General features: G+C 72.5%; 45 protein-coding genes and 1 tRNA gene (1 of these 46 running past the window's edge). 18 read left to right on the forward strand and 28 right to left on the reverse strand.

Translation table 11 applies throughout. From position 1 onward, the window contains the following. Positions 1 to 213 precede the first annotated feature (213 nt). Positions 214 to 290 (forward strand) — tRNA-Met (locus tag F6X51_RS20235). Between the two features lie 79 nt (positions 291 to 369). Here the strand turns inward: F6X51_RS20235 and F6X51_RS20240 are convergent. After that, entirely contained in the window at positions 370 to 564 is a 195-nt protein-coding gene (locus F6X51_RS20240; protein ID WP_210250328.1) for a YqaE/Pmp3 family membrane protein, read from the reverse strand. Between the two features lie 207 nt (positions 565 to 771). Between F6X51_RS20240 and F6X51_RS20245 the strand changes: the two genes are divergently transcribed. Then, positions 772 to 1770 (forward strand): DUF2336 domain-containing protein, encoded by a 999-nt coding sequence (locus F6X51_RS20245; protein ID WP_210250327.1) that lies wholly within the window; start codon positions 772 to 774, stop codon positions 1768 to 1770. Between the two features lie 32 nt (positions 1771 to 1802). Then, the gene (locus F6X51_RS20250) at positions 1803 to 2618 is read left to right on the forward strand and encodes a hypothetical protein (protein ID WP_150965487.1); all 816 of its coding nucleotides are present in this window, start codon (positions 1803 to 1805) and stop codon (positions 2616 to 2618) included. A gap of 62 nt (positions 2619 to 2680) precedes the next feature. Here F6X51_RS20250 and F6X51_RS20255 read toward each other — a convergent pair whose 3' ends face one another. From F6X51_RS20255 to F6X51_RS20275, 5 genes are all read right to left on the reverse strand, one after another. Then, positions 2681 to 3712 (reverse strand): DUF4167 domain-containing protein, encoded by a 1032-nt coding sequence (locus tag F6X51_RS20255; RefSeq protein ID WP_150965488.1) that lies wholly within the window; start codon positions 3710 to 3712, stop codon positions 2681 to 2683. 426 nt (positions 3713 to 4138) lie between these two features. After that, complete coding sequence (gene prmC, locus F6X51_RS20260; protein WP_150965489.1) at positions 4139 to 5056, reverse strand: peptide chain release factor N(5)-glutamine methyltransferase; 918 nt, start codon at positions 5054 to 5056, stop codon at positions 4139 to 4141. An 11-nt stretch (positions 5057 to 5067) separates the two neighbouring features. Beyond that, complete coding sequence (prfA, locus tag F6X51_RS20265; RefSeq protein ID WP_150965490.1) at positions 5068 to 6153, reverse strand: peptide chain release factor 1; 1086 nt, start codon at positions 6151 to 6153, stop codon at positions 5068 to 5070. A gap of 199 nt (positions 6154 to 6352) precedes the next feature. Then, positions 6353 to 8617, reverse strand: coding sequence for a phosphoenolpyruvate--protein phosphotransferase (gene ptsP / locus F6X51_RS20270; RefSeq protein WP_150965491.1), 2265 nt, complete (start codon positions 8615 to 8617; stop codon positions 6353 to 6355). 91 nt (positions 8618 to 8708) lie between these two features. Further along, positions 8709 to 9944 carry an aspartate kinase gene (locus tag F6X51_RS20275; protein ID WP_150965492.1) on the reverse strand — a complete coding sequence of 412 codons (1236 nt, stop codon included), beginning with the start codon at positions 9942 to 9944 and terminating at the stop codon, positions 8709 to 8711. Between the two features lie 226 nt (positions 9945 to 10170). Here F6X51_RS20275 and ubiG point away from each other — a divergent pair, with 226 nt between their 5' ends. From ubiG to F6X51_RS20290, 3 genes are all read left to right on the forward strand, one after another. Continuing rightward, positions 10171 to 10917, forward strand: a complete 747-nt coding sequence (gene ubiG / locus F6X51_RS20280) for a bifunctional 2-polyprenyl-6-hydroxyphenol methylase/3-demethylubiquinol 3-O-methyltransferase UbiG (RefSeq protein WP_150965493.1) — start codon at positions 10171 to 10173, stop codon at positions 10915 to 10917. Between the two features lie 48 nt (positions 10918 to 10965). Continuing rightward, positions 10966 to 11538 (forward strand): YbhB/YbcL family Raf kinase inhibitor-like protein, encoded by a 573-nt coding sequence (locus tag F6X51_RS20285; RefSeq protein WP_150965494.1) that lies wholly within the window; start codon positions 10966 to 10968, stop codon positions 11536 to 11538. A 77-nt stretch (positions 11539 to 11615) separates the two neighbouring features. Further along, entirely contained in the window at positions 11616 to 12674 is a 1059-nt protein-coding gene (locus tag F6X51_RS20290) for an NADPH:quinone oxidoreductase family protein (protein WP_150965495.1), read from the forward strand. Positions 12675 to 12745: 71 nt separating this feature from the next. On the opposite strand, the gene F6X51_RS20295 is transcribed toward F6X51_RS20290, so the two are convergent. The 5 genes from F6X51_RS20295 to F6X51_RS20315 all read right to left on the reverse strand — a co-directional run bounded on the left by F6X51_RS20295 (position 12746) and on the right by F6X51_RS20315 (position 16667). After that, complete coding sequence (locus tag F6X51_RS20295) at positions 12746 to 13759, reverse strand: adenosine kinase (protein ID WP_150965496.1); 1014 nt, start codon at positions 13757 to 13759, stop codon at positions 12746 to 12748. 52 nt (positions 13760 to 13811) lie between these two features. After that, entirely contained in the window at positions 13812 to 14624 is an 813-nt protein-coding gene (locus F6X51_RS20300) for a class I SAM-dependent methyltransferase (RefSeq protein ID WP_150965497.1), read from the reverse strand. A gap of 62 nt (positions 14625 to 14686) precedes the next feature. Then, positions 14687 to 15241, reverse strand: a complete 555-nt coding sequence (locus F6X51_RS20305) for a Uma2 family endonuclease (protein ID WP_150965498.1) — start codon at positions 15239 to 15241, stop codon at positions 14687 to 14689. Between the two features lie 62 nt (positions 15242 to 15303). Continuing rightward, positions 15304 to 15702, reverse strand: a complete 399-nt coding sequence (locus F6X51_RS20310) for a hypothetical protein (RefSeq protein WP_150965499.1) — start codon at positions 15700 to 15702, stop codon at positions 15304 to 15306. Between the two features lie 89 nt (positions 15703 to 15791). Beyond that, complete coding sequence (locus F6X51_RS20315) at positions 15792 to 16667, reverse strand: protein-methionine-sulfoxide reductase heme-binding subunit MsrQ (RefSeq protein WP_150965500.1); 876 nt, start codon at positions 16665 to 16667, stop codon at positions 15792 to 15794. A 369-nt stretch (positions 16668 to 17036) separates the two neighbouring features. Between F6X51_RS20315 and ligA the strand changes: the two genes are divergently transcribed. Then, entirely contained in the window at positions 17037 to 19517 is a 2481-nt protein-coding gene (gene ligA, locus F6X51_RS20320; RefSeq protein ID WP_150965501.1) for an NAD-dependent DNA ligase LigA, read from the forward strand. Between the two features lie 84 nt (positions 19518 to 19601). Continuing rightward, a complete protein-coding gene (locus F6X51_RS20325) occupies positions 19602 to 20522 on the forward strand; it encodes a 3'-5' exonuclease (protein WP_150965502.1) in 921 nt (306 codons plus the stop codon). 663 nt (positions 20523 to 21185) lie between these two features. On the opposite strand, the gene F6X51_RS20330 is transcribed toward F6X51_RS20325, so the two are convergent. The 4 genes from F6X51_RS20330 to F6X51_RS20345 form a co-directional block, all read right to left on the reverse strand. Next, positions 21186 to 23405 carry a 3-hydroxyacyl-CoA dehydrogenase NAD-binding domain-containing protein gene (locus tag F6X51_RS20330; RefSeq protein ID WP_407658654.1) on the reverse strand — a complete coding sequence of 740 codons (2220 nt, stop codon included), beginning with the start codon at positions 23403 to 23405 and terminating at the stop codon, positions 21186 to 21188. 193 nt (positions 23406 to 23598) lie between these two features. Continuing rightward, positions 23599 to 24081 (reverse strand): DUF2059 domain-containing protein, encoded by a 483-nt coding sequence (locus F6X51_RS20335; RefSeq protein ID WP_150965503.1) that lies wholly within the window; start codon positions 24079 to 24081, stop codon positions 23599 to 23601. A 216-nt stretch (positions 24082 to 24297) separates the two neighbouring features. Next, positions 24298 to 25506 carry an acetyl-CoA C-acetyltransferase gene (locus F6X51_RS20340; RefSeq protein ID WP_150965504.1) on the reverse strand — a complete coding sequence of 403 codons (1209 nt, stop codon included), beginning with the start codon at positions 25504 to 25506 and terminating at the stop codon, positions 24298 to 24300. A gap of 70 nt (positions 25507 to 25576) precedes the next feature. Then, positions 25577 to 27370 carry an acyl-CoA dehydrogenase C-terminal domain-containing protein gene (locus tag F6X51_RS20345; protein WP_150965505.1) on the reverse strand — a complete coding sequence of 598 codons (1794 nt, stop codon included), beginning with the start codon at positions 27368 to 27370 and terminating at the stop codon, positions 25577 to 25579. Between the two features lie 358 nt (positions 27371 to 27728). On the opposite strand from F6X51_RS20345, the gene F6X51_RS20350 reads away from it, so the two are divergent. Together F6X51_RS20350 and F6X51_RS20355 are read left to right on the forward strand one after the other, a co-directional pair. Continuing rightward, complete coding sequence (locus tag F6X51_RS20350) at positions 27729 to 31211, forward strand: SEL1-like repeat protein (RefSeq protein ID WP_322098532.1); 3483 nt, start codon at positions 27729 to 27731, stop codon at positions 31209 to 31211. Positions 31212 to 31358: 147 nt separating this feature from the next. Next, a complete protein-coding gene (locus tag F6X51_RS20355; RefSeq protein ID WP_150965506.1) occupies positions 31359 to 31796 on the forward strand; it encodes a DUF3429 domain-containing protein in 438 nt (145 codons plus the stop codon). A gap of 73 nt (positions 31797 to 31869) precedes the next feature. On the opposite strand, the gene pdeM is transcribed toward F6X51_RS20355, so the two are convergent. Genes pdeM through F6X51_RS20370 form a run of 3 tightly spaced genes read right to left on the reverse strand, consistent with a single transcriptional unit; the run spans position 31870 to position 36207 of the window. After that, a complete protein-coding gene (gene pdeM / locus F6X51_RS20360; RefSeq protein WP_150965507.1) occupies positions 31870 to 32583 on the reverse strand; it encodes a ligase-associated DNA damage response endonuclease PdeM in 714 nt (237 codons plus the stop codon). Between the two features lie 35 nt (positions 32584 to 32618). Further along, on the reverse strand, positions 32619 to 35252 hold the full coding sequence (locus tag F6X51_RS20365; RefSeq protein WP_150965508.1) for a ligase-associated DNA damage response DEXH box helicase: 2634 nt from the start codon (positions 35250 to 35252) through the stop codon (positions 32619 to 32621). Further along, positions 35245 to 36207 carry an alpha/beta hydrolase gene (locus tag F6X51_RS20370; RefSeq protein ID WP_150965509.1) on the reverse strand — a complete coding sequence of 321 codons (963 nt, stop codon included), beginning with the start codon at positions 36205 to 36207 and terminating at the stop codon, positions 35245 to 35247. The genes F6X51_RS20365 and F6X51_RS20370 overlap by 8 nt, the downstream gene beginning before the upstream one ends. Positions 36208 to 36581: 374 nt before the next feature. Between F6X51_RS20370 and F6X51_RS20375 the strand changes: the two genes are divergently transcribed. Together F6X51_RS20375 and F6X51_RS20380 are read left to right on the forward strand one after the other, a co-directional pair. Next, positions 36582 to 36923 (forward strand): DUF6460 domain-containing protein, encoded by a 342-nt coding sequence (locus F6X51_RS20375; RefSeq protein WP_150965510.1) that lies wholly within the window; start codon positions 36582 to 36584, stop codon positions 36921 to 36923. A gap of 64 nt (positions 36924 to 36987) precedes the next feature. After that, on the forward strand, positions 36988 to 38427 hold the full coding sequence (locus tag F6X51_RS20380; RefSeq protein WP_150965511.1) for an MATE family efflux transporter: 1440 nt from the start codon (positions 36988 to 36990) through the stop codon (positions 38425 to 38427). Here F6X51_RS20380 and F6X51_RS28710 read toward each other — a convergent pair. Beyond that, complete coding sequence (locus tag F6X51_RS28710) at positions 38396 to 38770, reverse strand: hypothetical protein (protein WP_246696919.1); 375 nt, start codon at positions 38768 to 38770, stop codon at positions 38396 to 38398. The genes F6X51_RS20380 and F6X51_RS28710 overlap by 32 nt on opposite strands. A 491-nt stretch (positions 38771 to 39261) precedes the next feature. On the opposite strand from F6X51_RS28710, the gene F6X51_RS20390 reads away from it, so the two are divergent. Then, positions 39262 to 40146: an HpcH/HpaI aldolase/citrate lyase family protein gene (locus F6X51_RS20390; protein ID WP_150965512.1), complete on the forward strand. Its 885-nt coding sequence runs from the start codon at positions 39262 to 39264 to the stop codon at positions 40144 to 40146. A gap of 52 nt (positions 40147 to 40198) precedes the next feature. On the opposite strand, the gene F6X51_RS20395 is transcribed toward F6X51_RS20390, so the two are convergent. Together F6X51_RS20395 and F6X51_RS20400 are read right to left on the reverse strand one after the other, a co-directional pair. Next, positions 40199 to 40495 (reverse strand): hypothetical protein, encoded by a 297-nt coding sequence (locus F6X51_RS20395; protein WP_150965513.1) that lies wholly within the window; start codon positions 40493 to 40495, stop codon positions 40199 to 40201. After that, positions 40492 to 42870, reverse strand: a complete 2379-nt coding sequence (locus F6X51_RS20400) for an FdhF/YdeP family oxidoreductase (protein ID WP_150965514.1) — start codon at positions 42868 to 42870, stop codon at positions 40492 to 40494. The genes F6X51_RS20395 and F6X51_RS20400 overlap by 4 nt, the downstream gene beginning before the upstream one ends. A 278-nt stretch (positions 42871 to 43148) precedes the next feature. On the opposite strand from F6X51_RS20400, the gene F6X51_RS20405 reads away from it, so the two are divergent. Further along, positions 43149 to 43439, forward strand: coding sequence for a hypothetical protein (locus tag F6X51_RS20405; protein ID WP_150965515.1), 291 nt, complete (start codon positions 43149 to 43151; stop codon positions 43437 to 43439). 80 nt (positions 43440 to 43519) lie between these two features. On the opposite strand, the gene F6X51_RS20410 is transcribed toward F6X51_RS20405, so the two are convergent. Beyond that, positions 43520 to 44596: a quinone-dependent dihydroorotate dehydrogenase gene (locus F6X51_RS20410; protein ID WP_150965516.1), complete on the reverse strand. Its 1077-nt coding sequence runs from the start codon at positions 44594 to 44596 to the stop codon at positions 43520 to 43522. Further along, a complete protein-coding gene (locus F6X51_RS20415) occupies positions 44593 to 44940 on the reverse strand; it encodes a DUF952 domain-containing protein (RefSeq protein WP_150965517.1) in 348 nt (115 codons plus the stop codon). The genes F6X51_RS20410 and F6X51_RS20415 overlap by 4 nt, the downstream gene beginning before the upstream one ends. 200 nt (positions 44941 to 45140) lie before the next feature. On the opposite strand from F6X51_RS20415, the gene F6X51_RS20420 reads away from it, so the two are divergent. From F6X51_RS20420 to F6X51_RS20430, 3 genes are all read left to right on the forward strand, one after another. Beyond that, on the forward strand, positions 45141 to 45773 hold the full coding sequence (locus tag F6X51_RS20420; RefSeq protein WP_150965518.1) for a S24 family peptidase: 633 nt from the start codon (positions 45141 to 45143) through the stop codon (positions 45771 to 45773). 140 nt (positions 45774 to 45913) lie between these two features. Beyond that, a complete protein-coding gene (locus F6X51_RS20425) occupies positions 45914 to 47014 on the forward strand; it encodes a two-component system sensor histidine kinase NtrB (RefSeq protein ID WP_150965519.1) in 1101 nt (366 codons plus the stop codon). Positions 47015 to 47193: 179 nt separating this feature from the next. Next, positions 47194 to 48189, forward strand: a complete 996-nt coding sequence (locus F6X51_RS20430; RefSeq protein ID WP_150965520.1) for a TIM44-like domain-containing protein — start codon at positions 47194 to 47196, stop codon at positions 48187 to 48189. A gap of 104 nt (positions 48190 to 48293) precedes the next feature. Here the strand turns inward: F6X51_RS20430 and rsmA are convergent, their stop codons facing one another. Then, a complete protein-coding gene (rsmA, locus tag F6X51_RS20435) occupies positions 48294 to 49154 on the reverse strand; it encodes a 16S rRNA (adenine(1518)-N(6)/adenine(1519)-N(6))-dimethyltransferase RsmA (RefSeq protein ID WP_150965521.1) in 861 nt (286 codons plus the stop codon). Beyond that, positions 49151 to 50275: a 4-hydroxythreonine-4-phosphate dehydrogenase PdxA gene (gene pdxA / locus F6X51_RS20440; RefSeq protein ID WP_150965522.1), complete on the reverse strand. Its 1125-nt coding sequence runs from the start codon at positions 50273 to 50275 to the stop codon at positions 49151 to 49153. The genes rsmA and pdxA overlap by 4 nt, the downstream gene beginning before the upstream one ends. Positions 50276 to 50456: 181 nt before the next feature. Between pdxA and F6X51_RS20445 the strand changes: the two genes are divergently transcribed. After that, the gene (locus tag F6X51_RS20445) at positions 50457 to 50891 is read left to right on the forward strand and encodes a tautomerase family protein (protein ID WP_150965523.1); all 435 of its coding nucleotides are present in this window, start codon (positions 50457 to 50459) and stop codon (positions 50889 to 50891) included. Between the two features lie 59 nt (positions 50892 to 50950). On the opposite strand, the gene F6X51_RS20450 is transcribed toward F6X51_RS20445, so the two are convergent. The 3 genes in view from F6X51_RS20450 to lptF are tightly spaced (at most 56 nt apart) and all read right to left on the reverse strand, a layout consistent with a single transcriptional unit that may run on beyond the window. After that, positions 50951 to 53554: an LPS-assembly protein LptD gene (locus F6X51_RS20450; protein WP_150965524.1), complete on the reverse strand. Its 2604-nt coding sequence runs from the start codon at positions 53552 to 53554 to the stop codon at positions 50951 to 50953. Positions 53555 to 53610: 56 nt separating this feature from the next. Then, complete coding sequence (lptG, locus tag F6X51_RS20455; protein ID WP_150965554.1) at positions 53611 to 54699, reverse strand: LPS export ABC transporter permease LptG; 1089 nt, start codon at positions 54697 to 54699, stop codon at positions 53611 to 53613. A gap of 12 nt (positions 54700 to 54711) precedes the next feature. Beyond that, a protein-coding gene (gene lptF, locus F6X51_RS20460) for an LPS export ABC transporter permease LptF (protein WP_150965525.1) crosses the window boundary here: on the reverse strand, positions 54712 to 55751 show its 3' portion. It continues 118 nt past the right edge of the window; the window shows 1040 of its 1158 coding nt (coding positions 119–1158); its start codon lies beyond the right edge, outside the window — the gene reads right to left on this strand; the stop codon is at positions 54712 to 54714.

The raw sequence follows: 55751 nt of genomic DNA on the forward strand, positions 1-55751 counted from the left end.
CTGTGCCTCAAGGCACGGGAGAGTCGGTCGCCGCCAGACCTGCCCAGCGCACATCGCCGGACGCCCACACTCGCCAAAGGAGCGCCGGGCCATGAGGATTCCCTCGACACGATCCTGTCGGATCGACACGATCCGAAAAGGATCGGCCCGCCGCCCGGCTCGTGGCCTCCCGCCCGCGGGAGCCCGGCCGGTCGGCAGGCCGAGCGCCCTTGGCGCGGGGTGGAGCAGCCCGGTAGCTCGTCAGGCTCATAACCTGAAGGTCACAGGTTCAAATCCTGTCCCCGCAACCAAACACCCGAAGGCCCGCCACGCTCACGCGCGGCGGGCCTTCGGCGTTCGGGGCGGGGCGTCGTGGTGCCGGGAGCCGCCTCAGCGCGACCGCATGATGATCCAGATGGCGTGGATCATGCCGGGGACCCCTCCGAGCAGCGTCAGCAGGATGTTAAGCAGGAACTGAAGCCCGATCCCCTCCGTCACCAGCACCGCGACGGGCGGCAGGAAGATAGCGAGCAGAATGCGGACGATGTTCGACACGGAACCTCCGGGGGAGGGGGTTGCGACCATCAAACGAAGCGGAGCTGCTTCCGTTCCGGTCCGCCGGCCCGCCCCATCCGCGGCGACGCCGCGGAGTTCGTAAACCTCTTTCCGATAAGGTCCTTCGGTCGTCGTCCCCACGCGTTCGTGATGAAGATGTTTGCATCCCTCGCTCATGAGGTCGAACGCGCCATCGCGAACGGTGATCCGACGACGCGCGTCGAGATGCTCCGCCGAATGACCCGCCTGTTCACCGATCGCGCCGCGGCGCTCGACATCGAGCAGGTGCGAGCCTTCGACACCGTCATCCTGAAATTGTCGCAGAACGTCGAGACCTTCGCGCGCGCGGCGCTCGCGCGCTCCCTCGCGGGAATCACGCAGGGCCCCGAACACGTCCTGCACGACCTCGCGCTCGATCCCGATTCCTCCGTGGCGGCGCCCGTGCTGGCGCGGGGACAGCCGATCGCCGACGCGACCCTCGTGCGGGTCGCGCACCTGTGCGGACAGGATCACCTCTACGCCCTGTCCCGTCGCCGCCGCCTGAGCGAGCGCGTCACCGACGTGCTGGTGACGCGCGGAGACGGCGAGGTCGTGCGCTCCGTCGCCGGGAATACCGGCGCCCGCTTCTCCGAGGCCGGCTTCACCGCCCTGACGGCGCATGCGCGCCTCGACGCGGCGCTCGCCGAGATCCTGGAGATCCGCCGCGACATCCCGCCCGACCACATGGCGCAACTCCTGGCGATCGCGAAATCGCGCGCGGCCGAGCGCCTGATCGGCGAGTTCGCCCCCGACGCGGTCGACGCGGCCCTGACGACGGCGACCCGCGATCTCGCCGGCCCCGAAGCCCGGCGCGCGCGCACGGACGGGGCTGTCGTGTCCCGGAAGGCCGTCGCGGCTCAGGAAACCAGCGAGCAACAGATCGTTGCCTGGGTCGACGCGGGCAAGGTCTCCGACGCCCTCGTCGCCCTCGCCCGCGCGGCGGCGGTCCCGCCCGAGATGGTGTTTCGTGCCTACGAGGCGCAGGCCTATGATCCGTTGCTGTTCCTGATCCGCTCGGTCCGGTTCGGATGGGGAACCCTCAAGCACTTCATCCAGTCGAAACCCGGCAAGCCCCCGTTGCCCGAGGAGATGAACGGCGCGTTCGAGGCCTTCCAGGCGCTCTCGGTGACGACGGCACAACGGGTGGTCCGGTTCACCGCGACGCGCGATCACGCTCAGAGCACCGACGTCGCCTGACGCGCGCCGGCGCGGTGCCGAGGACGCATCCCGTGCTGCTCGAACTGGCCCTCTACCTGACCATGTCGGCCCCGCTCCGGCACCGCCTGCTCGGGCATGTCCGCGAGAGCGTTTCGCTGCTGGCCCGCTCGCGGCGCTGCCGCGCGGCCTGGGAGCCGCACAAGCGCCGGGCGCGCGCGGCGATCATCGCGGCCTTCGCCGACCTGCCGCGACGCCGGACCGCCATCGTGCTCGGCTCCGGGCTCCTCGACGATGTTCCCCTGCGGGAGCTCGCCGCCGCCTTCGATCGCGTCAGGCTCGTCGACACCGTCCATCCCTGGACGGCGCGACTTGAAACGCGGCGCTACCCTCAGGTCGACCACGTCACCGCGGATATCAGCGGCACGCGCCTCCTGCTGGGCGGCGGCGAGGACATGATCACGGATGCGGACCTGACCGGGATCTGCTCCGGACCCGACGTCGATTTCGTCGTATCGGCCAACCTCCTGTCGCAACTCCCGATCCTGCCCATCGACTGGTTCGAGGCGCGCGGGCGTCCCGTGCCGCTCCATCTCGGGCGGCGGATCGTCGAGACGCATCTCTGTGCACTCGCGCGTCTGCCCGCCCGGGTCTGCCTGATCACCGACACGCTCGAGCGCGAGGACGACCGTGCCGGGCGCGAGACGGACCGCCTCGACCTGATGCACGGCGCCGTGCTGCCGATCCCGGACGCGCTCTGGGATTGGGAACTCGCACCCTTCGGCGAAGCCGGGCGGGATCGCCGGATCCTGCATCGCGTCGCGGCTTTTCGCGATTGGGGCTCGGCCTTCCGGACCCTGACGCCCGGGGCGCCTGTCCCCTCGTCATGAAAAAAGCCGCCCTCGGTTTCGAGGGCGGCCGGTTCGATCGTGTTGTTCGCGGTTGATCCCGCCTACTCGGTGGGATCCACGGGCGTGCCGGCGGCGGGGGCGCCCTCGGCGCCTTCCGTGCCCTCGAAGCGCGGTCGACGGCGGCGGCGGGGCTTCGGCGCGGCGCGCGCGCTGTCGTCGTCCCCCGGTCCGGCCTCCTGCTGATGCGCGGAGCCGCCGTTGAGCGGCAGCTCGGCGGCGGGCTCGCTCGGGGCGGGCGCCCGCGTCGGCGTCATCAGAAAGGCCGGCAGCGCGCTCGGCTCCTCCGCGACGGGACGCGGCGAGGGCTCCTCGCGGCGGCGCTCGCGCCGGCTCGGAGCCTCGGAGCGCTGCGTCTCCTGCCGGGGGCCGTCCTGGCGTGCGCTCTCGTGCCGAGGGTTCTCCTGCCGAGGATTCTCCTGGCGGACCGGCTCCGGCCGCTGGTACTCGTTGCGCCCGCCCTCGAAGCGAGACTCGCCGCGGGGCTGGTCCTGGCGGCCGTAATCCTGGCGCGGCTGGTCCTGACGGGCATAATCCTGGCGCCCACCGTCCGGCCGCCCCTGGTCGGACCGTGCGCCGTCGAAGCGGCTGCCGTTGTTGTCGAAGCGCTGGTTGCGGTCGTTGCGGCTCTGGAAGCGGTCGCGCCGCTCGGGACGCTCGCGGTTCTGCGGGCGGTTGTCGCCGTTGCCGTCGTTGCGGCTCTCGTAGGGCTGCGGCTGCTGGCCCGGGTCGCCGTAATCGTCGGCGTAGCCGTTGTAGCCCTGGCCGTTCGGGCCGCTCTGGCCCTCGTCGTCGCCCTCGTCGAGGTCGTCCTCGTAGCCCTGGCGGGCGTAGCCCGCGCCGGCCTGCTGGCGGTTCTGTTCCTGCGCACCCGAGATGATGCGGAAATAGTGTTCGCCGTGCTGGAAGTAATTCTCGGCCGCGACCGGATCGCCGGAAGCCTGCGCGTCGCGCGCGAGCTGGGCGTATTTGTCAGCGATGTGCTGGGCAGTGCCGCGAATTTTGACGTCGGGGCCGTTGGATTCGTAGGAGCGCGTCAGCGGATTGGGACCCTTGGGCCGGTTGCGGCCGCGCATCCGTCTATTCTGGTTTGGTCTCATCGGTCTCGATTGACCCTCGCTCGTGCAAAAGGCGCGTCTGGTGTTGCGACTGTTCCCTCAACGGCATCGGTCCGGGGCTCGGCCGATGAGCGGAGCCGGATGTCCGGCCGCCCACAGTCGATGGTCCGTGATCCGTGTGCCGTTCCGGCCGTCCCGTCCAATCGGGGCCTACGCTTGCGTCCAGGACGCCATTCGATTGTCAGGTTCGAATTTCACCAAGCTGCATCGCGATCTCGAAAAACGCGTCGGCTCGGTGGTGAGGAGATCGGCGAACTCGGCGGAATGGGTCGTCGCCGACCTTACCGCTATCCGTCTTAACGGACCGTTCGCGATCTGCAAACCAACCCTAGTCGCTTGGACCCGGCGCAACAAGCTTTTTTTCAGTCCGGACCGGGATTTGACCTAACTTCGTGGCCCAATTTCGGCGCGCTTGCCGCGGTGAAACACCACCACGCGGTCATGGCCCGCCAGATCACGGCGGATCGCCACGGGATCGAGACCGCGTTCGCGTCCGAGTGCCGCGACGGACGCCGCCTGATCGAACCCGATCTCGACGGCCAAAGTCGCATCCGCATGCAGGAAATGGGGATCCGCCGTGACCCCCGCAAGGATCCGCCGGTAGGCGTCGAGACCGTCCGCGCCGCCGTCGAGGGCGAGCGCCGGGTCGTGGCCGCGCACCTCGCCGGAGAGCGTCGGGATCACCCCGCGCGGGATGTAGGGCGGGTTCGAGACGATCAGGTCGAAGGGCCCCTCAAGGCTCGCGCACCAATCCCCGTTGAGGAAACCGGCCCGGGACCCGACGCCGTTCAGGCGGGCGTTGCCGCGAGCGGTCGCCAGGGCGCCGAAGGACCGGTCGAGCCCGAGCCCGAAGGCCCGCGGCAGCTCGGTCAGGAGGGCGACGAGGATGCATCCGGAGCCCGTCCCGAGATCGAGGATGCGCAGCGGGCGGCCGCAATCCCCGATCGCGGCGAGCGCCGCCTCCACCAGGGTCTCGGTGTCGGGGCGCGGGACCAGCGTCTCGGGGGAGAGGCGGAAGGGCAGGCCCCAGAATTCCCACTCGCCGAGGATGCGGGCGACGGGCTCGCCGGCGGCGCGCCGCCGCATCGCCTCGGCGAGGCGCTCGGCGCCCGCCGGGCCGATCGGCGCGTCGCCGCGCAGGGCGAGATCGAGGGCCGTCAGGCCGAGGACGTGCAGCGCGAGGAACCGCGCGTCGCCCGGCCCCGCCGCGACCGGCGCCCGCGCGATCGCGGCCTCGACCGCGCGGATCGCCTGCCGCAGCGACAGGTCGGGCGCGAGGTTCGAGGCGGTCCCGCTCGGCATGCGCGCCGGCCCTAGCCCATCCCCTCGGCCGCCAAGAGCTCGGCCTGATGCTCGGTCACGAGGGCGTCGACCAATTCGTCGAGGGCGGTCCCGGCCAGCACCTCCTCCAGCTTGTAGAGGGTGAGGTTGATGCGGTGGTCCGTCACCCGTGCCTGTGGGAAGTTGTAGGTCCGGATGCGCTCGGAGCGGTCGCCCGAGCCGACCTGCGCCTTGCGATCCGCGGCGCGGGCGGAATCCTTGGCCGTGCGCTCGGCGTCGAAGAGCTTGGCGCGCAACAGCGACATGGCGCGCGCCCGGTTCTTGTGCTGGGAGCGCTCCTCCTGGACGAAGACCACGATGCCGCTCGGCATGTGGGTGATGCGGATCGCCGATTCGGTCTTGTTCACGTGCTGGCCGCCGGCGCCCTGGGCCCGCATCGTATCGATCTTCAGGTCGGCATCGTTGATCACGATGTCGACCTCCTCCGCCTCGGGCAGCACCGCCACGGTGGCGGCCGAGGTGTGGATGCGCCCCTGCGTCTCGGTGTCGGGCACCCGCTGCACCCGGTGCGCGCCGCTCTCGAACTTCAGGCGGGCGAAGACGCCGCGGCCCTTCACCTCGGCCACCACCTCGCGATAGCCCCCGACCGTGCCCTCGCTCTCCGAGATCACCTCGACCTTCCAGCCCTTCGATTCCGCGTACTTCGCGTACATGCGGAACAGGTCGCCGGCGAACAGGGCGGCCTCGTCGCCGCCGGTGCCGGCGCGGACCTCGAGGATCGCGCTCTTCTCGTCGGCCGCGTCCTTCGGCAGCAGCATGAGCTGGAGCGCGCGGTGGGCCGCCTCGAGGGCCGCCTCGGCCTCGGGCTTCTCGTCGGCGGCGAGCGCCCGCATCTCGGAATCGCTGCCCGGCTCGTCGATGAGGGCCTGCACGTCGGCGAGGTTCGCGGCGGCCTGCCGGTAGGCGTGGATCGCCGCCACCACCGGATCGAGCTCCGCCAGCTCGCGCGAGAGCTGCACGAAGGTGTCGGAATCCGCCGAGCCGGCGCTGAGCGTCGCGGTCGCGATGTCGTGGCGCACCAGGATGGCGTCGAGGCGATCGGGAGGAAGTGGGGTCATCGCCCGGGTGATACTCTGACTCGCGGACGGTGTCGTCGGGGCCTGCCGTCAGGCCGCGCCGGCCCTCTGCCCGCTGGTGGTGGAAATTCGACGCTACCTAGCCCGGGAGTGGGGCCGCCGCAACGACGGGCGCCGGCTGCGCACCGGGAAGGACCGCGACCCTTGCGTCCCGGCGCCGGGGCGCGGTGTCCGAGACCGCCTAGATCGGCACGCCGTGGGCCTTGGCGAAGGCCAGGAGGGCCGGGCGCAGGGAGGCCCCGCCGCTCGCACGCGCCATCTCGGCGTCGATGACCGCCTTCACAGCCGCCGCGTCGACGCTCAGCACCATCGCCTTCACGGGCCCGATCGCGGCGGGCGACATGGAAAGGTCGCGGAAGCCCATGCCGATCAGGGCCATGGCCTCCAGGGGCCGGCCCCCGATCTCGCCGCAGACGGTCACCGGGCAGCCGGCCGCGCTCGCGTGCTCCGCGATCACCCGGAAGGCGCGGATCGCCGGGGCGCTCAGGGGGTCGAAGCGGTCGGCGACGCGGCGGTTCTCGCGGTCGACGGCGAAGAGGAACTGCATCAGGTCGTTGGAGCCCACCGACAGGAAGTCGGCGGCCTCGGCGATCTCGTCGATCTGGAACAGGAGGGAGGGCACCTCGATCATCGCCCCGAGCCGGCAATCGCTCGGCAGCGGGTGGCCGTGGCGGCGCAGATGCGCCTTCTCCCGGTCGACGATGGCCTTGGCCCGGACGAACTCGTCGACGGTCGCCACCATCGGGAACATGATCTTGAGGGGGCGTCCGCTCGCGGCCTTCAGGAGCGCGCGGAGCTGCACCCGCAGGAGGGCCGGGCGGTCGAGGCCGATGCGGATCGCCCGCCAGCCGAGCGCCGGGTTCTCCTCCTCGAGCTTCGGCATGTAGGGCAGGATCTTGTCGCCCCCGATATCGAGGGTGCGGATCGTCACCGGCTTGTCGCCGGTCGCGGCGAACACGGCCTCGTACAGGCTCTGCTGCTCGGCCGCCGAGGGCATGCGCTCGGCCACCATGAATTGCAGCTCGGTGCGGAACAGCCCGATGCCCTCCGCCCCCGTCTCCGGCAGGTGGCCGAGATCGACGAGCAGGCCGGCATTGAGGTGGAGGCCGATGCGCACGCCGTCCTTGGTCACGGCCGGCACGTCGCGCAGCGCCCGGTACTGCTCCTGCCGGCGGGCGCGCAGGCGCACCATCTCGGCATAGGCCGCCTCGATCTCGGGGCCGGGCCGCACCTGGATCTCGCCCGCGACGCCGTCGACGATGATGGCGTCGCCGGCGTCGCACAGGGCGGTCGCGTTCGCGACCTCGCCGACCGCCGGGATGCCGAGCGCCCGCGCCACGATGGCGATGTGGCTCGTCGGCCCGCCTTCCTCCAGGACGACGCCGCGCAGGCTGGTGCGGTCGTAATCGAGGAGCGCCGCCGGGCCCATCGAGCGGGCGACCAGGATCGCGTTCTCCGGCATGGTGCTGCCGCGGCCCGACGCCTCCGGGCCGATGAGCTGGCGCAGCAGGCGGTTGGCGAGATCGTCGAGGTCGTGCAGCCGGTCGCGCAGGTAAGGGTCGCTCTGGCGCAGCATGCGGGCGCGGTTGTCCGACTGCACCCGCTCGACCGCGGCTTCGGCGGTGAGGCCCGAGACGACGGCCTCGCGCATCCGGCGCAGCCAGCCCTTGTCGTGCGCGAACATGCGCACCGTCTCCAGCACCTCGCGGGATTCCCCCGTGCCGATGGAATCGCCGCGCTCCACGAGGTCGTCGATCGCCGAGCGGACCTCCTGGATCGCCTCCTCCAGGCGCTCGACCTCGCGCTCGACGTTCTCGGCGATGAGCGTCTTCACGACGATGCGCGGCTCGTGGAGGACGACGTGGCCGAGCCCGATCCCCTCCGCGAGGGCGACGCCGCGCTGGCTCACAGCCCGGCGCGCGGCCGAGCCGGCGCCCGGGGCCAGGCCCTGCAGTTCGCCCGAGGCGATCATCTCCGACAGCACCATGGCGGTGGTCTGGAGCGCCTCGATCTCCTCCTCGGAATAGACCCGGTAGGTCTTGTTCTGGACGACGAGCACGCCGAGCGTATTGCCGGCGCGCAGCAGCGGCACGCCCAGGAAGGCGTGGTAGGCCTCCTCGCCCGTCTCCGGACGGTAGGAGAAGGCCGGGTGCGACTGGGCGTCGGAGAGGGAGAGCGGCTCGGCCGTCTGCGCGATCAGGCCGACGAGGCCCTCGTCCGCGCGCATCCGGGTCAGGTGCACCGCCTCGCGGTTCAGGCCCTCGGTGGCGAACAGCTCAAGGGTGGTGTCGTCGCGCAGCACGTAGACCGAGCAGACCTCGGCGATGACGTTGGCCGCGATGAGGACGACGATGCGGTCCAGGCGTGCCTGTGGGCTGACCGACTCCGCCATCGCTTCGCGGAGGCGGCGCAGCAGCAGGCGCGGGCCTCCGGGCGCAGCGGGCATCGTCTCGTCAATCCAACCTTCGGCGACCCGTGCAACCTTGGCGCCAAACCGATCAGCAAGGCAACGCGTCGGTCGCCCCGGCGCGGGAGGCTCAAGCCTGATCGAGGCCGTATAGCGAGTGGAGCGTGCGAACGGCAAGCTCCGTATAGGCCGCATCGATCAGGACCGAGAATTTGATCTCGGAGGTGGTGATCGCCCGGATGTTGATTCCCTTCTGGGCGAGGGCCCGGAACGCCTTGGCGGCGACGCCCGCGTGGCTGCGCATGCCGACGCCGATCGCCGAGACCTTCACCACCTCGGTGGCGCCCTCGATCTGGCCGTAGCCGATCGTCTCGCGCTGCTGGTCGAGGATGGTGCGGGTGCGCTCGTAATCGGCCTCCGGCACCGTGAAGGTCATGTCCGTGGTCGACTGGTCCCCGGACACGGTCTGGATGATCATGTCGACGTTGATGTTGGCGTCCGCGAGCGGCCCGAAGATCGCGGCGGCGACGCCGGGGCTGTCCTTCACCGAGCGGAGCGTGATCTGCGCCTCGTCCTTGGCGAAGGCGATGCCGGTGATGATCTGCTGTTCCACGATGTCGTCCTCGTCGCAGATGAGGGTGCCGGGACGGGCGGCGTCCGGCGGATCGAAGCTCGAGCGCACGGTGGTCGGCACCCGGTGCACCATGGCGAGTTCCACGGAGCGGACCTGCAGCACCTTGGCGCCGAGGGAGGCCATCTCCAGCATTTCCTCGAAGGTCACGCGCTCCATGCGCTTGGCCTTCGGCACGATGCGGGGATCGGTGGTGTAGACCCCGTCGACATCGGTGTAGATGTCGCAGCGCTCGGCCCCGATGGCGGCCGCGACCGCCACCGCGCTGGTATCGGAGCCGCCGCGCCCGAGCGTCGTGATCCGCCCGGTCTCGGGGTGCAGGCCCTGGAAGCCGGAGATCACCGCGACCTCGCCGCGCTCGAACCCCCGGTCGAGGCGGGTGCTGTCGATGCCGGCGATGCGGGCCGAGCCGTGCGCGGCGGAGGTCTCGATCGGGACCTGCCAGCCCTGCCAGGAGCGGGCCTTGATGCCGTCCTTCTGCAGGGCGATGGCCAGGAGGCCGGAGGTGACCTGCTCGCCCGACGCCACCACGGCGTCGTACTCGGCCTCGTCGTAGAGGCCGTTGGCGTCCTTCACCCAGCCGACGAGCTCGTTCGTCTTGCCCGACATCGCCGAGACCACGACGGCGACGTCGTAGCCGGCCGCGACCTCGCGGGCGACGTGGCGCGCCACGTTGCGGATGCGGTCGACGTTGGCGACGGAGGTGCCGCCGAATTTCATCACCAAACGGGGCATGTCGCGTCCGCGTCGATTGCCGTCGAACCTGATCGGGAGCACCGCAGACGAGGCGGGGCTCGCGCGGCCCGGACCGCAGGATGCGGCTGTACCGGGCCGGGCTTCGGCGGGTACAAGGGGTGCCTCAGCGTGTCAATCGCAGAGCTGCCCGTCCGGGAGGTCCGGCACGGCTGCGCCCCCGGCGGCTTCGCGCCGGCGCGACATCCTTCGGAGTCCGGCAGAATCGATGAGCCCACAGACAGCCTCCTCCATCGACCGCGACGAGGTCGCCCGCTTCGACAGCCTCGCGGCGACGTGGTGGGACGAGCGCGGACCCATGCGGGTGCTGCATCGCTTCAACCCGGTGCGCCTCGCCTATATCCGCGACGCGGCCTGCCGGCATTTCGGCCGCGACCCGAGCGCGCCCTTCGCGCTCGAGGGCCTGCGCATCGTCGATGTGGGCTGCGGCGGCGGCGTGCTCTCCGAGCCGCTGGCGCGCCTCGGCGCCGAGGTCACCGGCCTCGACCCGGCCCCGGCCAACATCCGGGTCGCCCGGGCCCATGCCGAGACGGAGGGCGTGCGCGTCGATTACCGGGCCGAGACGATCGAGGCGGTCGTCGATGCCGGCGAGCGCTTCGACATCGTCCTCGCCATGGAGGTGGTCGAGCACGTGACCGACATGCCGGCCTTCCTGCGCCGGGTTGCCGAGGGCGTGCGGCCCGGCGGGCTGATGTTTGCCGCGACCATCAACCGGACCTTGCGCTCCTTCGCGCTCGCCATCGTCGGGGCCGAGTACGTCCTCGGCTGGCTGCCGAAGGGAACCCACGATTGGGAGAAGTTCGTCACGCCGGCCGAGCTGACCCGCGCCGTCGAGGCCGGCGGCCTCACGGTCACCGACACGACCGGCGTCGCCTACAACCCGCTCGGGGATTCCTGGCGCCTCAGCCGCGACACCGCGGTCAACTACATGATCGCGGCCGAGCGCCCGGCCTGAACCGGCGGCGACCTCCTGTCGTTGACCGGTTCACGACAGGAGACAACGATGCTCGAGAAGCTGCCCCACGCGGTCGGCGAGGCCCTGTCCGGCCTCAAGGCCGGCCTCGAGAAGACCGCCTTCCACGCCGCCTTCGCGGACGCCCCCGCGACCCTGCGCGTCACGAGCGAGGCCTTCGCGGACGGGGCGGCGATGCCGGCCCGCTTCACGGAGGACGGCGCCAAGGTCTCGCCGCCGCTCGCCTGGAGCGGGATCCCGACGGAGGCCCGCAGCGTCGCGATCCTCGCCGAGGACGCCGACAGCCCGACGCCGAAACCCCTGGTGCACCTCATCGTCTTCAACCTCGCGGGCCAGGACGGCAGCCTCGCGGAGGGAGCGCTGGCGAGCCCGGACGGTCCGGGGGCGCATCACGCTCTCGGCAAGAACAGCTTCCTGAAGGACCAGTACCTGCCCCCGGACCCGCCGACCGGGCACGGCCCGCACCGCTACGTGTTCCAGGTCTACGCCCTCGACGGCACCCTCGACCTCGCGGCCTCGCCGGGACGCGGCGCGCTCCTCGGGGCGATGGCCGGCCGCGTCCTCGCCAAGGGCCAGATCACCGGCACCTACGCCCGGACCTGACGCGCGATTTGCCCCCGAGCCTTGCGGCGACGCGGTTTTCGGTGTGCAAGCGCGGCCGAGATCAGTGGAGGCGCACCATGAAGGCATTGCTCTGCACCCGGCTCGGCGGGCCCGAGGACCTGTCGATCGAGACGCTGCCCGACCCCGTCCCGGGGCCCGGCCAGGCGCTGGTCCGGGTCCGTGCGGCGGCGCTGAACTTCTTCGACACGCTGATCATCGCGGGCCGGTATCAGGTCAAGCCCGAGCTGCCGTTCTCGCCCGGCGGCGAGGCCTGCGGGGTGGTGGAGGCGCTGGGTTCGGGTGGACGGAACCCGGAGGATCCGGGGCGGACGTCATATGACGTTGAACGAAGTTCATATGACGATGGGCGCCGAGACCTTGATTTGTTCCAGGGGATTTCGGTCGGCGACCGGGTGATCGTCCACGAGACGTTCGGCACCTGCCGGGAGCGGGTCGTGGTCGATCTGGCCCGGTTGACCCCCGTACCGGAGGTTGTGAGCGACGAGCAGGCGGCCGGCCTGACCATCACCTACGGCACCTCGCTACACGCCCTGCGCGACCGCGCCCGCCTGCAGCCCGGCGAGACGCTGGCGGTGCTGGGCGCCTCCGGCGGGGTCGGCCTCGCGGCGGTCGAGCTCGGCAAGGTCATGGGGGCCCGGGTCATCGCCTGCGCCTCCTCGGAGGAGAAGCTCGCCATCGCCCGCCAGCACGGGGCCGACGAGACCCTCGTGTACAGCCCCGACACCCTGAAGGATGCCCTGCGCGGCCTCACCGGCGGGCGCGGGGTCGACGTCGTCTACGACGCGGTCGGGGGCGCCTACGCCGAGCCGGCGCTCCGGGCGCTCGCCTGGAAGGGCCGCTTCCTCGTCGTCGGCTTCGCGGCCGGCGACATCCCGCGCATCCCCCTCAATCTCGTGCTCCTCAGGGGGCTCGACGTCCAGGGCGTGCACTGGGGCGTCTTCGTCGAGCGGGAGCCCGAGGCCCACCGGGCCAACCAGCGCCAGCTCCTCGCCTGGGTCGCCGAGGGGCGCCTCAGCGCCAAGGTCCACGGCGTCTACCCGATGACGGACTACGCCGCAGCGCTCGGGATCCTCAAGCGCCGCGAGGCGGTCGGCAAGGTCCTGCTCCGCCCCTGAGTCGGCCCGCCCCTGAGTCGGCCCGCCCCTGAGTCGGTCCGCTCCTGGGGCGGCCCGCTTGCGGGACGGCCTCAGAGCAGGCCGCGCGCCTTGGCGAGCGCCACGAGGTCGCCCTGCGGCCGGGCCCCGATATGCTGGATCACCTCGGCGGCCGCGAGGGCGCCGAGGCGGGCGGCGGTGACGTAGTCGAGCCCGCGCGCGTGGCCCGCCAGGAAGCCCGCCGCGAACAGGTCGCCCGCGCCCGTGGTATCGACGACCTCGCGCACGGGCGAGGCCTCGACGGCGCGGATCTCGCCGCCCTTCACCACCACGGAGCCGGCCTCCGAGCGGGTGACGAGGCCGAGCAGGTGCTTGCCGTGGTTGTCGCGCTCGTCGCGCAGGGCCTTCACGGCGGCCTCCGGGTCGTCGGTCTCGTAGAGGCTCTGCAACTCGCCGATATTGGCGAACAGGATGTCGATGCTGCCGTCGCGGATCAGGCCCAGGAACTCCTCCCGGTAGCGGCCGACGCAGAACGCGTCCGACAGGGTCAGCGCCACGGCGTGCCCGGCCTTGTGGGCGATGGCGACGGCCTTGCGGAAGGCGTCCTTCGCCGCCGGCGGATCCCAGAGGTAGCCCTCGAGGTAGGTGACGCGGGCACGCGCCACCACGGCCTCGTCCACGTCGGCGGGCGAGAGGCCCTGGCAGGCGCCGAGATACGTGTTCATCGTGCGCTCGCCGTCCGGCGTCACGAGCACGAAGCAGCGGGCGGTCGCGGGCCCCTCGCCGGCGGGCGCCACGCCGAACTGCACGCCGGTCGCCTTGAGGTCGTGCGCGAACAGGTGCCCCAGCTCGTCGTCGCGGACCTTGCCGATGAAGCCGGTCCGTGCGCCGAGCGTCGCGGCGCCCACCGCGGTGTTGGCGCCCGAGCCCCCCGAGATGATCGTCGCCGGCCCCATCGCGCCGAACAGGTCCTCGGCCCGCGCCTCGTCGATGAGCTGCATCGCGCCCTTCGGCACGCCCTGCGCCGCCAGGAAGGCCTCGTCCGTGCGGGCGATGACGTCCACGATGGCGTTGCCGAGGACGAGAAGATCGAGGGGGGCGGTCATGCGGGCGTCCTGTTTGCGTGGGCGTCGAAGCGCGGGGCGCTCTCGCACCGGTTCAGGCAAGGGTCAAGCCGGCGGGGTCCGCCGCCTCGGAATCCGCGCGGCCCCACCACAGGGTCCAGCGGTCCCGCTCGGTCAGCGGACCCTCGCCGGAGAGCCGGGTGCCGATGAACCCGATCAGGTCCTCGAGCTCCGCGTCCGAGAGCGCGTGCAGGATCGAGCGCCCGGTCCGTCCCCGCAGGTCGGCCGCGAGGGCGGCGAACCCGGCATGGACCTGGCGCGTCTCCCAGGCGCTGCGGCTCCGGACGCCGCCGAAGCCCGCCGCCCTGAGGCCCGCGACCACCGTCTCCGCCCGCGGCCGCCGCGCCCCCTCGATCGCCAGGAGCCGCGGGCAGCGCTCGAAGAAGTAGCCCCGGAGGTGGTCGGGCGCGCCGGGCAGCGCCACGTCCTCGGGGGTGCGGTTCTGCAGGATGACGAGCCCGTGCGGGCGCAGGAGCCGGCGGGCTTCCCGGAAGCAGGCGTCGCGGTCGCCGAGGTGGTGGATCAGCGCCCGGGAGAAGACCACGTCGACGCTCGCGCCCGGAAGGCCGGTGGCCCCGGCATCGCCCTCGACGAAGCGGATGCCGGAGAACCCGCGATGGCGCTCCCGCGCCGCCCCGAGCATCTGCGCCGAGAAATCCACGCCCACCACCGTGGCGGCCCCGAGGCGCTTCCATTCCGCAGCGTAGAGGCCGCCCCCGCAGCCGATATCGGCGACGTCGAGACCGTCCGGGTCGATGAGGGTTCGGATCGTCTCCGCCCAGTCCGGCGAGACGTCGCGGCTGGCGTAGCTGGTGCGGTTGCGCTCGGCGTGGAAGTCGATGGGCATGCCCGTCTCCTACCGCGCCCGGGCGGTCCGGGCCACGCGCGGGCGGCCCCTGCGCCGCCGCGTCAGGTCTCGGGGAAGAGATCGGCGACCGCCACGCGCAAGCCCGGTGGGGTCAGGTCGACCCAGCCCTCCGAGGCGATGCGGGTCTCGATGATGTCGCCGGTTCCGCGGCGGTGATGGATGAGCCGACGCTTGCCCGGGTCGATCATCAGGTAATGCTGGATGCTCGGCAGCCTAAAATAGTCCGCGAGCTTCTGGCCGGCATCGATGCCCCGGGTTCCCGGGGACATCACCTCGACGACGATGATCGGGGTCGCGGCGCAGACGGCGTCGTCGTCGAGCGGTTCGCCGCACTGAACCAGGGCGTCCGGTTCGTAGGCCGTCACGTCGTCGACGCGGACGGTCATGCCGTCCGGGAGCATCTCACAGCGAAGGTCCGCTGCCGCAAGACCGGCCTGGAGGGCGGTCTGCACCCGGAACTTCGCCCGCGCGTGGCGGGCCCGCTGCGGCGACATCGAAACGACCTCGCCATCGAGCAATTCGTGCCGACCCGGCCTGCCGGCCGCCCAGGCCAGGAACTCGTCGACCGTCAGCCGTGTCTTCGGTTGCAGGCTCATGAGGCGGGACGCTAGCACGGATCCGGAAGCCCACGAAGGCGGCACCGGGACAAAAATCCCCGCTATTGCAGGGTCTTCAGCTCGCACTGCGCGTAGTCTCCGCTGCCCTTCACGTAGGCGTTGAGCTTCTGCAGATAGGCCTCGGCGAGGGGGCGGAAGGCCTGGAGCTGCAGATTGTAGGCCTGGATCGCATCGTTGTAGCTGTAGGCCTCCCAGCCCGGGCAGCCGTCCTTGGTGCCGAGGCAGGCGGGCTTCTCCGGGAGCGGCGGCTTCCTCGGCTTGGCTTCGGGCGGGGGCGGCTCCGGGCGGGTGCAGGCGGCCTGAGCCGCGGCATTCCCCGGCGCGGCCGGTGCCGGCTGGGCGGCCGGGGCGGCTTGAGGGGCCGGCTTCGCAGGGGCTGCCTGAGCCGTGGCGGCTCCGAGCGCGAGGCCGAGCCCCAGCGCGACGCATGTCGGACGCATCGATCGTTTCCCTCGAGCCGCGCGGGCTCCCGCCGCGCTTGTGCCGGCTCGGCGGGGCCGGAGCAAGGCGGCGCTGACGCGCTGGGTCCTCACTCGGCGGGGGCGACGCGGGGGGCCGACGCGGGGCGGCGGGGCGCCGGGCCCTTGCCGCGGGCGAGGTTCACGAGGGGAAGCAGCAGGCCGACCCCCAGCACCCACCAGGCGGGGCGGATCACGTAGGAGAAGTCGAGATTGGCGCCCAGCACCGCGCTGGCCGGGACGCCGCTCTTGAGGCCGTACCACGCCGCCTCCAGGAGCGCGGTGGCGAGGCCGGTGCCGATGGCGAGGCCGAGGAGGGGCAGGGGCGTCGCCCCGGCGCCCCGGCGCTGCAGCAGGCGCCAGCCCATCAGCAGCAGGAACAGGCCGGTCCAGAACACCGGGTCCGAGACGTCGATCTTCGATTGCAGGAAGTAGTGCAGCAGCCCGAGCGCCGCGATGGCGTAGACGAGGCGGTGCAGGCGGTTCCAGCCCTGGCCGAGGCGGCGGATCATGGCGTCCGTCGAGGTGGCCCCGAGGGCGATCAGGCCGAGGAGCGCCACGAAGCCGATCGTCAGGTAGATGCGCAGGGCGATCTCGGAGACGACCTTCGTCAGCACGAAGTTCTGGTCCACCACGTAGAGCCCGAGATGGATCACCGCGTAGGCGAGGGCCGTCAGGCCGAGCATCCGGCGCAGGTTGATCAGCTTCGGCCAGTTCGCGACCCGCCGCAGCGGGGTGACCGCGAGGGACAGGAGCAGGAAGCGGATGCACCACTCGCCGGTGCCGTGCAGGAGCGCGGTGATCGGCTTGGCGCCGAGGGCGTCGAGGGCGTAGGCGCCCGCGAGGTAGAACCCGGGCGCCAGGGCGGCCAGGAAGGTCGCGAGCTTGAGGAGCGACAGGCGGCCGGCGCGGTCGAGCCAGGGAAGCGGCAGCGTCTGTGGGATCATGGGCAGGTCAAGCGTCTCGGAGAAGTTGTGCAACCGCAGGATGGAGTGTCCACCGATCCTGCGGTGCGAAGCCGCCCGCACGATGGCGCCGTCCCCCCGCATTTCGTCGCGGGGACACCCCGGTTACAGGCTGCTTCCCGGCCGCGACCGCGGGTCCGTTCCGGCCGTCTCGAACGATGGAACAAATCATGAGCGGACCCCCGCCTAAGGGCCCTCCGGACCCCCCGAATTCGGAAGAAATCAAGAACGATCCGGATGTGGGTTTCTTCCATCGGCATGTGGGTTTCTTCCATCGCTCCGTCGCCTCCCGGCGCTCCCTGAGCTAGGTTCGCGGCCCCTCACCCCCAGCACGGATGCAACTCCAGATCCATGGCGGCGAAATCGCAATCGGTCCCCGCGGCGGCCCGGGCCACGTCCGAGACGGCCGGCGATGGCAGGACGGCCGCGGAGGCGCGGGCCCGGCACGAGGCCCTCTCGGTCGAGATCGCCGAGGCCGACGAGGCCTATCACGGGCAGGACGCGCCGATCATGACGGACGCCGCGTACGACGCCCTCCGGCGCGCGCTGGAGGCGATCGAGATCCGCTTCCCAGACCTCGCCGGGACGGGGGCGGCGAGCGCCTCGGTCGGGGCCAAGCCCTCCGACAGCTTCGGCAAGGTCCGGCACGCTCTGCCGATGCTGTCGCTCGGCAACGCCTTCGCGGAGGCCGAGGTCGAGGAGTTCGTGGCCCGGGTCCGGCGCTTCCTGAACTGGCCCGAGGCGGAGCCCCTGGGATTCACCGCGGAGCCGAAGATCGACGGGCTGTCCCTGTCGCTGCGCTACGAGGACGGGCGCCTCGTCACCGCGGCGACCCGGGGCGACGGCGAGGTCGGCGAGAACGTGACCCCGAACGCCCGCACGGTGACGGACATCCCCGAGAGCCTGACCGGCCAGGACGTGCCGGAGGTCTGCGAGGTCCGCGGCGAGGTCTATCTCGGCCACGCCGACTTCGCGGCGATCAATGCCCGGCAGGAAGCGGCCGGCAAGCCGCTCTTCGCCAACCCGCGCAACGCCGCCGCCGGCTCCCTGCGCCAGCTAGATCCCGCCATCACGGCCTCGCGCCCGCTGCGCTTCTTCGCCTATGCCTGGGGCGAGGTGAGCCCGCCCTTCGCGGGCAGCCAGTACGGGGTCATGGAGCGGTTCCGGGCCTGGGGCCTCCCGGTCAACCCGCGCACCGTCCTGTGCGCCGACGCCGCTGCGATGATCGCGCATTACCGCGGGATCGAGGCGGAGCGGCCGAGCCTCGGCTACGACATCGACGGCGTGGTCTACAAGGTCGACGACCTCGCGCTGCAGCGCCGCCTCGGCTTCGTCTCGCGGGCGCCGCGCTGGGCCCTGGCTCACAAGTTCGCGGCCCAGAAGGCCTTCACGGTGGTGGAGGGGATCACGATCAATGTCGGGCGCACCGGCTCCCTCAACCCGCTGGCCAAGCTCCGGCCCGTGACGGTGGGGGGCGTCGTGGTATCGAACGCCACGCTCCACAACGAGGGCTACGTCCAGGGCGTCGGCGGCGACGGCGAGCCGATCCGCGAGGGCCGCGACATCCGGGTCGGCGACACCGTGGTGGTGCAGCGGGCCGGCGACGTCATCCCCAAGGTGATGGACGTCGTCCTCGACAAGCGCCCGGCGGAGGCGCAGCCCTTCCGCTTCCCCGAGCATTGCCCGGCCTGCGGCAGCAGGGCCGTGCGCGCGATGAACCCGCGCACCGGCAAGCTCGACGCGGTGCGCCGCTGCACCGGCGGGCTGATCTGCCCGGCGCAGGGCATCGAGCGCCTGAAGCACTTCGTCTCGCGCAACGCCTTCGACCTCGAGGGCTTCGGCGAGACCTATATCGAGGTGCTGTTCGAGGCGGGCCTCGTGCACCAGCCGGCCGACCTGTTCCGCCTCGACTTCGACACCCTCAAGGCCGCGATCGTGGCCCGGCGCGAGGCGCTCTCGGCCGAGCGGCGGGCCGCCGGCGAGCCGCCCCCCAGGAAGCCGAAGAAGAAGGGCGACGACGAGGACAGGGCGATCAAGAACCTGCTCGCCGCCGTCGCGGCGCGGCGCAGCCTGCCCCTGAACCGCTTCCTGTTCGCCCTCGGCATCCCGCAGATCGGCGAATCGACCGCCAAGGCCCTGGCCAAGCGCGTCCCCGACATGGCGGCCCTGATGGCGGCGGTGGCCGCCGCCGCCGCCGCGCAGGCGGGGCCGGACTTCATCGCGCTCTCGGGCGTGCCGCGCATCGGCCCGACCACCCGCGACCGGCTGCTGGAGGCGGCCACCCTCCCGCCGGAGGCGCCGGCGGAAGGGGAAGCCGGGGACCCCGCGCAGGCGCGTCCGCGCATGCGCATGACCGCGAGCCAGCGCGACAGCCTCACGGCCCATTACGGAAGCCTGGAGGCGGCGGAGGCCGCGCTCGCCCGCGCCGCCGCGCAGCGCCCGGGCGAGGCCTACCACCACCTCGCCGACGACGGCGAGATCGGCCCGGTGGCGGCCGATTCGCTGATCCGGTTCTTCTCCGAGCCGCACAACGACGCCGCGGTGCGGGCGCTCCTCGCCGAGGTGACGGTGGAGCCGATGCAGGCCGCCGCCTCCGCCGCCGCCTTCGCGGGCAAGACCCTGGTCTTCACCGGCTCCCTCGAGCGCATGACCCGCAACGAGGCCAAGGCCACCGCCGAGCGCCTCGGCGCCAAGGTCTCGGGCTCGGTCTCGGCCAAAACCGACCTCGTGGTGGCGGGCCCCGGCGCCGGCTCGAAGCTGAAGGACGCCGAGACGCACGGGGTCCGGGTGATCTCCGAGGCGGAGTGGGTGGCGCTGGTCGCGGGCGCCTGAGAGGCGCCGGCGCTGCGGCGCATCACCCCGCGCGGGCAAAATCCCGTTGCGCCGCGACTCCCCGAGCCCCTATCGTCCCGGGCGATGACCATCCTGGCGATCGATTTCGAGACGGCGAACGAGCGGCGCGACTCGGCCTGCGCGGTCGGGCTCGCCTGGATCGCGGAGGGCGGGGTGGTGCGGCGGGAATCCCGCCTGATCCGGCCGCCGGAGCTGCGCTTCGCGCCCGGCAACATCCGGGTCCACGGCATCGTGCCGGCCGACGTGCGGGGTCAGCCGGACTTCCCGGCCGTGATGGCAGAGTTCCTGCCGGACCTGACGCGCGGCCTGATCCTCGCCCACAACGCGCCCTTCGACCTGGGCGTGCTGCGCGCCGGCCTGTCCGCCTACGGCCTGCCGGTGCCGGCCTTCTCGTATCTCTGCACGCTCCAGATCGCCCGGCAGGTCTTCCCCGACCCCGCCGGCTGCGGCCTCGGCAAGGTGGCGGCCCGGCTCGGCATCCGCTTCGCGCACCACGACGCGGGCGAGGACGCCTATGCGTGCGCCGAGATCGCGCTCGCGGCGATGCGCCGGACCGGGGCGGCGGACGTCGCCGGGCTGACCCGGGTGCTGCCCCTGCAGGTCACCACCCTGCCACCCGGGCCCGCCCTGCCGCGATACCGCCCCGCGGGGGCCGGCTCGCTGGCCGCCCGGGCGCTCTCCGCCGCCCGACGGGACGCCGCGCCCGAGGCCGAGCGCCTCCGCTTCGCCGTCCGAGGCAGCACCGGCAACCGCTACGAGGTCGCCCTCGAGGAGCGGCCCCTCGGGCTCTATCTCCGCTGCTCCTGCCCCGCCGGCCGCAACCGCCGCCGCTGCCGCCACGTCGACGCGATGGTGGACGGCGACGTCACAGACCTCATCTCCCGCAACTTCGCCGACGTCGAGCGCCTGCGCCAGCTCATCGCGGGCGCCCCGGCCGGCCACCGGATCGAGCCCGAGCGGGTGCGGCGGGTCCAGGCCGCCTGATCGGCGCAGCCTCGGACGAGCGCGGGTGGCATGCCGCGACCCCCTTGGTGTTGAGGTGAGGGACGCGCCTTGTCCGGAAAGGTCGCACCCCTCACCCGGTCGGCTGGCGCCGACTCGACCTCTCCCGGACGGGAGAGGTGGGGTGCGCCGCTCCGGGAGGACGGGTTCGTGGGCGCGGTTGGCACGCCGCGCTCCCTCTCCCGTGCGGGAGAGGGTTGGGGTGAGGGATGCGACGCATCCGGACACGTCGCACCCCTCACCCGGTCGGCTGGCGCCGACTCGACCTCCCCCGGACGGGAGAGGTGGGGCGGGCCGCCGCTCCGGGAGGATGCATCGGTGGGCGCGGGTGGCACGCCGCGCTCCCTCTCCCGTGCGGGAGAGGGTTGGGGTGAGGGATGCGCCTTGTCCGGAAAGGTCGCACCCCTCACCCGGTCGGCTGACGCCGACTCGACCTCTCCCGGACGGGAGAGGTGGGGTGCGCCGCTCCGGGAGGACGGGTTGGTGGGCGCGGTTGGCACGCCGCGCCCCCTCGTCCGGGCGGGAGAGGTTTGCCCGCGCAGCGAGCCGGGGTGAGGGGTGCGACCTCTCAGGACGACGCGCATCCCTCACCCGATGCGCTCCGCGCACTCGACCTCTCCCGTGCGAGAGAGGGTCTCTTCGGCCTCAGGTCGCCTGCTGGGCCGCGGTGCCGTAGAAGGTGGCGCCGGTCTCGGCCATGCGGGCGAGGTTGTCCGGCACGGCGAAGCGGGGGCCGTGCCTGGCCTCCAGGGAGCGGGCGAGGTCGGCGAAGGTCTTGGCCCCCATGAAGTCGATGTAGGAGAGGGCGCCCCCCGTGAAGGGGGCGAAGCCGAAGCCGAGGATCGAGCCGACATCCGCCTCGCGGGGATCGGTGACGACGCCCTCGCCGACGGTGCGGGCGGCCTCCAGCGCCTGCACCACGAGGAGGCGGTGCTTCAGCTCCTGAATGTCCACCGAATCCGGGTCGAGATGCGCCAGCTGCAGGTCCCTGAGGCCGGGCCAGAGGCGCTTCGGGGCGCCCTCCGGGTAATCGTAGAAGCCCTTCTTGTTCTTGCGGCCGAGGCGGCCCTGGTTCTCGACGATCTCGACGAGGAGCTGCTTCTGGGCCGGGTCGACCGCGTCGGGGCCGAGCTGCGCCTCGGTGGCCCGGACGATCTTGAGGCCGAGATCGAGGGCGACCTCGTCGTTGAGGGAGAGGGGACCGACCGGCATGCCGGCCAAGCGGCCCGCCGCCTCGATCATCGCCGGGGGCACGCCCTCGAGCAGCATCTTGTGGCCCTCGAGCAGGTAGGCCGTGACGCAGCGGTTGGCGAAGAAGCCGCGGGAATCGTTGACGACGATCGGGGTCTTCCGGATGGCCCGGACGTAGTCGAGGGCCGTCGCGACGGCGCGCGCGCCCGTGGCCTCGCCCTTGATGATCTCGACGAGGAGCATCTTCTCGACGGGGGAGAAGAAGTGGATGCCGACGAACTGGTCGGGCCGCCGCGAGGTCCGGGCCAGCCCCGAGATCGGCAGGGTCGAGGTGTTCGACGCGAAGATCACCTCCGGGCCGATCACGGCCTCGACCTTGGCGATCACCTCGGCCTTCACCGCCGGGTCCTCGAACACGGCCTCGATCACGAGGTCGCAGCCCGCGAGGTCGGCGTAGTCGGCGCTGGTGCGGATGCGCCCGAGCAGGGCGTCCCGGTCGGCGGTCTTCGCCCGGCCCTTGCTGATCTGGTTCGTCATCAGCTTGTGGGCGTAGGCCTTGCCTTTCTCGGCGGCCTCCAGGCTCTGGTCGACCAGCACGACCTCCATCCCGGCCTGGGCCGAGACGTAGGCGACGCCCGCGCCCATGAAGCCGGCGCCGACGACGCCGAGGGTCCGCACGCGGGTGGCCGGCACGTCCTTCGGCCGGCGCGCGCCCTTGTTCAGCTCGCCCATCGAGATGAACAGGGTGCGGATCATCGCCGCCGCCTCGGTCGATCGCAGGATCTTGGCGAAGTATCGGCTCTCGACGCGCAGGGCGAGATCCATCGGCAGCTGCAGGCCCTCGTAGACGGAGGCCAGGATCGCCTTGGCGGCCGGATAATTGTCGTGCGTCTCCCGGCGGTAGATCGCGTTGGCGGGGGGCCAGATCATCATGCCGGCGGGCGAGTAGACCTTGCCGGAGGGCGCCTTGAACTTCGGCACGTCCCAGGGGGCCACGGCCGAGCCGCCGGCCTTGATCCAGGCCCTGGCTTTCTCGACGATCTCGTCCTTGGGGGCGACCTGGTGGGCGAGGCCCATGTTCCGGGCCATCAGCGCGCGGATCTGCTCGCCCTTGAACAGCATCTGCAGGGCATCGCCCGTCTGCATCAGGCGCGCCACCCGCTGGGTGCCGCCGGCGCCGGGGAAGAGCCCGACCTTGATCTCGGGCAGGCCGACGCGGGTCTTGTCGTCGTCGGCCAGCACCCGGTGGTGGCAGGCCAGCGCCAGCTCGAAGGCGCCCCCGAGGCAGATGCCGGCAATCGCTGCCGCGAAGGGCTTCCCGCAGGTCTCGAGCCTCCGGTAGAGCAGGGTGAGGCGGCGCGATTCCTCGAAGAAGTGGCGCATGGCCGCCTCCTCGCCGGTCTCGGCCCGGAGCTCCTCGTAGGCGCGGCCGAGGCCCTGCAGCATGGTCAGGTCGGCGCCGCCCGAGAAGTTGTCCTTGCCGGAGGTGATGACGCAGCCCTTGATCGCCGCATCGCCCGCCACCGCGTCGATGATGCGGCCGAGCTCGTCCATCACCTCGGGGGTGATCACGTTCATCGAGCGGCCGGGCATGTCCCAGGTCGCCAGCGCGATGCCGTCGGGGTCGGTCTCGAAGCGGAAGTTCTGCAGGGTGTCCAGGGATGTGTCGGGCATGGTCGTCTCCTCCGCAATCTCTTCTATCCGGTGGCGCCGACGCGGCTCTCGGCACGGTCCGTGCCGGTCGGATCGTGCCGGTGCGCGTGTCGTGGGTTCAGGGCTTGCCGGGTCCAGCGCGTGTGACGGGTTCGACGGGGAGGCGGCCCCCTCCCGGCCGGCTCGGGTCCGGCGAAAGGGGGCACGACTCCGGTTACTTCGGCGCGGCGGGCGTCTCGGGCTGGCCGCCCGCGTTCTCCGAGGCGGCGGCGAGCGAGAGCATGTTCAGGAGCCGCGTCACCGCGTTCTGCGACACCGCCGTGACGGTCGAGGACGGGTCCGCGTTGATGGCCTGGAACTTCTGGTAGGTCTTGTCGTCGTAGATGCCGTTGATGTGCTTCAGCTCGTCGAGGCTGAACTTGGCGGCGTATTCCTTCGACAGGCCCTCGACCATCACGGTGCGCTGACGGTCGAACTCGGCCAGGGCCTCCTTGCGGAACGCCTCCGCCTTGTCGTCCTTCATCGGTGCCACGGTCTTCTCCAGGGCGGCGGAGAAGCCGGTCTCGAGGTTCTTGATCAGGGTCTTCTGGACCAGGGTCTTGGCCTCGCTCAGCTTGTCGGCGGCCTCGTCGGCGCGGGCGGCCAGCGGCAGGGCGAGGGCGGTGGTCAGGCAGAGGGTTGCGAGCAGTCGCGTCATCGTGGCGTTTCTCCCGTGTGGGCGTGTCGTTCCGCGCCGGCTTACGGTCACGGTCCGGCCGCCCTCTACCAGTGATCGCAAAGGTTTGGGAGGCGAGGCCCCGGGAGGCGTGCGCAGGCGCCGCACCTCCCGGGCCCGATCCTGCGATCCGTGTGGGCCTCGTCGGACCCGCTCCAGTCGCCAGACCCGCCCGGGTCGTCACATCCGCCCGGGTCGTCAGACCCGCTCGATGATCGTCGCGGTGCCCATGCCGGCGCCGATGCAGAGGGTCACGAGGGCCCGCTCCTTGCCGGTGCGCTCCAGTTCGTCGAGCACGGTGCCGAGGATCATCGCGCCGGTGGCGCCGAGGGGGTGGCCCATCGCGATGGCGCCGCCGTTGACGTTGACCCTGGCGGGGTCGAGGTCGAAGGCCTGCTGGAAGCGCAGCACCACCGAGGCGAAGGCCTCGTTGATCTCGAACAGGTCGATGTCCGAGAGCTGCATCCCGGCGCGGGCCAGCACCTTCCGGGTGACGTCGACGGGGCCCGTCAGCATCAGGGCCGGGTCGGAGCCGATATTGGCGAAGGCCCGGATCCGGGCGCGGGGCCTGAGGCCGGCGCCGTCGCCGGCCTCCTTCGAGCCGATCAGGACCGCGGCGGCGCCGTCGACGATGCCGGAGGAATTGCCGGCGTGGTGGACGTGCTCGACCGCCTCGACATCCGGATGTGCGTCGATCGCCACCGCGTCGAAGCCGCCCATCTGGCCCATCTGCACGAAGGAGGCCTTCAGCTGGCCGAGGGACTGCATGTCGGTCGCGGGCCGCATGTGCTCGTCCCGGTCGAGGAGGGTGAGGCCGTTGACGTCGCGCACCGGCACCACCGAATCCCCGAACAGGCCCTGCTCCCAGGACGTCGCCGAGCGCTGCTGCGACTGCACCGCGTAGGCGTCGCAATCGTCGCGGGAGAAGCCGTACTTGGTGGCGATCAGGTCCGCCGAGACGCCCTGCGGCATGAAGTAGGACTTGATGGCGATGGCCGGATCCACCGGCCAGGCGCCGCCCGAGGCCCCGAGGCCGACGCGGCTCATGGATTCGACGCCGCCGCCCACCGTCATGTCGTGCTGGCCGGCCATGACCTGGGCGGCCGCGAAGTTCACCGCGTCGAGGCCCGAGGCGCAGAAGCGGTTGATCTGCACGCCGGGCACGTGGTTGCCGTAATCGGCCACCAGCGCCGCCGCGCGGGCGATGTCGCCGCCGGCCTCGCCGACCGGGTCGACGCAGCCGAGCACCACGTCGTCGACCCGGCGGGTGTCGAGGCCGTTGCGCTCCCGGAGGGCGCGCAGGGCCACCTCGGCGAGGCGCAAGGCCGTGACCTCGTGGAGCGAACCGTCCGGCTTGCCGCGCCCCCGCGGCGTGCGGACGTGATCGTAGATGTAGGCCTCGGGCATGTGCGTTTCCTTCTCTGCCTCCGCTGCGGGAGGCTGGCGCGTCTCTCGTGGGCCGGCGGGGCGCGGCCCCTCAGAACGCCTCGACGGGCAGCGCCATGGTGGTGTCGGCGCCGGCCTTGATGCGGCTGAGGCGCAGGGCCGTCTCGGGCAGCATCCGCTCCGCGAAGAAGCGGCCGGTGACGAGCTTGGCCTCCATGCGCTCGGCCTGGGCGGCATCCTCCGCCTTCCGGGCGACCGCCGCCCTGGCGATCCTGGCCCACATGTAGCCCATGGCGACGAGGCCGAGGAGGTGCATGTAGTCGGTGGCGCCGGCGCCCGCGTTGTCGGGCTTCGAGAAGGCGTTCTGCATGAACCACATGGTGGCGCCCTGCAGGTCGTTCAGCGCCGCCTGGAGCGGCCCCGTGAAGGGCTTCAGCGCCGCGTCCTCGCCGTGGTCCTTGATGAAGGTCTGGACCTCGCCGAGGAAGGTCATCATCGCCCGGCCGCCGTCCTTCGGCAGCTTGCGGCCGATCAGGTCCATGGCCTGGATGCCGTTGGCGCCCTCGTAGATCATGGCGATGCGGGCGTCGCGCACGAATTGCGACATGCCCCATTCCTCGATGTAGCCGTGGCCGCCGAACATCTGCTGGGCCTCGACCGCGTTGGCGAAGCCGCGGTCGGTGAGGACGCCCTTCACCACCGGGGTCATCAGGCCGAGATAATCGTCCGCCGCCTGGCGCTCCTTGGCGTCCTCGGAGCGGTGGGCGATGTCCGATTGCAGCGCGGTCCAGAGCATCAGGCCGCGGGCCGCCTCGTTGAAGGCGCGGATCTGCATCAGGGTGCGGCGCACGTCGGGGTGCACGATGATGGGGTCAGCGGCCTTCTCGGGAGCCTTGGCGCCGGTGAGCGCGCGGCCCTGGAGCCGGTCCTTCGCGTAGGCCACGGCGTTCTGGTAGGCGACCTCGGACTGGCCGAGGCCCTGCACGCCGACCGCGAGGCGGGCCTCGTTCATCATCACGAACATGGCGTTGAGGCCGCGGTTCGCCTCGCCGACGAGCCAGCCCGTGGCGCCGTCATAGTTCATCACGCAAGTGGAATTCCCGTGGATGCCCATCTTGTGCTCGAGCGAGCCGCAGGACACGCCGTTGCGCGCGCCCACCGTGCCGTCCGGGTTCACCAGGAACTTCGGCACCACGAAGAGCGAGATGCCCTTGGTGCCGGCCGGCGCACCCTCGATCCGGGCGATGACGAGGTGGACGATGTTCTCGGCCAGGTCGTGCTCGCCGGCCGAGATGAAGATCTTGGTGCCGGTGAGGCTGTAGGAGCCGTCGCCGTTCGGGACCGCCTTGGTCTTGAGGAGGCCGAGATCCGTGCCGCAATGGGGCTCGGTGAGGTTCATGGTGCCGGTCCAGACGCCCTCGACCATTTTCGGCACGTAGGTCCGCTTCTGCTCCTCCGAGCCGTGGACGAGGAGCGCCGCCACGGCGCCCTGGGTCAGGCCCGGATACATCCCGAGCGCCAGGTTGGCGCCCGAGGCGAATTCCTGGATGGCGGTGTTGAGGGTGAGGGGCAGGCCCTGGCCGCCGTATTCCTCCGGCACCGAGAGGCCCATCCAGCCGCCCTGCGCGTAGGTGTGGTAGGCGGCCTTGAAGCCCTTCGGCGTGGTCACGGAGCCGTCGGGGTCGCGCCGGCAGCCCTCCTGGTCGCCGACCCGGTTGAGGGGCGCCAGCACGGTCTCGGCGAGCTTCGCCCCCTCGGTGAGCACCGCCTCGACCACGTCGGGCGAGGCCTCCGAGAACCCCGCGAGGTTGGCCCGGCCGTGAAAGCCCAGCACGTCGTTCAGCAGGAACAGGACGTCCTCGACCGGGGCGCGATAGCTCGGCATCTCGTACTCCTCCGCGTGCGGCGAACCTTGCGGTCGGGCGACCGATGATTCCCTCGATGGTTCATATGTAAACTATCCCGTGGCGGATGGGCAAGGGGGGCCACCGGCGCGACGCCTCTTCGTCCCTCGCCGCTTCGGCGCACGAGACCGGATCGGCGGCCCGTCGTCGCCCCCCCGCCTTCGGCCGGTAGGGTACGCCGGCCCGGAATGTCCGATTTGAAACACAGCTTAACCCCCTGTTTACCAAGAAAGTTAAATGTCGCCCACAACCGATCCGACGGCGCGCCTCCGAGGACCCTCGTCCCCGTGGCCGCGACCCCGCCGGGCCGGACGCCGCAGGCCGCCGACCCCAGGGCTGATGATGAGACGCACCGCCACGCCGAGCTTCGAAAGCTTCGATCCCGACGTGCTCGATGCGGCCCGCGACGTCGCGCGCCGGGCCGGCGTCCCGCTCGAGACCTGGATCGCCTCCGTGGTCCAACCCGAGGCGAAGGCCGCCGCCCGCAAGCGCCGCCGGGCCGACCAGCCCGCCGCCCTGGTGACGCCGCCGCCCCGCGAGGCGGCCCCCCGCCGCGCGGCGCCCGAGAGCAAGGCGGCGCCCGAGAGCAGGGCGGCGCCCCGCGCCTCCGCGCCGGATGAGGCACGGCAGAGCGAGCCGGCGCTCGCGATCGAGAAGGCCCCTGCGACCCAGGACCCCGCGCCGATCGATTGTTTCGGCGAGACCATCGAGGCCCTGATGCGGCGCCTCGACGCGATCGACCGCACCATCGCGGACGAGCGCAAGGCGGCGCAGGAGGCCGCGAGCCAGCGCATCGCCGAGATCGAGGGCCGGATCAGCGACGTCCTCGGGGCCGGCGCCGCGCCGGTGCAGCAGGTCGCCGAGCGCCTCGGCGACATCGAGCGGCGCATGACCGCGCTCGGCGAGCAGCTCGCCGCGCCGCGCCCCCTCGGCCGCCGGGGCCGCCCCGCCGTCGCCGAGGTGCGCGACGCCGTGAGCGAGATCCGCCAGCGCCAGCGCGAGCTCGACGGCCTCGCGCCGGATGCCGGCATCGTCGCGGCGATGCGCGAGGACCTCGCCCGGCGACTCGACGCCCCGGAGGCGACCCCGCCCGATGCCGAGGCCCGGCCGCGGGACGCCGAGCTGGCGCCCTCGCCGCAGATCTCCGAGTTGCAGCGGGAGACCAGCCGGCTGCGCGAATCGATCGGCGGCCTCGCCACCGGCCGCGACGTCGGCGCCCTTGAGCAGGCGATGCTGTCGCTGGCGAGCGGCGTGCAGCAAGTCCAGGAGCCGGCCGACCTCGCGGCGATCGCGGCGCCGATCGAGCTGATCCGGGTGCAGGTCGAGCGCCTCGCCGACGACGTGGCCGACAACGTCCATGCCCGCGTGGCGAGCGACGTGGAGCGGCTGGCCTCGCGGGTCGACAGCGTGCTGGCCGGCGGCTCCGGGGGCTTCGCTGACCGGGACGCGCTCACCACCCTGTTCCGCGAGCTCGACGAGATCCGCCGCCTCGTCTCCTCCCTGGCGGGCCCGGAGCGCATCCAGGGCCTGGCGCAGGGGCTCCAGGCGATCAGCGCGCAGATCGCGCAGCTCCAGACCGATTTCGGCGGCGAGCACGCGGACATGGCCGAGCTGCGCCCGCTCCTCGAGGAGATCCGCAGCGGCCTGCACGCGCCGGGCGCCGAGCCCATCGCCGACCAGATCCAGGCGATGGCCGCCAAGGTCGACGCGCTGCACCACTCCGCCGCCCAGGGCACCCCGTCCGAATCCCGCGCCCTCCTCGGGCGCATCGAGGCGCTGGCCGCCACGGTCAACCCGGTGGGCGACCTGCTCGGCCGCCTGGAGAACCTCGGCGAGAGCCTGCGCCAGCCCGCCGCCCCGAGCACCGACCTCATCGCCATCCAGGGGCAGCTGCGCAGCCTCGCCGAGAAGGTCGACCGCGTCGGCGCCGGCGCGGGCGGCGACGGCCTCGACGCCCTGGAGAAGCAGGTCCTCGCCCTGGCGAGCCGCCTCGAGACCCGCAGCGCCGACCCGGCCCTGGCGAGCCTCGAGCGGAGCATGGGCGACCTGCTCGCCCAGGTCTCGGCGCTCCGCGAGGAGGCCCCGATCGCCGCGATCGTCGAGCGGGCGACCCGCAACGCCGTGGCCGAGAGCCTCGGCGGGCGCGGCGCCCCCGAGGCCCAGGCCCTCGGCGTCCTCAAGGCCGGCCTCGCCGACCTGCGCAGCGACCACGCCGCCGCCGACCGCCGCCTGCACGCGACCCTGACGGGGGTGCAATCGGCCCTCGACCGCCTCGCCGCCCGCCTCGGCCCGGAGGCCGGCGGCGGCCCCCTCGACGCGGCCCTGCCGGCGGGAGGCCCGGTCACCCCGCCGAGCGGCCGCGACAGCCTCGACGAGCGCCTCCTCGCCTCGACCGGCGTGCAGGCGCCCCGGGCCCGCGCCGCCCGCCGCCCGGAGCTGCCGCGGGTCTCGATCTCGCCGGCCGCCCCGGCCCCCGAGGCGCCGCGCGTCAGCGACGAGCTCCTGGAGCCCGGCGCCGGCCGGCCCGCGCGCGAGCGGTTGGCCATGCCCGGCGAGGCGGCCGATGCCGGTCCCGAGGGCTCCGCCGACATCAAGTCGAGCTTCATCGCGGCGGCGCGCCGCGCCGCCCAGGCCGCGCAGGCCGAGGTCGCCAGCGAGGCGAACCTGTCGGGCGAGCGCCGCGAGGAGCGGATGAGCCTGCGCCAGGCCGTGGCGGCCTCGGCCCGGCCCTCGGCCGGCCTTGGCCGGGTCGCGCGGCTGCGCGCCGAGATCGAGCGCCGCCGCCGGCCGCTGCTCCTCGGCCTCGCCGCCATCGTGCTGGTGCTCGGCGCCCTCCAGGCCATCTCGATGCGGGGCGATCCCGCGCCGCAGCCGGCGGCTCCTGCCCCGGCGATCGAGGCTCCCGCCCGCGAGATGCCGGCCCCTGCCGCCGAGGCGCCGGCCGCCGCGCCCGCGCAGGGCGCGTCCCCGCTCGCCGACCCGCAGACCACGCAGGCAATCTCCCCCCCGGGCGAGGCGCCCCCCGCGCCGCAGAGCAGCCGCCCGGCCGTGCCGCAGGTGGGCGGGATGTCCGCGCTCGGCAGCGAGCTCGCGGGTGTCCCGACCGGGCTGTCCAAGCTGCGCCAGGCCGCCATCGAGGGCGACGGCGCCGCGATCTACGAGCTCGCCGGCCGCGAGGCGGACGGGCGCGGCATGCCCCGCGACCTCGCCCTCGCCGCCAAGCTCTACGAGAAGCTCGCCCAGGCCGGCTACGCCCCGGCGCAGTACAAGCTCGCGGGGCATTACGAGAAGGGCTCGGGGGTGCTGCGCGACCTCGGCCCGGCCAAGCTCTGGTACGGCCGCGCCGCGGAGCAGGGCCATGCCCGCTCGATGCACAACCTCGCGGTGCTCTACGCCGAGAATCCCGCCGCCTCCGGACGGCCCGACTACGCCTCGGCGGCGGCCTGGTTCCGCCGCGCGGCCGAGCACGGGGTGCGCGACAGCCAGTACAACCTCGCGGTGCTCTACGCCCGCGGCCTCGGCCTCACCCAGGACCTGATGCAATCCTACGCCTGGTTCTCGGCCGCCGCGGCGCAGGGGGACGAGGACGCGGCCAAGAAGCGGGACGACGTCGCGACCAAGATGAGCCCGGGCGATCTCGCCAATGCCCGCAGCCTCGTGGCCGCCTTCCGGCCGCGCAAGGTCGACCCCGCCGTCAACGAGCCGCCGGCGGCCAAGGACGCGGTGGCCAAGGACGCGGCGGGCGGGGCGATGAGCCTCCTCGGCGCGCCCCCGCCGAATGCGGCGCCGCAGGGCTACACCCTTCCGGGCCGGCGCAGCTGAGCGTCGGCGCGGGGCCGGTCCGGGACCCGCGGGAGGCGGAGCTTGACCACAGTGCCGCAGCGCGGGAACCGCCCGCATCGGCAGCCGTATAAATCTCTGGAACACAGACGGGATCGCCGCGTGGGCGGTCCGCAGCCCGGAGGTCGGATGGCGCGCGTGACTCCGGTCCCGATGGGGGCCGTCATCCTCGGCGTGGCGGGTCTGATCCCGTTTCTCGGCTTCGCGGCGCTCGCCGTGAGCGGGAGCGACGGCGGCCTCGGCACCATCGGGTTGTCGCCGCGCACCATCCTGTCCGCCTACGGCGCCGTGATCGCGTCCTTCCTCGGCGGCATCCGCTGGGGCGCCGCCGCCGCCCGCGGCGCCGGCAACGCCGATTACCTCGTGGCCATCGTCCCTTCGCTCCTGGCCTGGGCAGCACTCGCGGCCCCGGCCCCGTGGGACCTGCGCATCCTCGGCTGCCTCGTCCTGGCCTGGGGCGTGATCGACCAGGATCTCGCCCGGCGCGGCCTCGTCCCGACCTGGCTCGGGCGGCTGCGCCTCGTCCTCTCGGGCGTGGCCGGGGCGGCGCTGCTCGTCGCCGCCTGAGCCAAGCACGCGCTGGTTGCGATGGTTCCGCGCGCTGCAATCGACTGGATTGCGCTACGGTCGCCCCGACGGATCAGTCCCGTGCCAGCATCGTCCGGCCGATGGCGAAGACGCGGCCGTCGCCCAGCAGGTGCGCCGTGAAGCCGTTCGGGAAGAGCGGCTCGAAGGCGGCGTTGCGCACGTTGAGGCCGCCCGTATAGGCGCCGAAGGCCGGCATGATCAGGCGGTGCCCGTCCGACACGAAGCAACGGCGGCGCACGGCGCGGCCCCGCATCGCGACCTTGCCGCAGGGGTGGAGATGGCCCGCGATCTCGCCCGCGGCGGCGCCGACGCCGGGCTCGTGCCGGAGCGTCAGGCCGCCGAGGGCGAGCGTTTCGGCGTAGCGCCCGCCGACGCCCTCGGTCACGGCGTGATCGTGGTTCCCGGCGATCCAGACCCAGTCGCGGCCCTCCTGCAGGGCGGCCACCATGGCGCGGTCGCCGGGCTCCATGCGCTCGGGCCCGCGGGAATCGTGGAAGGAATCGCCGAGGGCGACGACCCGGGCCGGGTCGAAGCGCACCACAGCCTCGTGCAGGCAGGCCAGGGTCTCGCGGGTGTCGTAGGGCGGCAGGAACTGGCCCGAGCGCGCCGCGTAGGCCGACCCCTTCTCCAGGTGGAGATCGGAGACGATCAGGGTGCGGTGGGCCTCGATCCAGAGGCCGCCGCAGCGATCGAGGGTCAGGGTCTCGCCGGCGAGGTGCAGGCCGGGTGCCTTGGTGGTCTTCTCAAGTCTCTGGCCGAGCGCCAAGATCGCATCCTCAGGTGACGGAGCGGGCGCGTCATTCACGAGAGCGCCTCTTCGAGAAGCAGCGCCTCGGCCTCGGCCAGAATCTCGTCGGCCCCCTCGCCGTAGACCCGCTCGCGCCCGATCTCGAGCATGACGGAGACGGAGAGCGGCGAGACGCGGTCGAGCGCCTTGTGAATGATTCGCCCCTGGATGCGCTGTAGCATCATACCGAGGCGCTTCACGTCGAGGAGTCCGGTTGCCGCATCCTGCCGCGCGGCGCGCAGGAGCAGGTGGTCGGGCTGGTGCTTGCGCAGCACGTCGTAGATCAGGTCCGTCGAGATCGTGACCTGCCGGCCGGTCTTCTTCTGCCCCGGATAGCGCCGCTCGATCAGCCCCGCGATCACGGCGCATTGCCGGAAGGTCCGCTTCATCATGGCGGATTCGTCGAGCCAGGCCTCCAGGTCGTCGCCCAGCATGTCCTGCGCGAACAGCTCCGCGAGGAAGCCCGGCTCGAAGCCGATGCGCTCGCCGACGTCGCGCCCCGTCCAGATGGCGATGCCGTAATCGTTGGCCGCAAAGCCCAGCGGCCGCAGCCGCGCCCGCTCCAGGCGCCGCGTCAGCAGCATGCCGAGGGTCTGGTGCGCGAGGCGGCCCTCGAACGGGAAGGCGGTCAGGTAGAAGCGGCCGCCCCGCGGAAAGGTCTCGACCAGGAGGTCGCGGGGCCCGGGCAGGATCGACCGGCTGCGCTGCTGCAGCAGGTAGTCGGAGACCTGCCGCGGCAGCCGGTCCCACTCGAACGGGTCGGCGATGAGGGCGCGCACCCGCGCGGCCAGGAAGGTCGAGAGGGGGAACTTGGCGCCCGCGTAGGAGGGGATGGCCGGATCGGTGCCGGGGCCGGCCTTCGTCACCATCGCCTCGTCCTCGGCGAGGCCCTCGAAGCGCAGCACCTCGCCGGCGAACAGGAAGGTGTCGCCGACCGTCAGCGTCTCGGCGAAATCCTCCTCGATCTCCCCGAGCACCCGTCCGGTCTTCGGCAGCACCGAGCCGGGCCTGCCCCGCAGCGCCCGGGCGAGGCGCACCTTGACCTTGGTGGCCTCGATGATGGTGCCGACATTCATCCGGTACTGCTGCGCCACCCGGGCGTCGCGCACCCGCCAGAGCCCGTCCGGCCCGCGCAGGATCTTGGCGAAGCGCTCGTAAGCCCTGAGCGCGTAGCCGCCCGTCGCCACGTAATCGACGACCTGCTCGAACGCCTCCCAGGTGAGCCCCGCATAGGGGGCCGCCGAGACGATCTCCTCGTAGAGCCGGAGCGGATCGAAGGCGTCGGCGCAGGCCATGCCGAGCACGTGCTGGGCCAGCACGTCGGGGGCGCCGAGGCGGGCGTCGGGGGTGTCCTGCGCCGCCGCCTCGACCGCGTCGAGGGCGGCCTGGCACTCCAGCATCTCGAAGCGGTTGCCCGGCACCAGATAGGCCTTCGAGGGCTCGTCCATCCGGTGGTTGGCGCGCCCGATCCGCTGCATGATCCGGCTCGCGCCCTTGGGCGCCCCGATATTGATCACGAGGTCGACGTCGCCCCAGTCGATGCCGAGATCGAGGGTTGCGGTGCAGACGATGGCCCGCAGCTGCCCCGCCGCCATCGCGGCCTCGACCCGGCGGCGTTGGGTGGCGTCGAGGGAGCCGTGGTGAAGCGCGATCGGCAGCACGTCGTCGTTGAGGCGCCACAGCTCCTGGAAGGTGTACTCGGCCTGGAGCCGGGTGTTGACGAAGACCAGCACCGTGCGGTGCTGGCGGATGAGGTCGTAGATCGCCGGCATCGACTGCCAGGCGGTGTGGCCGGCCAGCGGCAGGCGAAGCCCTGTGTCGAGCATGCGCAGGTCCGCCGCCGCGCCGCCCCGGACCACGACGAGCTCGGCCATCGGGGGACCGGGATCGGGGGCGGGCGCCGGGATGACCGCCTCGGCGCGCCGCGTCCCCCCGCGCCGCGTCCCCTCGCGCCGTCTCGTCCCGGGGCTGTCGGGCTCGGGGGTCTCGTGCGCCTCGGCCTCGGCGGGCCTTGCCTGCGGCACGAGGTATCTGCGCAGTTCGTCCGGCTCCCGCACCGTCGCGGAGAGACCGAGGGCGGTGAGGTCGGGGCTGAGCCGGTGGAGGCGGGCGAGGGCGAGGGAGAGCAGGTCGCCCCGCTTCGACGTGACGAGGGCGTGCAGCTCGTCGAGGACGACGCAGCGCAGCCGCCCGAACAGATCCGCCGCCTCGCGGTGGGCGATCAGCAGCGAGAGCTGCTCGGGGGTCGTCAGCAGGATGTCGGGCGGCCGGGCGATCTGGCGGGTGCGCTTGTGGGCCGGGGTGTCCCCCGTGCGCGTCTCGACCCGGATGTCGAGCCCCATCTCGGCGATCGGCGCCTCGAGGTTGCGGGCGATGTCGACCGCGAGCGCCTTGAGGGGCGAGACGTAGAGCGTGTGCAGCCCGCGCGCCTTGCCGGGCCCGTTCCCCGCGAGGGCGACGAGGCTCGGCAGGAAGCCCGCCAGCGTCTTGCCGGCGCCGGTCGGGGCCACCAGCAGGGCGGAGCGGCCGGAGCCGGCGAGGCGCAGCAGGTCGAGCTGGTGCGCCCGCGCCTCCCAGCCGCGGGTGGCGAACCATTCCGCGAACCGGGTCGGAAGGCCCTCCGCCGCGGGCCGCGGGAGGTCAGGCAAGGGCCGTGAGGAAGCGGTCGATCAGCTCGAGGGCGCGCTCGGTCATCTCGCCCGGATAGCGGATGAAGACGTGGCAGCCGCCCGCGTAGACGGCGGTGTGGCCGCCGTTGTTGGCCGCCGCCCAGCGGGCCGACATGTAGAGCGTGTCGTCGAGGAGCGGGTCGGCGGTGCCGATGGTGAAGAGGGCGGGGGGCAGACCCTTGAGGTCCGCGTAGAGGGGCGAGACGTCGGGGCGGCGCCGGTCGACGCCCTCGCGCACGTAGTCGTTGGCGAAGGTGGTGAGGTCGCGGGTGTTCACCACCAGCCGCTCCTCGCCCCAGTTGCGCACGCTCGGGGTCAGGCCGAGGTCGAAGAAGCCCGCGTTGAGGTTCGCCCCCCGGAAGGCCCGGGGCAGGCCGTGGCGGTCGCGCAGGCGCAGAAGCACCATCACGGCGAGATGCGCCCCCACCGATTCGCCCCCGATGGTGAGCGCGCCGACGCCGAGCTCGGCCCGGCCGGGGCCGGCGAGCCAGAGGGCCGCCGCCTCGCAATCCTCGAGGGCGGCCGGGTAGGGGTGCTCGGGGGCGAGGCGGTACTCGACCGACAGGCAGATGAAGCCGCACCGGTCGGCGATGCGCTCGAGCCACGGGTCCTGCTCGTCGGCCGAGCCCCAGACCCAGCCGCCCCGGTGGATGTGCAGGTAGGCGCCGCGCAGCGCCTGGCCCGGCTTGAGGCGCGGGCGGATCATCCGCAGGGCGAGGGGGCCGGCGGGGCCGTCGATCGTCACGGTCTCGGCGCGGGCGCTGCGCGGCATCGCCGGGGAGGCCTGGGTGCCGCGGCGGCGGCGGGCGCGCACCTCCGCGATCGGCAGGCTCCAGGGATCCTCCTGGGCCGCGTGCGCGGCGACGACCTCGGCGTTGAGCCGCTTCGTCTCCGGATCGATCGTCGCCGGATCGAAGAGGGCGTGGTCGATCATCGAAGGGTCTCGTCAGTGGCGGTTTGAGCGTAACACAGTTGCGCGCAAGCTTGGACCACCGGTCCCGGGCTTCCGCACGGATGGCTGCCGGCGGGGGCGAGCCGGCACGGTCTTGCCGGCATCGGGGGCGATGCCCGCGCCGGGTGCCGATATCCGGCCGCCCCCATCTTGGCCACCCCATCTTGGCGGCCCGCGGCCGCATTGCCATCTCGGGCCCGTGCGTGAACCGGCCCAACGCCCGGCCCGCGATCCGGTTTCAACGTGGGTGTGACGCTTGCGTCACGCTTCCGCCGGGTTCGGATCGTTGGAAGGGGCGGCCGGAGACCGCGGCCTTAAGGTCAGAGCCCCGCGGGATGCGGGCGAGGACACAGAGCATGATCGTCGAGCACGACCCGCGCCGCCGGGGCCCGAACTACGAGGCGCCGCCCCCCGGCTACCGCGGCTACACCGCGCATTCGGGTCTGCGCCAATTCCTCGGCGGCTCGCCGGCCGGCGTGTTCCTGCGGCTGCTGTTCCTGTCGGTCCTGGTCGGCGCCTTCATGGCGATGCTGGGGCTCACCCCGGCCCGGCTGTTCTGGCACGCCTACGACACCCTCCGGTGGCTGATCGACCTCGGCTTCGCGGCCTTCCACGATTTCGGCGGCTGGATCCTCGCGGGCGCCGTGGTGGTGGTGCCGCTCTGGCTGATCTCGCGCCTCTTCGCGGTCTCGAAGTAGCGGGTCGGCGCCGGTCCGGGCGCCCCGACCTCCTCGGCCCCTCTCACGGGAGCGCGTGGCCCCGATGATCTCCCCCGGCCCCGTGACCGGCCGGCGCGTCCTCGCGCTCGCCCTGCCGATGACCCTCGCCAACGTGACGACGCCGCTCCTCGGCTTCGTCGGGGCGGCGGTGATCGGGCGCCTCGGCGACGCGGCGCTCCTCGGCGCCATCGCCCTCGGGGCGGTGATCTTCGACGCGATCTTCTGGTCCTTCGGATCGCTCCGGATGGCGACCGCGGGGCTGACCGCGCAGGCGGTCGGGGCGCGCGAGCCCGCGGAGGTCGACCGGACCCTCGCCCGCGCCCTCGCGGCCGGGACCCTCGCGGGCCTCGTGCTCGTGGCCCTGCAGGGGCCGATCGCGGCCGGCGCCTTCGGCCTCAGCGGGGCGAGCCCGGCCGTGACCGCGGGCCTCGCGACCTATTTCCACATCCGCATCTTCGCCGCGCCCTTCACGCTGGCGAACTACGCCGTGCTCGGCTCGATCCTCGGCCGCGGGCGCACCGATCTCGGCCTCGTGCTGCAGGTCGCCATCAACCTCGTGAACATCGCCCTGACCCTCGCGCTGGTGCTCGGGTTCGGCCTCGGCATCGCCGGGGCGGCGCTCGCGACGCTCCTGGCCGAGGCCGCGGGCGTCGGACTCGGGCTCGTCCTCCTGGGGCGGCTCGGGACGCACCCCTTCCGGGTGCCCCTGGGGGCGCTGCGCGACCCCGCCTCGCTGCGGCGGATGCTGAGCGTCAACGCCGACGTGATCATCCGGACCCTCGCGCTCGTGGCCGCGATCGCGATCTTCTCGGCCCTCGGGGCGCGCTCCGGCGACACGGTGCTGGCCGCCAACGCGGTCCTGTGGAATCTCTTCCTGATCGGCGGCTTCTTCCTCGATGGCTTCGCCACCGCGGCCGAGACCCTGTGCGGGCAGGCCGTCGGCGCGCGGGACGAGGCGGGTTTCCGCCGGGCCGTCGCCCTGAGCCTGCGCTGGTGCCTCGGCTTCGGGCTCGCGGTCAGCCTCGTCTCGCTGGTCTTCGGGCCGGCCTTCATCGACACGGTGACGACGAGCCCGGAGGTGCGCGAGAGCGCCCGCCGCTACCTCCTCCTCGCGGCGCTCGCGCCCTTCGTGGCGGCGACGCCCTTCGCCTTCGACGGCATCTATATCGGGGCAACCTGGACCCGGGCGATGCGCAACCTGATGCTCGCCGCGCTCCTCGCCTACGGCCTGGCGCTTGCCGCCGTGCAGGCGGCGGCGCTCGGCAATACCGGCCTGTGGCTGTCGTTCCTCGGCTTCCTCGCCGCCCGCGGGATCGGGCAGGCGCTCGCCTATCCGGGGCTGGCGCGGCAAGCCTTCGCGGGGCGGGTCATCGAGACCCGGGCACCGGATCCCGGGGCGGACGCGCCGGGTTCCGCCGGCGGGCTGCCGGCCCGCCGCGGAGAGCCGGCCGTCAGCGCGGATTCTTCCAGGTCGAGCCGGTGACCGAGCCCGTGGCGGTGGGCACCGCCGGGGTCAGGCTGCGGGGCGCCGGCTCGGTGACAGCGCTGCGCTGGACCGTGGCGCGGGCGGGGGCGATGGTCTCCGCGCGGCTGCGGCGGATGGCCCGGGCGCGGCGGGCGCGGCGCGGGCCCGCCCGCTCCGTCGAGGAGCCGACGACGCCCCCGATGATCGCGCCCGCGACGGCGCCCACCGGTCCGCCGACGAGGGCGCCGGCCACCGCGCCCGAGCCGACCCCGACCGTGGTGTTGCTCGCCGCGCGCACCGCCTGCGGTGCCGAGACGGTGGCCGCGACCGCCAGGATCGCGCCGAAACAGATCGCCTTCATCCGGAAACTATCCCCCAAATCAGTCGGAGCGCCTTTGCCGGCCGAAGGTGACCAAAAGGCGGCACGTGCAAGTTCCAGGTTCGCGGAAGCCAGAGTTCCCGGGCAGGAAGCCGATGAGCCGCGCCCCGAAACTCCAGTCTTCGCCGGAATCGACCAGGCGGACGGCCATCGCGTGCGCCGGCGCGATGCCGCGGCGGGCTTGCCGGTTTTCCGCAGGGCGGGTGCCGTGAGATCTGTGCCGGTGGGAAGCGGGTCGCGAGCCCCGAGGCGGATCCGCCCCCGAGACCGCCGAATCGGAGAGGCGGCATGTTTGTCACACGTCCGGCAAAGCTGCCCGGGCTCGCGCCTAGGCGCCGGGGTCGGCCTTCGCTTAACCTCCGGGCGCACGACTCGGTGTCAAACGCGCCCGTTTATCGCGCATTTTGTATTCAGATAGCTGGTCTGGACGGCGCCTCCCGTTAGGGTCCGCCCGAACCGAAAAGGGTCACGCCATGTCCGATCTCCGTCTCCGCCGCAGCGTCCTCTACATGCCGGGCTCGAACCTGCGCGCGCTGGAAAAGGCCAAGACGCTGCCGGCCGACGCGCTCATCCTCGACCTCGAGGACGCGGTGGGGCCGGAGGAGAAGGACGTCGCGCGCGAGCAGGTCTGCGCGGCCGTGAAGGGCGGCGGCTACGGCGACCGCGAGCTGATCATCCGCGTGAATGCCCCTCAGACCCCCTGGGGCGAGGCGGACCTGCGCACCGCGATCGAGGCCCGGCCCGACGCCATCCTGATGCCGAAGGTGTCCTCCCCGGCGGTGCTGGAGAGCATCGCCAACCACCTCGAGGCCCTCGACGCGCCCCCCGAGATCAAGGTCTGGGCGATGATCGAGACCCCGGCCGCGATCCTGAACATCCAGAAGATCGCCGCCGCCCGGCGCGACCCGCGCACCCGGCTCACCTGCTTCGTGCTCGGCACCAACGACCTCGCCAAGGACACCTGGGCCCAGCTCGTTCCGGGCCGCGTGCCGATGCTGCCCTGGATGATGTTCACCCTCGCGGCCGCCCGCGCCGAGGGGCTGACCATCCTCGACGGCGTCTGGAACGACATCGCCGACGTCGAGGGCTGCCGTGTCGAGTGCCGCCAGTCCCGCGACCTCGGCTTCGACGGCAAGACCCTGATCCATCCCAATCAGGTCGAGCCCGCCAACACCTCCTTCGCCCCGACCGAGGAGGAGGTGCGCCGCGCCCGCCTCGTGATCGAGGCCTTCGACAAGCCCGAGAACGCCAAGCGCGGCGCCATCAAGGTCGAGGGCCGCATGTACGAGCGCCAGCACATCGGCATGGCCAAGCGCGCCGTGTCGTGGTCCGAGGCCATCGCCTCCAAGGGCTTCTGACGGGCTTCTGAGCCGATCCTGGCGCCGGGACCTGCCCGGGGCGTCCGGCGGCTCAGGCGAGGGCGGCCTCGATCAGGCTCCGGCCCTCCGGGCTCGCGGCGTAGCGGGTGCGCTGCGTGCGGGCGTCGCGGCCGGTCGCGGCGGCGAGGCCCGCCTCCTCGAGTTCCGACAGGGCGCGCAGGACATGGGCATGCGCCAGGGCGAGGGCGCGCGCGAGGGCGCGGGTATCGGTCGCGATGCGCAGATGCAGCCCCGCCAGGAGGCCGGCTGCGAGGGGCGACAGGTCCGGCCGCAGGCGCCCGAGGGCCTCCGTCGCCGCCAGGAAGGCCTCCTCGGGGTCCGGCCTCACGCCGCCGCGACCGCGCGGGCGCGCAGCGTCACCAGGACCGACTTGGAGGTCGGGGTGTCGCTGCCCTTGCCGAAGGAGGAGAGGGGCACGAGCACGTTCAATTCCGGGTAATAGCCCGCGAGGCTGCCGCGGGGCATCTCGAAGGGGACGAGCCGGAAATCCTCGGCCACGCGCACGACGCCGTCCTGGTGCAGGCCGACGATGTCGACCCGGCCGCCGAGGCGGGCCCGGATCTCCGCGAGGTCGTCCGGATGTGCGAACAGCACCCGGCGCTCGCCGTAGACGCCGCGGTAGCGGTCGTCGAGGCCGTAGATCGTGGTGTTGTACTGGTCGTGCGAGCGGAAGGTCTGCAGCACGAAGGTGTCGGGCGCGCGCCGGGCCTGCTGGTGCTCGGTCAGCTCCGGCAGGGCCTCGGCCGCGAAGCCGGCCTTGCCGGTCTCGGTCTCGAACACGCGCTCGGCCGCGAGGTTGCGCAGCATGAAGCCGCGCGGGCGCCGGACCCGGACGTTGTAGCCCGTGAAGCCCGGGATGGTGCGCTCGATCAGCGTGCGGATCCGGTCGTAATCGTCGCTGAGCCCGGCCCAGTCGACCTTGTCCGAACCGACGGTCGCCGCCGCCATGCCGGCGATGATGGCGATCTCCGAGCGCAGCGCCTTCGAGGCCGCCTTGTTGATGCCGCCCGAGCCGTGGACCATGCTCATCGAATCCTCGACGGTCACGATCTGGGTCTTGCCGGCTTTGTTGCGGTCGATCTCGGTGCGCCCGAGGCAGGGCAGCAGGTAGCCGACCGTGCCGGGCACGAGGTGCGAATGGTTGAGCTTCGTGGCGATGTGGACCGTGAGACGGCAGCCCGCCAGCGCCCGCGCCACCCGGGCCGAATCGGGCGTCGCGCGCGCGAAGTTGCCCCCGAGCCCGATGAAGGCCTTGGCCGATCCGTCGAGCATGGCGTTGATCGCCGCCACCACGTTGTGGCCGGGCCTGCGGGGCGCCGCGAAGCCGAAGGTGCGCTCCAGGGCGTCGAGGAGGGCGGCCGGCGGGCGCTCGTTGATGCCGACCGTGCGGTCGCCCTGCACGTTCGAGTGGCCGCGCACGGGGCAGAGGCCGGCACCCGGGCGGCCGATATGCCCACGCAGGAACATCACGTTCGCCATCTCGCGGATCGTCGCGACCGAGTGCCTGTGCTGGGTCACCCCCATGGCCCAGGTGCAGATCGCCCGCTCGGCCCCGAGATAGACCTCCGCGGCGGTCTCGATCTCGGCGCGGGCGAGGCCCGATTGGTCGAGGATCGTCTCCCACTCCGTCGCCTCGACGAGGGCCCGGTAGGCCTCGTAGCCGGCGGTGTGGCGGGCGAGGAACGCCCGGTCGAGCACGGAGGGGCGGCCCTCCCGCAGGGCCGCGTCGTCGGCGGCAAAGATCGCCTTGGCGATGCCGCGGAACACCGCCATGTCGCCGCCGAGGCGCGGCTGGTAATAGTGGCTCGCCACCGGCGCGCTCGCCCCGCGCAGCATCTCGACGGTGTTCTGCGGATCGGCGAAGCGCTCGAGCCCGCGCTCGCGCACGGGATTGAGCACGACGACGCGGGCGCCGCGCTGGGCGGCGCGGCGCAGGTCGCCGAGCATGCGCGGATGGTTGGTGCCCGGGTTCTGGCCCACCACGAAGATCGCGTCGGCCTTCTCGAAATCCTCCAGCAGCACCGTGCCCTTGCCGACGCCGATCGCCGCCTGCAGGGCGACGCCGCTCGCCTCGTGGCACATGTTCGAGCAGTCAGGGAAGTTGTTGGTGCCGAAGTGGCGGGCGAAGAGCTGGTAGAGGTAGGCGGCCTCGTTCGAGGCGCGGCCGGAGGTGTAGAACTCCGCCTGGTCCGGATGGTCGAGGCTCCGCAGCGTCGCGCCGATCTCCGCGAAGGCCTCCTCCCAGGTCACCGCGAGGTAGCGGTCCGAGGCCGCGTCGTAGCGCATCGGGTGGGTCAGGCGGCCCTGGCCTTCGAGGGCGTGGTCGCTCCAGCCGCGCAGCTCCGTCACGCTGTGCGCGGCGAAGAAGGCCGGCGGCGTGCGCTTGTCGGTCGCCTCCCAGGAGACCGCCTTCACGCCGTTCTCGCAGAACTCGAAGGAGGAGCCGTGCTCCGGGTCGCCCCAGGCGCAGCCGGGGCAGTCGAACCCGTCCGGCTGGTTGGCCTTCAGCATGGCGCGGGCGCCCGAGAGGGGCGCGCGGCTGCCGAGGAGGTGCTTGCCGCAGCTCTTCAGGGCGCCCCAGCCGCCGGCGGCCGAGGAGCGCTTACCCGCCTCGACCCTGACGGGTCCGGCCTCGGCAGGCTCGACTTGGCCACGGTCCGCTCGGCCTGCGGCAGATTGGGGAGACCCGACCGGGTGATCCATCGATGCGTCCTGAAACCGGGAGAGGGCGGACCCCGTCCGCAGCCGGCAGGTGTCGCAGCCGCGAGATAAGCGTCGCCCGCGACGGCGCTCAATCGCGCCCGGACGCAGGCCCCTCATGCATCGGGCACGGGGGCGTCGGCGTCCCTGCGGCCGCGCCCTTCGCCGGGGCGCGATCCGAGCGCGCGGAATGGGGGGCATGCGCTCAGTGACGGGCGGGCGCACGGTTGAGCCCGCAGCCCCGACGGCCTAACCCGGCGCCGGGAAGCGGGGAAACGCGGATGCAGATGCGGGTGCGGGGTCTGGCGGCGCTCGCGGCGGGGATCGCCGTGGCGCTCGCGGTCATGGCCTATGATCGCGGGCGCGACGTCGCCTGGGCCGTCACCGCCGCGCAGATCGCGGATGCGAGGGCCTACGGCAAGCCCGGCGTCGAGCTGGCGCCCGGGCGCTTCATCACCGAGCCGGTGCGGGCCGAGGGCGCCGGCTGGCTCCCGGTGAAGTGGACGCTGCTCGGCCTCGCGGCCGCCTGCGCGGTCCTGGCCGGGACCGGGGGACGGGGCCGGCGCGGCTGAGGGCGGCTCAGCGCGTGACGGCCCAGGCGGTCAGGAACCCTGCGGAAAAGCGTCGTGGGGACTTCGCGAATGCTTGCGCCTCAGGCCGAGCGCGCGAGTTCGCCCGCGTCGCGGCCGACCGCCTGCGCGAGCCCGGTCAGCCCCTCGGCCCTCATCCGGGCGAGGAGGCCGTCCTTGATCTCCGGGATCAGTCCCGGTCCCGCATAGACCAGCGCCGAGTAGAGCTGCAGCAGGCTCGCCCCCGCCCGGATCTTGGTCCAGGCCGCCTCGGCGGAATCGATGCCGCCGACCCCGACGAGGGGGAGCCGGCCGCCCACCCGCAGGTAGGTCTCGGCGAGGAGCCGCGTCGCCGGGCCGAACAGGGGGCGCCCGGAGAGGCCGCCGGTCTCGCGGGCGAGGCCGGTCTCGGCGAGGCTCGCGGGCCGGGCGATGGTGGTGTTCGACACCACGAGCGCCTGCACCCCCCGCCGCTCCGCCGTGGCGCAGATCGCGTCGAGGGCATCGAGGCTGATGTCGGGGGCGATCTTCAGGAGAATCGCGGTGGCGGGGTCGACGGCATCGCGCGCCTCGATCACGCCTGCCAGGAGCGCGTCGAGGAAGGCCTCGCCCTGGAGGTCGCGCAGCCCCGGGGTGTTCGGCGAGGACACGTTGACGGTGACGAAGGCGACGTGGGGGGCCAGCGCCCGGGTGCAGGCGACGTAGTCGGCGAGCCGGTCGGCCGCCTCCTTGTTCGCCCCGATATTCACCCCGACGATCCCGGGACGCTGCGCCCGTGCCTCGAGCCGGCGCGCGACCACGCCGAGCCCCTCGCTGTTGAGGCCGAAGCGGTTGATGACGCCCCCGTCCCGCGCGAGGCGGAACACCCGGGGCCTCGGGTTGCCGGGTTGGGGCCTGGGCACCACGCCGCCCACCTCGACGAAGCCGAAGCCGAGGCCGAGCAGCGCGTCCGGCACCTCGGCCCCCTTGTCGAAGCCCGCCGCGAGGCCGACCGGGTTCGGGAAGCGCCGCCCCAGGCAATCGACCGCGAGGCGGGGATCGTCCGCGGGCGGGCGCCGCGGCGGCATCAGGCTGAGGGCCCGCAGCGTCAGGTTGTGAGCGGATTCCGCGTCGAGCCCGTGCAGGACGGGCCGGACGAGGGGGAAGAGGCGGCCGATCATGCGGGGATCTCCGCCGGGAACCGGTGGCGCCCGTCCGGCCCGAGGGGCAGTTCCGCCACCGCCCGCACGGCGCTCAGCGGGAGGGGGCCGTAGAGGTGCGGGAACAGGTCGCCGCCGCGGGAGGGCTCGTGGCGCAGGGCCGCCCCGAGGGCGTCCGCATCAACCGAGACGAGGAGGAGGTCCTGCGCGCCCGCGAAGTGCCGGGCCGCGGTCCCGGCGGCCTGCGCCGCGGTCGAGAAGTGGATGAAGCCGTCGGCGCGGTCCACCGGCGCGCCGTCGAAGCGGCCCGCGGCCTCGGCCTCGCGCCAGAGCGCGCGGGGACAGATCTTGTAGATGAGGGGCATCGGCACCGTCCGGCTGGAGGCGCCGTCGATAGTGCGAGTCTCCGCTTCCGCGCAACCGCCGCGGGGAAGGCGCGGGCGCCCGGAGCGTACGGAATCGCGTGTAAAATACGCAGGTCTCTGATTGCGTTCCGGGCGTTTTAGTTCTACTTTCCTACAACTAGGCCGTGCGTCTTAGCGGCCCGTGCAGGCGCGAATCCCCCATGCTGTCCCATGAGCAGATCTGGACCGCGATCGACCGCTTGGCCGAACGGCACGGTTTCTCGGCCTCGGGCCTCGCCCGCCGCGCGGGACTCGACGCGACGAGCTTCAACCGCTCGAAGCGGATCGGGCCGGACGGGCGCAAGCGCTGGCCCTCCACCGAATCCGTCTCGAAGGTCCTCGCCGCCACGGGCGCGAGCCTCGACGAGTTCCTGCGGCTGATCGAGCCCCGCGAGGGGCCGCCCCGCGCGATGATTCCGTTGATCGGCATGACCCAGGCGGGCTCCGGCCGCCTCTTCACCGACGAGGGCATGCCCACCGGCGGCCCCGGCTGGGAGGAGATCGAGTTTCCCGACCTCGGCGAGGAGCGTACCTTCGCGCTGGAGGTCCAGGGCGATTCGATGAACCCGCTCTACCGGGACGGGGACGTGCTGATCGTCTCGCCGTCCGCGAGCGTGCGCAAGGGCGACCGGGTGGTGGTGCGCCTGCATGCCGGCGAGGTCCTGGCCAAGGAGCTGCGCCGCCGCACCGCCCGCACGGTCGAGTTGTCCTCCCTCAACCCGGAGCATGCGGACCGCGTCGTCAATGTCGGCGAGATCGCCTGGATGGCGCGGGTGATGTGGGTGCGGCAATAGGCGGCCGGTCCGGGCGCGGCCCGTCCCCGTCCCGGGGGCCGGCCCGTCGACCCGGCGCGCCGACACGGCTTGGCCATGCCCCCCGCAGCCGCTATCGATAGCGGGTCGGGGGCAGCGGACCCGTCGAGCCGGGATCGAACATGGCGCAGCCCGAAGCGGACGGCCAGGATGGAAGTCCCGCCGGGAACGGCCACACGGAGCGCGCGGCGTCACTGCTGCCGGCCGGATGGGAGCCGCTCCTCGAAGCCTGCGCGGTGCCGGCCTTCCTGGCCGCGCCCGACGGCGCGATCCGCTATGCGAACCCGGCCCTTCTCGCCCTCACGGGGTATGCCGCCGAGGCCGTGCTCGGCCGCGAGATCCGCGACCTCCTGCGCGAGGGGCCCGGCGCGACCGGGGCCTCGGACGAGTTCCTGGCCCTGACCCGGGATGGTGTCGGCTTCTGGGCGAGCCTCAGTGCGGCGCCGGTGGCCGGGAGCGATCTCAGCCTCTGCCAGGTGCTCGACGTCACCCGGCGGCGCGAGGCGGAGGGGGCGCTCGCGCTGTCGCGCCAGCGCGAGGCGCTCGGCCTCCTGACGAACAGCGTCGCGCACGAGTTCAACAACTTCCTGCAGATCCTGATCGGCTACGTCGACGGGCTGAAGCGGCGCCTCGACGACCGGCCCGAGCCCTTCATCCAGCGCGCGCTCGCCCGCTCGACCGACGCGGTCGAGCGGGCCACGATCCTGACCCGGCAGCTCCTCGCCTTCTCGCGCCGGATCGCCCCGGACATGCGCCCCGTCGCCCTCGACCTGCTGGTCGGCGAGGTGGCGGAGCGCCTGCGCCCGGGCCTGCCGCCGAGCATCACCCTGGCGGTGGAACGCGCCCCCGACCTGCCGCCCGCGATGAGCAACCCGACGCAGGTCGAACTCGCGCTCGGCCACATCGTGGCCAATGCCTGCGAGGCGATGCCGAGCGGCGGCACCCTCACGATCGAGACCTTCCGGGTGCCGCCGGGGGACCGCTCGATCCAGCGGCCCGGCGACGGGGCGGTGGGGATCCTGGTGCGGGACACGGGCTCGGGCATGTCCCCCGAGATGCTGGCCCGGGCCCTCGCGCCCTTCGCCACCAGCCACGAGGCCGGGCGCGGGGCCGGCCTCGCCATCGTGCACGGGCTGATGAAGCGCCAGAACGGGACCATCGCCCTCGACAGCCAGCCCGGGGCCGGCACCAGCGTGCGCCTGATCTTCCCGGCGGTGGTGTAGAGGCCGGCACGTATCCCGATTTCGGGCTGCGCGTACGGGCTGTCTTAACCACCCACGGTCGACGGGCGAGTTTCATCCGAAAAAACTTAGCGGTTGTGCGGACTAAAACTCCAGCCCGCACGTCTCCATATTATCGTCGGCGATCACGCCACGACATTTACTCTCGCAGAGGCGAATCGATGCTCACCTCCACCACGCGCCGCAAGCGTACGGCGACCATCCTGGCGCTCGCCGCAGCGCTGACGGTCGCGGCGCCCGTCGTCGAGGCCCGTCCGGGCGGCGGCGGCAGCAGCGTCGGCTCGCGCGGGTCGCGCACCTTCAACGCGCCCTCCGCGACTCCGACCGCCCCCGGCGCCGCCGCGCCGATCCAGCGCTCGCAGACCCAGCCCGGCCCCGGCATGTCCAATCCCGGCATGCAGGCGCCCGCCCAGGGCCGTCGCTTCGGCGGCGGCTTCATGGCGGGCCTCCTCGGCGCGGGCCTTCTCGGCGCTCTGATCGGCGGCGGCTTCTTCGGCGGCCTCGGCGGCATCGCATCCTTCCTCGGCCTGATCCTGCAGGTCGGCCTGCTCGTCCTGATCGTCACCTTCGCGGTGCGCTGGTTCCGCCGCCGCCAGGGCCAGGGCCAGCCGGCGGGTGCGGGTGCGCCCTACGCGCGGACCGGGCTCGACAACGGCCCGGCGGGCAGCAACGCCGCGATGGGCAGTGCCGGCCCGGCCGGCTCCGGCCTCGGCGGCATGATGGGCGGGGCCGCGCAGCGCCCTGTGCAGCAGCGCCAGATCCAGATCGGCCCGAACGACTTCCAGTCCTTCGAGCGTCTGCTCGGCGAGATCCAGGACGCCTATTCCCACGAGGACAAGGTCGGCCTGCGCAACCTCGCCACGCCCGAGATGGCCGGCTACTTCGAGGAAGAGCTCCAGGCGAATGCCGCCCGCGGCGTCGTCAACAGGATCTCGAACGTCAAGCTCCTGCAGGGCGACCTGTCGGAAGCCTGGGGCGAGGGCTCGTCCGAGTACGCCACCGTCGCGATGCGCTACTCGCTGAACGACGTGAAGCTCGACCGCAGCACCAACCGGGTGATTGAGACCGAGCCGGGCGAGGCCACCGAGCTCTGGACCTTCGTCCGCCAGACCGGCCGTCCCTGGATCCTCTCGGCGATCCAGCAGACGACCCGCTAAGGCGCGCTCCGTCCCCGACGGGCAAGGCCGGCATCGCTCGCGCGGTGCCGGCTTTTTCGTGCCCGTCGCAGAGGCGAATGCCCTCGGGCGCCGGTCCTGCCGCCTCAGGCCGCCCCGGTCCGGTGCGCGTCGTAGGCGTTGGCCAGGGCGACGAAGCCCGCGACCGGGATCTCCTCGGCCCGGGCGGTGTCGGGCAGGCCGGTCGCCGACAGGAGTGCGCCCGGTTCCGGCGTCAGCGACTTCAGGCTCTGGCGCAGCATCTTGCGGCGCTGGCCGAAGGCGGCCCGGGTGACCGCCTCGAGGGCACCGGCCCGGCAGGGCAGGGGCGCGGCGCGGGGCACGAGGCGCACCACGCTCGAGGTCACCTTCGGGGGCGGCACGAAGGCGGAGGGCGCGACGTCGAACAGGATGTCGGCCTGGCTGCGCCAGCCGCAGAGGACGCCGAGGCGCCCGTAATCCGCCCGGGCGCCCTCGTCGGCCACGATGCGTTCCGCCACCTCGCGCTGGAACATCAGGGTCGCCGAATCCCACCAGGGCGGCCAGGTCTCGCCCGCGAGCCAGCCGGTGAGGAGGGCGGTGCCGACATTGTAGGGCAGGTTCGCGACGATGCGGGCCGGCCCCTCGCCGAGGAGCGGGCGCGGATCGAAGACCAGCGCGTCGGCATCCACGACGGTCAGGCGGCCGGGATAATGGTCGGCGATCTCGGCCAGGGCCGGCAGGGCGCGCGGGTCGCGCTCGATGGCGATCACCCGGCCCGCGCCCTCCGCGAGCAGCGCCCGGGTCAGGCCGCCGGGGCCCGGCCCGACCTCCACCACGGTCACGCTCGCGAGGGGCCCGGCGCTGCGGGCGATCCGCCCGGTCAGGTTGAGGTCGTAGAGGAAGTTCTGCCCGAGCGCCTTCCTGGGCTCCAGGCCGTGCCGCTGCACGACCTCGCGGAGCGGCGGCAGACCGTCGCTGGTGTTCATAGCTCGTCGGTCGGGTCGAAATGCGAGGGCGGGGCGGAGGCGGCCCGCGCCCGGCCCGCGTAATCGTTGAACGGGATGATCTCGGCGGTCTCGGGGCGGTCCGGCGACGCGTTCCGGGCGAGCCGGTCGGCGAGGCGCAGGGCGGCGATCAGGCTGTCCGGCCGCGCGATGCCCTGACCGGCGATGTCGAAGGCGGTGCCGTGGTCCGGCGAGGTACGGATGAAGGGCAGCCCGAGGGTGACGTTGACGCCGTCGTCGAACGCGATCGTCTTGATCGGGATCAGGGCCTGATCGTGGGTCGGCGCCAGCGCCACGTCGTAGGTCGCCCGCGCCCGGGGGTGGAACAGGGTGTCGGCCGGCAGCGGCCCCCGGATGTCGATCCCCGCCGCGCGCAGGCGCTCGACGGCGGGGGCCAGCACGTCGCGGTCCTCGGTGCCCATGGTGCCGGCCTCGCCCGCATGTGGGTTGAGGCCGGAAAGGACGAGGCGCGGCTGGGCCAGGCCGAAGCGCGCCCTCAGGTCCTGGGCGACGATGCGGGCGGTGCGCTCGACGAGGTCCTGCGTCAGCAGCTCCGGCACCCGGCGCAGGGGCACGTGGATCGTCACCGGCACCACCGCCAGATCCTCGCTCCAGATCATCATCACGGGCAGCGGCGCCGGCGCGCCGGGGGGCACCGCGAGGGCGGCCAGGAACTCGGTGTGGCCCGGATAGGCGAAGCCGACCTGCGTCAGGACGTATTTGGCGATTGGGTTGGTGACGACGGCCGAGGCCCTCCCCGCCTGCACGAAGCCCACCGCCGCGGTGATCGATTCGAGCGTCGCGCCGGCATTGGCCGGGTCGGGCGCGCCGGGCTCCGCCGCGATGGCCGTGCCGCTCGGCAGGGCCACGACCGGCAGGGCCCGGGAAAACACCTCGGCGGCGGTCTCGGGGTCGATCTCGGCCACGGGGACGTGCAGGCCGAGGCGGCTCGCGGTGCGCTCGACGAAGTCGGGATCGGCCACGAGGAAGAAGGGCGGCAGGGCCGGGTGTCCCGGTTGGGCCGTGCGCCGGGCCCAGGCGGCGAGCGCGAGCTCGGGCCCGATGCCGGCCGGGTCTCCGAGGGTGAGGGCGAGGGGTGTCATGGCTTACCCGCGGGCAAACGAAGGGGAGGGCGGGCGCCGGATCGGCGGGCTCTGATCGGGGAACTCGGCATCCGGGCCTTTGCGTGGATGAGATCCGGCGCGTGGTGCCCGCCGCGGAGGTCCGCTAGGCTGGTGGGCGGGCATCGGTGGATCGCCTTGGACCAGGACAAGGGGAGGGGCAATGCCGACCTACGCATTCTCGACCGCCAGGGACGTGACGCCCGAGGAACGCGCGAAGCTCGTGGAGAGCGTGACGTCCATCCATCAGGTGGAGGCGGCGGCCCCTCGCTACTTCGTGCAGGTGATCTTCTACAAGGTCGAGCCCGGGTCAATCTTCATCGGCGGCGAGGCGGCCCCGGCCGATCACATCTGGGTCCGGGCCGATATCCGCGCCGGGCGCACCCGGGAGCAGAAGGCGCGCATCCTCAAGCGGATCATGCGGGAGACGGGCGAGATCCTCGGCGTCTCCGAGGAGAGCGTCTGGGTCTACGTCTCGGACATCCCGGCCGAGGGCGTCGCGGAATTCGGGAACATCCTGCCGCAGCCGGGCGGCGAGGAGGCATGGCTCGCCGCCCTGCCGGCACCGCTGCGCGAGAAGCTGACGCGGGCATCCTGATCGTCCGGCCGGCGCGGCGCGCCGGCCAGGGACCGGGACACGGGGCCGCGATCCGCCGCTCAGCGGACCGAGGCGATGCCGTCGGCCGTGGTGGCGGTGCCGACGTTCTGGCGCAGGTCCGCCTCGCCGAGGGTCTTCAGCTCGACCCGCAGCAGCACCGTCTGGTTGCGCTCGCGCACGCCGATGGCGGTGGCGATCGGCGAGACGATGTAGTTCAGCGAGACCGTGGTGCACTCGTCCTGGTAGCCGCCGCCGAAGCTCATCCCCGAGAGGTAGAAGCGGCCCGGGTTCTGGTAGATCGGCGCGACCCCGACCGGGTTGGCGAGGTAGGAACTGAGGGCGTCCGCGTAGACGTCGCGGGTGTCGAGGTAGTGGGTCAGGTCGACGAGGGCCGAGCCGGTGATGAACCAGTTCGGCGTGATGTTGTAGGTCGCCGACGCGGTGATGCCCTCGCGGCGATGACTGAAGCCGAGCAGGGGCTGGGCCTCGTAATAGGAGTAGAAGGCCGAGACCGAGAGGGGCAGGAACGGCGCGAAGCGCGCCGTGATGCCGGTCTCGAAGCGGTTGACGTTGAAGTCGTTGTGGTCGAACCGGGCGCGGCTGATCAGGCTGATGTTCTGGTTCGGCGAGAGCTGGAAGCGCCCGACGAAGTCGGAGCGGCGGGTCTCCAGCCCCGAATCGAAGCCCACATTGGCGAGGTCGCCGCGGCGGAAGGAATTGACGCCCGCGAGCTGGATCGACTCGCCGAACATCACGTTCGCGTACCAGCCGGCCGGGGTGACGACGGAGTACTGGCCGCCGAGATTGGTGCGCACGCCGCCCTCGACCCGGTCGTAGCCCGAGAACTTGTCCCACTCGAACAGGGAGGTGTCGTCGAAGACGAGGCTCTGGGCGTCCTCGTTCGGCAGCCGGCCGATCCGGGTCTCGCTCGGGCGCGCGATGATCTGGGCGATCGGCTCCAGGGTGTGGACGCCGAGGGGCCCGAACTCGCTGACGAAGGGGTAGCGGTAGTCGATGCCGACCGCCGGCATCACCCGGCCCGACGAGCCCTCGCCGATATTGGCGATCGTGGGCGCCAGCGCGTTCTGGTAGCCCGACAGGCTCGGATTCACGAAGAACGCGTCCGTGCGCAGGTAGGCGAAGGGCGTGATCACCTGCCCGAGGGGATCGATGAAGCTGCGGCGCCAGGAGACCTGCGCCGAGGCGCGGGTATCCGTGCCGGCGAGGCCCCGGATCAGGCAGGAGGCGCGGTTGAAGGTCGTGCAGGTCTCGTAGAGCGGGTAGCTGACGCCGTTGAAGCTCGGGCTGAACAGGTAGCTGCCGGTGCGCGGCAGGCCCTGGAAATCCGTCGCCTCGCGGGTCAGGCTGGTGATGTTGCCCTCGAACCGGACCTCGCCGCCGAGGAAGCCGGGGCCGTTGATGCGCTTGTCGTAGTCGATCACCGGCGCGACGACGGGCTGCTCCTTCTGCCAGTCGAAGCTCGACAGGCCCTTGAAGTAGTAGCCCCGCGCCTCGAACCATGAGCGGTCGCCCTGGCCGATCAGGTAGGCGGTGGAGACCGCCTCGCGGAAGTAGTCCGTGGTGATGTTCTGGTTGCGGATCCGGTAATTGTCGAGGAACCACTTGTCGGTGACGCCGACGACGTCCCAGCCCGTGCGCCAGCGGTCGTTGATGTAGAAGCGGCCCCGGCTCTCGATCGAGCCGCGGAAGTCGCGGTCGCCCGCGCCGAGGGGGCCTGGCAGGAAGGCGCTCGGCGTCGTCTGGAAGATGCCGCTGAGCCGCAGGTTGTAGAAGCCGGTCTCGAGCCGGTGGCGGAACTCGGCCTGCCCGAGCACGCCCTGGCGGCTGACGAAGGCCGGCGACAGGGTGAGGTCGTAGTTCGGCGCGAGGTTGAAGAAGTACGGCACCGAGGCGCCGGTGCCGAGCGCCGTCGAGGAGATGAAGCGCGGCGTCAGGAAGCCGCTCTTGCGCTTCACCGTCGGGTCGGCGGCCTCGAAATAGGGCAGGTAGGCCACCGGGATCCCGGCGAGCTCGAGGGTCGATTCCTCGAACGAGATCGTGTGGGTCTCGTTGTTGTGGATGATCTTGGCGGCGCGCACCTGCCACAGGGGTGGCTTCTCCGGGTGGTCCTTACAGGGTTCGCAGGCCGTGTAGGTGCCGTATTCGAAGCTCGTCTGGTCGCCGTCGATCCGCTCGGCGCGGGGCGCCGAGAACCGGGTCCGGACCACCTCGCCCTTCTTCTCGACGGTCTGCTGGATGCGCAGCGAATCGATGAAGCCGGTCTTGAAATCGTCCGTCAGCTCCATCCGCTCGCCGGTGACGACGGCGCCGTCCTGGTCGGTGAGGCGGACATTGCCCTCGGCGAAGACGCGGCTCGTGGTCCGGTCGTAGCGGACGCGGTCGGCCTGGAGGGTGCGCGGGCCGTAATGCAGCTCGGCATTGCCGCGCGCCGTGACCGTGTTCTTGTCGTTGTCGTAGATCAGCTCGTCCGCCTCGACGAGGAGCTTGTCGCCGGGCTTGCCGGCGGCCGCCTTCGGCAGCGGGCTTCCCGAGGCCTTGGACGACGCCTGCGCGGCCGCCGGCGCGGGCAGCGCCAGGGGCACGGCGGCCGTCAGCAGCGCCAGAACGGCGGCCAGATTCGCGATGTCGGCGACCTTACGCAACGCGCGTCCCAACTCCAGCCACGGTCATCCCTTCGTCTCCCGTCCGGGTCGCAGCCTCAGCCGTCTTCCTGGTACAGAAGCGTGAGCGTACCGAGAAGACTCCCTACCACGGCCGGGAACCACGCCGCCACCGGCGGCGCGACGATCCCCGAAGCTCCCAAGCCTTCCATGACCTGACGGGCGACGTAGAGGGCAAACCCCGCCGCCACCCCTCCGAGCACGAGTTTGCCCACGCCACCAAAGCGGAAGAACCGTAAGGAAACGGTTGCCGCCACCAGGACCATGGCGACGAAGAGGACCGGCCTGGCCCAGAGCACATCATACTGGAGTCGGTAGCGGGTGGCATCCAACCCGGCCCGCTCGCTCCGCGCGATGGTCTCGGGAAGTTGCCAGAAAGGCACAGATTCCGGGGGGGTGAAGCGCTGGCGCACCTGCCCGGGCTCCAGCGTCGAGGCGATCAGGAAGGTGCCGTAGCTCTCGGGCGGCACGCCGGGGGCGAGCAGGCGCGCCTCGCTCAGCTCCCAGTAGCCGTCGTGCAGGCTTGCCCGCGCGGCCTCGATCTGGGAGACGAAGCTGCCCGCCTCGTCGAAGGTGAAGACCGAGACGCCGGCCAGCGTCGTGGTTCCCTCGATCGCCGTCTCGGCCCGGATGATGGCCTGCCCGTCGAGGCTCCTCTGGCGGATCCACAGGTCCTTGCCGGAACTCGCCTTGGTGGAGCGGGCGAAGATCTTCGCCTCGATTTCGGTGGAGCGCTGCTTCAGCACCGCCGAGAGCGGGTTGTAGATGCCCACCGTGAAGGCCCCGAGCGCCAGCGCCACGAAGATGCCGGGCTGCAGGAACTGCCAGGCCGAGATACCGGCCGCCCGCGCCACCACCAGTTCCAGCTTGCGCGAGAGCTGCAGCAGGGCCGCCATCGAGCCGAACAGCACCGCGAAGGGCAGCACCCCCTCCGCCACCGCCGGCGTCCGGTAGAGGGAGAGCTGCGCCATCAGTCCCGGCGAGGCGCCCTCGGCGTCGCCCGCGCGCCGCAGCAGCTCGACGAAATCCAGGGTGTAGACGAGGGCGAAGACGGTGAGGAAGACGCCCAGCACCGTGCGGACGAAGCGCAGGGCGAAGTAGCGGCCGAGGGTGAAGCCGATGAGCATGGGCACGCCGCCTCAGCTCGCCGCGAGGCGGGGCGCGCGCCGGCCGCCGGCGAGGGCCCGGCGCAGGCGCGCGCCGAAGGCCCGCACGGCCGGCCCGTGGAGGATGATCAGCGCCGAGAGGGCGATGGCGAGGAGCGGCACCGCGTAGACGGCGATCACCGCCCCCTGGCTGCGCGCCGCCGCGCTGCTCGCCGCGAAGCCGGCGATGCGCAGGACCACCACGGCGACGACCGCCCCCGCCACCGCGAGGCCCCGGCCCTGGCGGGTGGTGCGCGGGTCGCCGAGCGCCGCGAAGGCGATGAAGGCCAGCGCCAGGGGGTAGAGCCAGGAGGAGAGCCTGTCGTGCAGCTCCGCCCGGAAGCGGCCCTTCTGCAACTGGTAGTAGCCCTCGCTCCGGTCTGGGAAGAGCAGCTGCATCGTCGAGCGCTCGCGCGGCTTGTAGATCACGTCCGCATCGGGCGGCGCGAAGGCCGCGAGGTCGATGGTGTAGCGCTCGAAGGTGAGGATCGAGGAGTCGCGCGAATCCTTCTGCTGCTGGTGCACGCTGCCCTTCTCGAGGGCGAGGTAGCTCTGGCCGTCGACGTCGATGGCCTGGCCGCGCTCGGCCAGGTAGACCTTGGTCTTGCCGGCCTCGCGCCGGTCCTGGATGAACAGGCCGAGCAGCATCCCGCCCTGGCCGCGCTCGCGGAAGTGGAAGGTGATGCCGTTGTCGAGCGCGGTGAACTGGCCCTCCTTGACGACGTTCGCGATGAAGTCGCCGCGCACGCGGGTGACCACGTCGCGCAGTTCCTGGAAGCTCGACGGCATCACCTGGATGGTCAGGAAGGCCACCAGCACGCTGATCGCCAGCGCCAGGGTCAGGAAGGGGCGCAGGATGCTGCGCGGCGTCATGCCGGCCGCCGACATCACAATCAGCTCGGAATCGCCGTTGAGCTTGTTCAGCGCGTAGATCACCGCGATGAACAGGGCCATCGGGGCGATCACCACGATCAGGGTTGGCAGCGACAGGCCCGTGACGAACAGGAAGATGAGGAGCGTCTGGCCCTTGGCCG

It is taken from the genome of Methylobacterium planeticum, from assembly GCF_008806345.1.
Taxonomy (GTDB): domain Bacteria; phylum Pseudomonadota; class Alphaproteobacteria; order Rhizobiales; family Beijerinckiaceae; genus Methylobacterium; species Methylobacterium planeticum.

Excerpts from the sequence above, each read along its gene's own strand:
- F6X51_RS20240 (WP_210250328.1), bottom strand. The coding sequence starts at position 564 with ATGGTCGCAACCCCCTCCCCCGGAGGTTCCGTGTCGAACATCGTCCGC.
- F6X51_RS20245 (WP_210250327.1), top strand. The coding sequence starts at position 772 with ATGACCCGCCTGTTCACCGATCGCGCCGCGGCGCTCGACATCGAGCAG.
- F6X51_RS20255 (WP_150965488.1), bottom strand. The coding sequence starts at position 3,712 with ATGCGCGGCCGCAACCGGCCCAAGGGTCCCAATCCGCTGACGCGCTCC.
- prmC (WP_150965489.1), bottom strand. The coding sequence starts at position 5,056 with ATGCCGAGCGGGACCGCCTCGAACCTCGCGCCCGACCTGTCGCTGCGG.
- prfA (WP_150965490.1), bottom strand. The coding sequence starts at position 6,153 with ATGACCCCACTTCCTCCCGATCGCCTCGACGCCATCCTGGTGCGCCAC.
- ptsP (WP_150965491.1), bottom strand. The coding sequence starts at position 8,617 with ATGCCCGCTGCGCCCGGAGGCCCGCGCCTGCTGCTGCGCCGCCTCCGC.
- F6X51_RS20275 (WP_150965492.1), bottom strand. The coding sequence starts at position 9,944 with ATGCCCCGTTTGGTGATGAAATTCGGCGGCACCTCCGTCGCCAACGTC.
- ubiG (WP_150965493.1), top strand. The coding sequence starts at position 10,171 with ATGAGCCCACAGACAGCCTCCTCCATCGACCGCGACGAGGTCGCCCGC.
- F6X51_RS20285 (WP_150965494.1), top strand. The coding sequence starts at position 10,966 with ATGCTCGAGAAGCTGCCCCACGCGGTCGGCGAGGCCCTGTCCGGCCTC.
- F6X51_RS20290 (WP_150965495.1), top strand. The coding sequence starts at position 11,616 with ATGAAGGCATTGCTCTGCACCCGGCTCGGCGGGCCCGAGGACCTGTCG.
- F6X51_RS20295 (WP_150965496.1), bottom strand. The coding sequence starts at position 13,759 with ATGACCGCCCCCCTCGATCTTCTCGTCCTCGGCAACGCCATCGTGGAC.
- F6X51_RS20300 (WP_150965497.1), bottom strand. The coding sequence starts at position 14,624 with ATGCCCATCGACTTCCACGCCGAGCGCAACCGCACCAGCTACGCCAGC.
- F6X51_RS20305 (WP_150965498.1), bottom strand. The coding sequence starts at position 15,241 with ATGAGCCTGCAACCGAAGACACGGCTGACGGTCGACGAGTTCCTGGCC.
- F6X51_RS20310 (WP_150965499.1), bottom strand. The coding sequence starts at position 15,702 with ATGCGTCCGACATGCGTCGCGCTGGGGCTCGGCCTCGCGCTCGGAGCC.
- F6X51_RS20315 (WP_150965500.1), bottom strand. The coding sequence starts at position 16,667 with ATGATCCCACAGACGCTGCCGCTTCCCTGGCTCGACCGCGCCGGCCGC.
- ligA (WP_150965501.1), top strand. The coding sequence starts at position 17,037 with ATGGCGGCGAAATCGCAATCGGTCCCCGCGGCGGCCCGGGCCACGTCC.
- F6X51_RS20325 (WP_150965502.1), top strand. The coding sequence starts at position 19,602 with ATGACCATCCTGGCGATCGATTTCGAGACGGCGAACGAGCGGCGCGAC.
- F6X51_RS20330 (WP_407658654.1), bottom strand. The coding sequence starts at position 23,405 with ATGCCCGACACATCCCTGGACACCCTGCAGAACTTCCGCTTCGAGACC.
- F6X51_RS20335 (WP_150965503.1), bottom strand. The coding sequence starts at position 24,081 with ATGACGCGACTGCTCGCAACCCTCTGCCTGACCACCGCCCTCGCCCTG.
- F6X51_RS20340 (WP_150965504.1), bottom strand. The coding sequence starts at position 25,506 with ATGCCCGAGGCCTACATCTACGATCACGTCCGCACGCCGCGGGGGCGC.
- F6X51_RS20345 (WP_150965505.1), bottom strand. The coding sequence starts at position 27,370 with ATGCCGAGCTATCGCGCCCCGGTCGAGGACGTCCTGTTCCTGCTGAAC.
- F6X51_RS20350 (WP_322098532.1), top strand. The coding sequence starts at position 27,729 with ATGATGAGACGCACCGCCACGCCGAGCTTCGAAAGCTTCGATCCCGAC.
- F6X51_RS20355 (WP_150965506.1), top strand. The coding sequence starts at position 31,359 with ATGGCGCGCGTGACTCCGGTCCCGATGGGGGCCGTCATCCTCGGCGTG.
- F6X51_RS20370 (WP_150965509.1), bottom strand. The coding sequence starts at position 36,207 with ATGATCGACCACGCCCTCTTCGATCCGGCGACGATCGATCCGGAGACG.
- F6X51_RS20375 (WP_150965510.1), top strand. The coding sequence starts at position 36,582 with ATGATCGTCGAGCACGACCCGCGCCGCCGGGGCCCGAACTACGAGGCG.
- F6X51_RS20380 (WP_150965511.1), top strand. The coding sequence starts at position 36,988 with ATGATCTCCCCCGGCCCCGTGACCGGCCGGCGCGTCCTCGCGCTCGCC.
- F6X51_RS28710 (WP_246696919.1), bottom strand. The coding sequence starts at position 38,770 with ATGAAGGCGATCTGTTTCGGCGCGATCCTGGCGGTCGCGGCCACCGTC.
- F6X51_RS20390 (WP_150965512.1), top strand. The coding sequence starts at position 39,262 with ATGTCCGATCTCCGTCTCCGCCGCAGCGTCCTCTACATGCCGGGCTCG.
- F6X51_RS20400 (WP_150965514.1), bottom strand. The coding sequence starts at position 42,870 with ATGGATCACCCGGTCGGGTCTCCCCAATCTGCCGCAGGCCGAGCGGAC.
- F6X51_RS20405 (WP_150965515.1), top strand. The coding sequence starts at position 43,149 with ATGCAGATGCGGGTGCGGGGTCTGGCGGCGCTCGCGGCGGGGATCGCC.
- F6X51_RS20410 (WP_150965516.1), bottom strand. The coding sequence starts at position 44,596 with ATGATCGGCCGCCTCTTCCCCCTCGTCCGGCCCGTCCTGCACGGGCTC.
- F6X51_RS20415 (WP_150965517.1), bottom strand. The coding sequence starts at position 44,940 with ATGCCCCTCATCTACAAGATCTGTCCCCGCGCGCTCTGGCGCGAGGCC.
- F6X51_RS20420 (WP_150965518.1), top strand. The coding sequence starts at position 45,141 with ATGCTGTCCCATGAGCAGATCTGGACCGCGATCGACCGCTTGGCCGAA.
- F6X51_RS20425 (WP_150965519.1), top strand. The coding sequence starts at position 45,914 with ATGGCGCAGCCCGAAGCGGACGGCCAGGATGGAAGTCCCGCCGGGAAC.
- F6X51_RS20430 (WP_150965520.1), top strand. The coding sequence starts at position 47,194 with ATGCTCACCTCCACCACGCGCCGCAAGCGTACGGCGACCATCCTGGCG.
- rsmA (WP_150965521.1), bottom strand. The coding sequence starts at position 49,154 with ATGAACACCAGCGACGGTCTGCCGCCGCTCCGCGAGGTCGTGCAGCGG.
- pdxA (WP_150965522.1), bottom strand. The coding sequence starts at position 50,275 with ATGACACCCCTCGCCCTCACCCTCGGAGACCCGGCCGGCATCGGGCCC.
- F6X51_RS20445 (WP_150965523.1), top strand. The coding sequence starts at position 50,457 with ATGCCGACCTACGCATTCTCGACCGCCAGGGACGTGACGCCCGAGGAA.
- lptG (WP_150965554.1), bottom strand. The coding sequence starts at position 54,699 with ATGCTCATCGGCTTCACCCTCGGCCGCTACTTCGCCCTGCGCTTCGTC.